The organism is Microbacterium wangyouchuni, assembly GCF_054072595.1.
In genome coordinates, this window is record NZ_JBSVRM010000005.1 from 1 (window position 1) to 57,671 (window position 57,671).

Annotated in this window: 51 protein-coding genes, 3 tRNA genes and 1 other RNA gene (1 of these 55 running past the window's edge); 44 read left to right on the forward strand and 11 right to left on the reverse strand. The window is 65.8% G+C overall.

What is annotated here, in order from left to right; translation table 11 throughout:
- Window positions 1-185: 185 nt before the first annotated feature.
- Window positions 186-273, reverse strand: a tRNA-Ser gene (locus ACW5CM_RS09530).
- A 79-nt stretch (window positions 274-352) separates the two neighbouring features.
- On the opposite strand from ACW5CM_RS09530, the gene ACW5CM_RS09535 reads away from it, so the two are divergent.
- Together ACW5CM_RS09535 and trhO are read left to right on the forward strand one after the other, a co-directional pair.
- Window positions 353-1,588 carry an LCP family protein gene (locus tag ACW5CM_RS09535; protein WP_457124858.1) on the forward strand — a complete coding sequence of 412 codons (1,236 nt, stop codon included), beginning with the start codon at window positions 353-355 and terminating at the stop codon, window positions 1,586-1,588.
- Between the two features lie 33 nt (window positions 1,589-1,621).
- Window positions 1,622-2,515, forward strand: coding sequence for an oxygen-dependent tRNA uridine(34) hydroxylase TrhO (gene trhO / locus ACW5CM_RS09540; protein WP_438255524.1), 894 nt, complete (start codon window positions 1,622-1,624; stop codon window positions 2,513-2,515).
- 21 nt (window positions 2,516-2,536) lie between these two features.
- On the opposite strand, the gene ACW5CM_RS09545 is transcribed toward trhO, so the two are convergent.
- Genes ACW5CM_RS09545 through ACW5CM_RS09555 form a run of 3 tightly spaced genes read right to left on the reverse strand, consistent with a single transcriptional unit; the run spans window position 2,537 to window position 6,951 of the window.
- A complete protein-coding gene (locus ACW5CM_RS09545) occupies window positions 2,537-4,780 on the reverse strand; it encodes a transglutaminase TgpA family protein (protein WP_457124859.1) in 2,244 nt (747 codons plus the stop codon).
- On the reverse strand, window positions 4,767-5,966 hold the full coding sequence (locus tag ACW5CM_RS09550) for a DUF58 domain-containing protein (protein WP_457124860.1): 1,200 nt from the start codon (window positions 5,964-5,966) through the stop codon (window positions 4,767-4,769). Before ACW5CM_RS09550 ends, ACW5CM_RS09545 begins: the two co-directional genes overlap by 14 nt.
- 7 nt (window positions 5,967-5,973) lie before the next feature.
- Complete coding sequence (locus tag ACW5CM_RS09555; protein WP_457125043.1) at window positions 5,974-6,951, reverse strand: AAA family ATPase; 978 nt, start codon at window positions 6,949-6,951, stop codon at window positions 5,974-5,976.
- Window positions 6,952-7,096: 145 nt separating this feature from the next.
- Between ACW5CM_RS09555 and ffs the strand changes: the two genes are divergently transcribed.
- From ffs to ACW5CM_RS09650, 19 genes are all read left to right on the forward strand, one after another.
- Window positions 7,097-7,193, forward strand: an RNA gene (ffs, locus tag ACW5CM_RS09560) — signal recognition particle sRNA small type.
- Window positions 7,194-7,255: 62 nt separating this feature from the next.
- Window positions 7,256-7,843, forward strand: a complete 588-nt coding sequence (locus tag ACW5CM_RS09565) for a rhomboid family intramembrane serine protease (RefSeq protein WP_438255521.1) — start codon at window positions 7,256-7,258, stop codon at window positions 7,841-7,843.
- Window positions 7,840-8,490 carry a hypothetical protein gene (locus ACW5CM_RS09570; RefSeq protein WP_457124861.1) on the forward strand — a complete coding sequence of 217 codons (651 nt, stop codon included), beginning with the start codon at window positions 7,840-7,842 and terminating at the stop codon, window positions 8,488-8,490. Before ACW5CM_RS09565 ends, ACW5CM_RS09570 begins: the two co-directional genes overlap by 4 nt.
- Before the next feature lie 9 nt (window positions 8,491-8,499).
- Window positions 8,500-10,614: a phosphate acetyltransferase gene (gene pta, locus ACW5CM_RS09575; protein WP_457124862.1), complete on the forward strand. Its 2,115-nt coding sequence runs from the start codon at window positions 8,500-8,502 to the stop codon at window positions 10,612-10,614.
- Entirely contained in the window at window positions 10,611-11,834 is a 1,224-nt protein-coding gene (locus ACW5CM_RS09580; RefSeq protein ID WP_457124863.1) for an acetate/propionate family kinase, read from the forward strand. The genes pta and ACW5CM_RS09580 overlap by 4 nt, the downstream gene beginning before the upstream one ends.
- Window positions 11,831-12,448 (forward strand): NAD(P)-dependent oxidoreductase, encoded by a 618-nt coding sequence (locus ACW5CM_RS09585; RefSeq protein WP_439255863.1) that lies wholly within the window; start codon window positions 11,831-11,833, stop codon window positions 12,446-12,448. The genes ACW5CM_RS09580 and ACW5CM_RS09585 overlap by 4 nt, the downstream gene beginning before the upstream one ends.
- 109 nt (window positions 12,449-12,557) lie before the next feature.
- Window positions 12,558-13,313: an HAD-IA family hydrolase gene (locus ACW5CM_RS09590; RefSeq protein WP_439255864.1), complete on the forward strand. Its 756-nt coding sequence runs from the start codon at window positions 12,558-12,560 to the stop codon at window positions 13,311-13,313.
- Window positions 13,310-15,826 carry a glycoside hydrolase family 65 protein gene (locus ACW5CM_RS09595; RefSeq protein WP_457124864.1) on the forward strand — a complete coding sequence of 839 codons (2,517 nt, stop codon included), beginning with the start codon at window positions 13,310-13,312 and terminating at the stop codon, window positions 15,824-15,826. Before ACW5CM_RS09590 ends, ACW5CM_RS09595 begins: the two co-directional genes overlap by 4 nt.
- 3 nt (window positions 15,827-15,829) lie before the next feature.
- Complete coding sequence (locus ACW5CM_RS09600) at window positions 15,830-16,915, forward strand: DUF2207 family protein (protein ID WP_457124865.1); 1,086 nt, start codon at window positions 15,830-15,832, stop codon at window positions 16,913-16,915.
- Window positions 16,916-16,920: 5 nt separating this feature from the next.
- Entirely contained in the window at window positions 16,921-17,481 is a 561-nt protein-coding gene (locus tag ACW5CM_RS09605; RefSeq protein WP_457124866.1) for a hypothetical protein, read from the forward strand.
- 48 nt (window positions 17,482-17,529) lie between these two features.
- Window positions 17,530-19,713 (forward strand): DNA polymerase III subunit gamma and tau, encoded by a 2,184-nt coding sequence (locus tag ACW5CM_RS09610; RefSeq protein WP_457124867.1) that lies wholly within the window; start codon window positions 17,530-17,532, stop codon window positions 19,711-19,713.
- Complete coding sequence (gene recR, locus ACW5CM_RS09615) at window positions 19,713-20,306, forward strand: recombination mediator RecR (RefSeq protein WP_438255511.1); 594 nt, start codon at window positions 19,713-19,715, stop codon at window positions 20,304-20,306. The genes ACW5CM_RS09610 and recR overlap by 1 nt, the downstream gene beginning before the upstream one ends.
- 34 nt (window positions 20,307-20,340) lie before the next feature.
- Window positions 20,341-21,255 (forward strand): DMT family transporter, encoded by a 915-nt coding sequence (locus ACW5CM_RS09620; protein ID WP_438255510.1) that lies wholly within the window; start codon window positions 20,341-20,343, stop codon window positions 21,253-21,255.
- Window positions 21,256-21,545: 290 nt separating this feature from the next.
- The gene (locus tag ACW5CM_RS09625) at window positions 21,546-22,832 is read left to right on the forward strand and encodes an aspartate kinase (protein WP_438255509.1); all 1,287 of its coding nucleotides are present in this window, start codon (window positions 21,546-21,548) and stop codon (window positions 22,830-22,832) included.
- 196 nt (window positions 22,833-23,028) lie between these two features.
- Window positions 23,029-24,099: an aspartate-semialdehyde dehydrogenase gene (locus tag ACW5CM_RS09630; RefSeq protein ID WP_457124868.1), complete on the forward strand. Its 1,071-nt coding sequence runs from the start codon at window positions 23,029-23,031 to the stop codon at window positions 24,097-24,099.
- A 235-nt stretch (window positions 24,100-24,334) separates the two neighbouring features.
- Window positions 24,335-25,804, forward strand: a complete 1,470-nt coding sequence (locus ACW5CM_RS09635; protein ID WP_457124869.1) for a malate:quinone oxidoreductase — start codon at window positions 24,335-24,337, stop codon at window positions 25,802-25,804.
- A gap of 9 nt (window positions 25,805-25,813) precedes the next feature.
- Entirely contained in the window at window positions 25,814-26,467 is a 654-nt protein-coding gene (locus tag ACW5CM_RS09640) for a thymidine kinase (RefSeq protein ID WP_438255506.1), read from the forward strand.
- A gap of 360 nt (window positions 26,468-26,827) precedes the next feature.
- A complete protein-coding gene (locus ACW5CM_RS09645) occupies window positions 26,828-27,556 on the forward strand; it encodes a FadR/GntR family transcriptional regulator (RefSeq protein ID WP_438255505.1) in 729 nt (242 codons plus the stop codon).
- Between the two features lie 10 nt (window positions 27,557-27,566).
- Entirely contained in the window at window positions 27,567-28,823 is a 1,257-nt protein-coding gene (locus tag ACW5CM_RS09650) for an alpha-hydroxy acid oxidase (protein ID WP_438255504.1), read from the forward strand.
- Window positions 28,824-28,966: 143 nt separating this feature from the next.
- Here ACW5CM_RS09650 and ACW5CM_RS09655 read toward each other — a convergent pair whose 3' ends face one another.
- From ACW5CM_RS09655 to ACW5CM_RS09670, 4 genes are all read right to left on the reverse strand, one after another.
- The gene (locus tag ACW5CM_RS09655) at window positions 28,967-29,722 is read right to left on the reverse strand and encodes an HAD-IIB family hydrolase (protein WP_438255503.1); all 756 of its coding nucleotides are present in this window, start codon (window positions 29,720-29,722) and stop codon (window positions 28,967-28,969) included.
- 53 nt (window positions 29,723-29,775) lie between these two features.
- Window positions 29,776-29,852 (reverse strand) — tRNA-Pro (locus ACW5CM_RS09660).
- 61 nt (window positions 29,853-29,913) lie between these two features.
- The gene (locus tag ACW5CM_RS09665) at window positions 29,914-30,861 is read right to left on the reverse strand and encodes a metallophosphoesterase (protein WP_439256073.1); all 948 of its coding nucleotides are present in this window, start codon (window positions 30,859-30,861) and stop codon (window positions 29,914-29,916) included.
- Window positions 30,858-33,479, reverse strand: coding sequence for a transglycosylase domain-containing protein (locus tag ACW5CM_RS09670; RefSeq protein ID WP_457124870.1), 2,622 nt, complete (start codon window positions 33,477-33,479; stop codon window positions 30,858-30,860). Before ACW5CM_RS09670 ends, ACW5CM_RS09665 begins: the two co-directional genes overlap by 4 nt.
- An 80-nt stretch (window positions 33,480-33,559) precedes the next feature.
- Here ACW5CM_RS09670 and ACW5CM_RS09675 point away from each other — a divergent pair, with 80 nt between their 5' ends.
- Together ACW5CM_RS09675 and ACW5CM_RS09680 are read left to right on the forward strand one after the other, a co-directional pair.
- The gene (locus ACW5CM_RS09675) at window positions 33,560-33,784 is read left to right on the forward strand and encodes a Sp36 family protein (protein WP_438255501.1); all 225 of its coding nucleotides are present in this window, start codon (window positions 33,560-33,562) and stop codon (window positions 33,782-33,784) included.
- Window positions 33,781-34,239, forward strand: a complete 459-nt coding sequence (locus tag ACW5CM_RS09680; RefSeq protein WP_457124871.1) for a RidA family protein — start codon at window positions 33,781-33,783, stop codon at window positions 34,237-34,239. The genes ACW5CM_RS09675 and ACW5CM_RS09680 overlap by 4 nt, the downstream gene beginning before the upstream one ends.
- Window positions 34,240-34,298: 59 nt before the next feature.
- On the opposite strand, the gene ACW5CM_RS09685 is transcribed toward ACW5CM_RS09680, so the two are convergent.
- On the reverse strand, window positions 34,299-36,278 hold the full coding sequence (locus ACW5CM_RS09685; protein ID WP_457124872.1) for a hypothetical protein: 1,980 nt from the start codon (window positions 36,276-36,278) through the stop codon (window positions 34,299-34,301).
- 111 nt (window positions 36,279-36,389) lie between these two features.
- On the opposite strand from ACW5CM_RS09685, the gene ACW5CM_RS09690 reads away from it, so the two are divergent.
- Window positions 36,390-37,007, forward strand: coding sequence for a TetR/AcrR family transcriptional regulator (locus tag ACW5CM_RS09690; RefSeq protein WP_438255498.1), 618 nt, complete (start codon window positions 36,390-36,392; stop codon window positions 37,005-37,007).
- 5 nt (window positions 37,008-37,012) lie between these two features.
- Here the strand turns inward: ACW5CM_RS09690 and acs are convergent, their stop codons facing one another.
- Window positions 37,013-38,980, reverse strand: a complete 1,968-nt coding sequence (gene acs, locus ACW5CM_RS09695; RefSeq protein ID WP_457124873.1) for an acetate--CoA ligase — start codon at window positions 38,978-38,980, stop codon at window positions 37,013-37,015.
- Between the two features lie 373 nt (window positions 38,981-39,353).
- On the opposite strand from acs, the gene ACW5CM_RS09700 reads away from it, so the two are divergent.
- The 14 genes from ACW5CM_RS09700 (at window position 39,354) to ACW5CM_RS09765 (ending at window position 51,063) form a co-directional block, all read left to right on the forward strand.
- Window positions 39,354-40,358 carry a TadA family conjugal transfer-associated ATPase gene (locus ACW5CM_RS09700; protein ID WP_439255878.1) on the forward strand — a complete coding sequence of 335 codons (1,005 nt, stop codon included), beginning with the start codon at window positions 39,354-39,356 and terminating at the stop codon, window positions 40,356-40,358.
- Complete coding sequence (locus ACW5CM_RS09705) at window positions 40,352-41,257, forward strand: type II secretion system F family protein (protein ID WP_457124874.1); 906 nt, start codon at window positions 40,352-40,354, stop codon at window positions 41,255-41,257. The genes ACW5CM_RS09700 and ACW5CM_RS09705 overlap by 7 nt, the downstream gene beginning before the upstream one ends.
- Window positions 41,258-41,284: 27 nt before the next feature.
- Complete coding sequence (locus ACW5CM_RS09710) at window positions 41,285-41,482, forward strand: DUF4244 domain-containing protein (RefSeq protein WP_438255494.1); 198 nt, start codon at window positions 41,285-41,287, stop codon at window positions 41,480-41,482.
- Window positions 41,483-41,486: 4 nt separating this feature from the next.
- Window positions 41,487-41,834 carry a TadE family type IV pilus minor pilin gene (locus ACW5CM_RS09715; protein ID WP_457124875.1) on the forward strand — a complete coding sequence of 116 codons (348 nt, stop codon included), beginning with the start codon at window positions 41,487-41,489 and terminating at the stop codon, window positions 41,832-41,834.
- Window positions 41,834-42,163, forward strand: a complete 330-nt coding sequence (locus ACW5CM_RS09720) for an Rv3654c family TadE-like protein (protein ID WP_457124876.1) — start codon at window positions 41,834-41,836, stop codon at window positions 42,161-42,163. Before ACW5CM_RS09715 ends, ACW5CM_RS09720 begins: the two co-directional genes overlap by 1 nt.
- 90 nt (window positions 42,164-42,253) lie before the next feature.
- Window positions 42,254-45,109, forward strand: coding sequence for a type I DNA topoisomerase (gene topA, locus ACW5CM_RS09725; protein WP_457124877.1), 2,856 nt, complete (start codon window positions 42,254-42,256; stop codon window positions 45,107-45,109).
- The gene (gene tmk / locus ACW5CM_RS09730) at window positions 45,106-45,732 is read left to right on the forward strand and encodes a dTMP kinase (protein WP_457124878.1); all 627 of its coding nucleotides are present in this window, start codon (window positions 45,106-45,108) and stop codon (window positions 45,730-45,732) included. The genes topA and tmk overlap by 4 nt, the downstream gene beginning before the upstream one ends.
- A gap of 78 nt (window positions 45,733-45,810) precedes the next feature.
- Window positions 45,811-46,965 carry a DNA polymerase III subunit delta' gene (locus tag ACW5CM_RS09735; RefSeq protein WP_439255881.1) on the forward strand — a complete coding sequence of 385 codons (1,155 nt, stop codon included), beginning with the start codon at window positions 45,811-45,813 and terminating at the stop codon, window positions 46,963-46,965.
- A gap of 41 nt (window positions 46,966-47,006) precedes the next feature.
- The gene (locus ACW5CM_RS09740; RefSeq protein WP_457125044.1) at window positions 47,007-48,530 is read left to right on the forward strand and encodes an alpha/beta hydrolase; all 1,524 of its coding nucleotides are present in this window, start codon (window positions 47,007-47,009) and stop codon (window positions 48,528-48,530) included.
- A 58-nt stretch (window positions 48,531-48,588) separates the two neighbouring features.
- Window positions 48,589-48,664, forward strand: a tRNA-Thr gene (locus ACW5CM_RS09745).
- A 64-nt stretch (window positions 48,665-48,728) separates the two neighbouring features.
- Window positions 48,729-49,310 (forward strand): isochorismatase family protein, encoded by a 582-nt coding sequence (locus ACW5CM_RS09750; protein ID WP_457124879.1) that lies wholly within the window; start codon window positions 48,729-48,731, stop codon window positions 49,308-49,310.
- Window positions 49,307-49,840, forward strand: a complete 534-nt coding sequence (locus tag ACW5CM_RS09755) for a DUF1697 domain-containing protein (RefSeq protein ID WP_457124880.1) — start codon at window positions 49,307-49,309, stop codon at window positions 49,838-49,840. The genes ACW5CM_RS09750 and ACW5CM_RS09755 overlap by 4 nt, the downstream gene beginning before the upstream one ends.
- Window positions 49,837-50,493 (forward strand): IMPACT family protein, encoded by a 657-nt coding sequence (locus ACW5CM_RS09760; RefSeq protein WP_438255486.1) that lies wholly within the window; start codon window positions 49,837-49,839, stop codon window positions 50,491-50,493. The genes ACW5CM_RS09755 and ACW5CM_RS09760 overlap by 4 nt, the downstream gene beginning before the upstream one ends.
- 240 nt (window positions 50,494-50,733) lie before the next feature.
- Entirely contained in the window at window positions 50,734-51,063 is a 330-nt protein-coding gene (locus tag ACW5CM_RS09765; protein ID WP_438255485.1) for a hypothetical protein, read from the forward strand.
- 571 nt (window positions 51,064-51,634) lie between these two features.
- On the opposite strand, the gene ACW5CM_RS09770 is transcribed toward ACW5CM_RS09765, so the two are convergent.
- Window positions 51,635-52,315, reverse strand: a complete 681-nt coding sequence (locus ACW5CM_RS09770; protein WP_457124881.1) for a fasciclin domain-containing protein — start codon at window positions 52,313-52,315, stop codon at window positions 51,635-51,637.
- Window positions 52,316-52,466: 151 nt separating this feature from the next.
- On the opposite strand from ACW5CM_RS09770, the gene ACW5CM_RS09775 reads away from it, so the two are divergent.
- The 6 genes from ACW5CM_RS09775 to ACW5CM_RS09800 all read left to right on the forward strand — a co-directional run.
- Window positions 52,467-54,176 (forward strand): cytochrome c biogenesis protein DipZ, encoded by a 1,710-nt coding sequence (locus ACW5CM_RS09775; protein ID WP_457124882.1) that lies wholly within the window; start codon window positions 52,467-52,469, stop codon window positions 54,174-54,176.
- 59 nt (window positions 54,177-54,235) lie between these two features.
- On the forward strand, window positions 54,236-54,835 hold the full coding sequence (gene sigK, locus ACW5CM_RS09780) for an ECF RNA polymerase sigma factor SigK (RefSeq protein WP_438255482.1): 600 nt from the start codon (window positions 54,236-54,238) through the stop codon (window positions 54,833-54,835).
- Complete coding sequence (locus tag ACW5CM_RS09785; protein WP_457124883.1) at window positions 54,832-55,599, forward strand: anti-sigma factor; 768 nt, start codon at window positions 54,832-54,834, stop codon at window positions 55,597-55,599. Before sigK ends, ACW5CM_RS09785 begins: the two co-directional genes overlap by 4 nt.
- A gap of 19 nt (window positions 55,600-55,618) precedes the next feature.
- Window positions 55,619-56,248 (forward strand): DNA-directed RNA polymerase subunit beta, encoded by a 630-nt coding sequence (locus ACW5CM_RS09790; RefSeq protein ID WP_457124884.1) that lies wholly within the window; start codon window positions 55,619-55,621, stop codon window positions 56,246-56,248.
- Window positions 56,249-56,467: 219 nt separating this feature from the next.
- Entirely contained in the window at window positions 56,468-57,352 is an 885-nt protein-coding gene (locus tag ACW5CM_RS09795) for an aminotransferase class IV (protein WP_457124885.1), read from the forward strand.
- A gap of 31 nt (window positions 57,353-57,383) precedes the next feature.
- Window positions 57,384-57,671 carry the start of a long-chain-fatty-acid--CoA ligase gene (locus ACW5CM_RS09800; protein ID WP_457124886.1) on the forward strand. It continues 1,410 nt past the right edge of the window, so 288 of the gene's 1,698 nt are visible here — the first part of the coding sequence; the start codon lies at window positions 57,384-57,386; its stop codon lies off the right edge, out of view.

The following is a 57,671-nucleotide window of genomic DNA, read 5'->3' on the forward strand; positions in this document are numbered from 1 at the left end:
CCAACCGGCTGAACGAGCTGCTACTCGCCGCTTAAACCCCCGGCGTTGCTCCCACCATTTGACATTGCCGCCGTTTTAGCAGCACGAACTGCGACGGGAGCGGGTAGTAGTTGCGACCGAGGGCGCGTACGAACGTACGGCGGGAACGAAAAAGTGGGCCTCGCAATGCGAGGCCCACTGATTTCTGGCGGTGACGGAGGGATTCGAACCCTCGGTTGCTTGCACAACACACGCTTTCCAAGCGTGCTCCTTCGGCCGCTCGGACACGTCACCAGGGAACAACCTGAACAGTCTATCCGATCCTTTGTGGTCTCCGTGCCAGCTCACAACACGCCGTCGTTATGCTGTGCGGATGGGACGACAGCCACAGCGATCGACGATCGCCCAGCACGGGCAGCAGCACACGCCGTCGGCAGGCGGGCAGTTGCTGAAGATGGTCGGGGTCGCGCTGGCGACAGTGCTCGTCGCCGCCGTCGGCATCACCGGCTGGGTCGTCGGCGACCTCGGTGCGACCTACACGGCCGACGCGGTCGACCTCGGTGGCGACCCGCCACCCGGATTCTCCGAACTCACCACCGGTGCGAACATCCTCGTCGCGGGCACGGACAATTGCGAGCCCGAATACGCTGATCTTTTCGGCGACCGTTGCGCGAATCCGGAAGATGGTGTGCGCAGTGATGTGCTCATGCTGGTGAACATCTCCGATGAACCGCGGCGGGTCACCGTGGTCAGCTTCCCCCGGGACCTGCTCGTCGACATCCCCTCGTGCGTCACCGACGGCGGCGAGAGCGCGCCGCAGTACCGTCAGATGATCAACTCCGCGTTCAGCATCGGCGGGCTCGCCTGCTCCGCCCGGACGATCGAGGATCTCACCGGCGTCGATGTGCAGTACGCGGCATCCATCAACTGGGGTGGCGTGATCGAGGTGACCAACGCGGTCGGCGGCGTCGATATCTGCGTGGCGACCGCGATGAAGGATGCCGACTCCGGCATTGATCTGCAGCCGGGCACGCACAACCTCGTCGGGCAGGATGCGCTTGCGTTCCTGCGCGCGCGGTACTCGACCGAGGACGGCAGCGATCTGAACCGCATCGGCAACCAGCAGCTGTACATGTCGAGTCTGGTGCGAAAGATCACCAGCGAGCAGGTGCTCACTAATCCCGGGCTGCTGCTCAAGCTGGCTCGCACGACGCTGTCGGCGATCGACCCGAGCACCACGCTGACCAATCCGGTGACGCTCGTGGAGATGGGGCTGGCTCTGAAGGACATCCCCGTCTCGGATTACGCCTTCGTCCGGTATCCGGTAGCCGACGCTCCGGATGACCCGAACCGGCTCATTCCGATCAGGGATGCTGCGGACCAGCTGTTCGAAGCGCTCGAGCGCAACGAGCCGCTGCTGCTCGCCGACGCCGCGGGGCAAGCGCCGGAGGCCCCGGTCGAGCCTGAGGCTCCCGTCGATGGCGAGGTCCCGGTCGAGGGGGAGGCTCCCTCACCGGCGCCGGGTGAGACCGCCGTCGCGCTGCCGCCGAGCATCACCGGCACCACCGGTGAGACCGAGGGCTGCGTCTCCGGTCGAGTGGTGCGCTGAGTCCGCACAGGCGACCCGCGTAAAATCGGCACCGTGGCAACTCCCAAGATCGTTCTCTTCTACGCCTTCACCCCGCTCGCCGACCCGGATGCTATCCGGTTGTGGCAGCGTGACTTCGGTGAGGCGCTGGGTCTGCGCGGACGCCTGATCATCTCGAAGGACGGCGTCAACGGCACCCTCGGCGGAGACCTCGCGGCGCTGAAGAAGTGGGCGCGCTCGTTCCGCTCCTTCCCGGCCTTCCGCGACGCTGACATCAAATGGAGTGAGGGCACGGGACTGGATGCCGACGGCCGCAGCCTCGACTTCCCCAAGCTCAGCGTCAAGGTGCGAGATGAGATTGTCTCGTTCGGCGCCCCCGGGGAACTCCAAGTCGATGAGGCTGGAGTCGTCGGCGGCGGCACCAGGCTGAGCCCGGACGACCTGCACGCGCTACTCGCTGAGCGCGACGACGTCGTCTTCTTCGATGGGCGCAACTCGCTGGAGGCGGAGATCGGGCGATTCAAGGATGCTGTCGTGCCCGATACCGAAACCACCCGTGACTTCGTCGAGCTGCTTGATTCCGGAGCTTATGACGATCTGAAGGGCAAGCCCGTCGTCACCTATTGCACGGGCGGAATCCGTTGCGAAGTTCTCTCCAGCCTGATGGCCGCTCGCGGTTTCGGCGAGGTCTACCAGCTCGACGGCGGCATCGTCCGCTACGGCGAGAAGTTCGGTGACGATGGCCTGTGGGAGGGGTCGCTCTACGTCTTTGACAAGCGCGGCTCGATCGACTTCAGCGATCACGCCGCCGTGATCGGCACCTGCGTCGGCTGCGGCACTGCCAGCAAACGCACCGCCAACTGCCCGGATGCTTCGTGCCGCCGCCAGTTCGTCGTCTGCGAGTCGTGCGTGACCGTGCCCTGCGAGGAGCACGCCGCAGTCAGCTGACCCGCAGCCGGCACAGACGCGTCAGCGGGCCCCAGAGATCGCCGTGCCGGCCGCCGTCCGCGAGACGAACAGCGACCGGGGTACCAGCGCTGCAGCCGCCCGTGCGCGGAAATCGACGCTGCGTCGCAGTTCACCGGTGATCTGTGCGACGGCGGGGGAGAGGTCTCCGGCATCGCCGGCCGTGCGGGCGAAGCTCGCGCGCTCGACAGCATCCACCAGCACCCGCACCATCGCCGGATCCGCACCGCTCTTCACCAACGCGGCCCCCCGCACGCGCGGGCTGTCGGCCTCGGAGGCAGGCAACCGCAGATCGATCAGCGTGTCCTGCACCTCCCGCCAGGCTGTCATCGCATCGCCGTCACGAGCTCGACCGCGCCGCACGAGGTAAAGCACGAACCGGACCAGCGCGGGCAGCAACAGCACGAGAACTGCGCCCAGCACGCCCAGCATCACCGGTGTCGGATTCAGCTGGCGCAGCGGCTGTCCGTCAGCGGTTGAGGTCCCGCCCTGATCCCGATCGATCTCCGGACCGTTCGTGGGAGCGGCCGATGGTGCGGCGCTCGGCGCGGGTGCAGCCGGACCGGTAGCTGAGCCGCCACCGGTCGAGGCAGCCTGGAAGCTCGTCGGCACACCCAGCGACGCCGTCGGCTCGAACGACACCCAGCCGATCCCCTCGAAGTGCACTTCCGGCCAGGCGTGCAGCTGCTCGCTGCTGACGGCGTAGATCGATTCGGTGCCGCGCTTCTCATCGGTCATTCGGCCCGGCAGGTAACCGACCACGATGCGCACCTGCATATCCATCGACTGCGCCATCAGCGCGAAGGCGCCGGCGAAGTGGATGCAGTAGCCCGAGCGGGCGTCGAGAAACTCTGCGACCGCCTCCGCTCCTGTCCCATCAAAACCTCCGTCGACCGGGGCGTCCAATGAGTAGCTGAACTGCGACCGGAACCAGTTCTGCAGCGCGATGAGCTTGTCATAGGCGGTGCCAGCATCCGCCGTCACCTCGCGAGCCATCTCGCCGATCACAGCCGGCAACTCCTCGACGGGCTCGGCCGACGCGCTCGTGACGGGCGCTGCCTGAATCTGCTCTTTCGTCGGCAGTACGTTCTCGGTTGTGACGGTGTAATCCTCGCCCTCGGCATCCCGTGTCGACGAGATGACCGTGCGGTTGGCCGGCACCACCTGCCAGCCCGAGGAGACCCCGACGATCTTCGTCGCGGGGAACGGCACCGGCAGCATCGAACTCGCGATACCACTGACCCGGATCGAGGTGCGCTGCTCGATCGAGTCCAAGTCTTCGGCCCAGTCCGGGGCCCCGAATCCCGCACGAAGCGGTTGCCGGTCGGTTTCGTCCGGAGTCCACGTCTCGCCGTCGAACTGCGACAGGCTCGCAATGCGCAGATACGGGGCGGAGGTGGACTTCGTCGCCAACGTCATCACGGTGAACGGCGTGGGACGGCGCAGATCGTCGCCCAGTCGCAGCGACGGGTTCAGCTGCACGCTGGTGCCGGCACCGATCCACGTGGCCGACACCGGCAGCACCGGTGTGATGACGAGGGCGGCGACGATCACGGCAGCCCCGACGCTGACCATGACACCGACCGACGCCTGCCGCGGCGCGGTGCGGTCATGCCGGGTGCTGTGCCGGAACAGGAACAGCGCTACAAGCGCCAGCCCGACGAACCACACCACATCGGCGTCGCCGCGGGTGATGATCGTCGGCATCGCCCCAGCAGCCGCCACCAGGATGACCGCCAGCAGAGCGAGACGGGCGGCGATCAGCTGATCGAGCAGGATCGCGATGACGCAGAACCCGATCACGAGCATGGCGTTCAAACCGCGGGTGCTCTCCAGCGGTGCCGTGCCGAACTGCACCTGCTGGAACGCCTCGGATGCCAGCACTCCGACCGAGCGCAGCGTCACCTCGGTGGGGACGACACCGAAGAACGCACCGAACGGTTCGATCATCGCGGTGAGGGCCAACACTGACACGAGCAACTGCGCACCCAGCGTCGACCACGGCCGATCAGCGTGCCCGGAGCGCACCTGCCGCACGATGAACCCGGTCACGGCGATCAGCATGATCACGGCAATGCACATCAGTGACCAGACACCCGCCGCGATCACCGAGGTATAGGGCCAGAGGACAAGGAAGCTCGAAATCGTCGTCAGAACCGCAACGGCGAATGTGCGTTCGGTCTGCCGGGTGCTTTCACGTCGCTCTGCACGAACGGGCACCACCGGCGGATTCTCAGCGCGGAACATGGCCGCTTCCCGTGGTCACGCGCGCTGGCAGTGCGTCTTCCCAGGCGGATGCCACGTCGTCGCCCAGCGTTGCGGACGACCAGCCCAAGGCGGCTGCGGCATCGAGCGCGCCGGGCAGCGGATCGGACGCCAGCAGAATCGGCGCGGATGCTCCGCCATGGCGCAGGAGCGCGGCTTCCTCTTCGTCGATTCGCCCGGTGATCATCACTACCGGCCCCGGCGGTGCACCGTCGTAGAGGGAGATGAGGTCGCGCCCTTCGCCGCGCGGGGTGACCATCGCCAGGGCGACGAGCAGCGAGTCTCGATCATCCTCATGTCCGCGCAGAGATCCGAGCACAGCTCCCGCGGAATCGAGCACGTCGACGCTGTAGCCTTCGTGCACCAGATGCAGCGCGACGGATGCTGCAGCAGAAACGGCTGCCTCGAACGCCGGGTCGGAACCGGTACCAGCGCGTTCCCAGCGCCGGGCGGTGCGATCGAGAACGACGAGGGCATCAGGGCTGGCTTCCTCTTCCTCTTGACGCACCATCAGGTCCCCGCGGTGCGCGGTGGCCCGCCAGTGGATGCGCCGCATGGAGTCGCCCGAGACGTAGTGCCGGGGCGAGAGGTTGTCGCTGCCCTGACCGAGCCTGGTCGATGCGGTGTGCGCGGTGCCGCCGCTGGCGCCGACATTGCTGTTGATCGGGGCCAGCGGCACGATCTCCGGCACGATGGTGACGGTGCGGGTATCGCCGAACTCCTGCTCACGCTGGGAGAATCCGAACGGATCGATGGTGCGCAGCAGCAGAGGTCCGACCGGCCAGACGCCTCGGTGCACCCCCGTGATCGCGTAGCGGATATTGGTGCCGTTGTCGGTGGGGAATTCGCCTGCAGCGTCGCCGACGACAGCCGAGGGAAGCGCATCGCGCCAGGTACCGTTCGGCACCCGCAGGGCGCGGAGGTCGAAGCGCACGGCGACCTGGGACTGTTCTCCCACGGTGAGCAGATCCGTGGAGATGCGTCGGGAGACCCCGCCGCTGCGCCGTGGCACGTGGACGACGAAGACCGCGATGATCACCAGCAGGAACAGCAGCATCGCGATGTACAGCAGAATCGGCGCGGCCAGCAGATTCGCTGCGATCATGCACAGGAGCCCGGCAATGATCGCGGCGGCACCGCGGCGGGTGAGAGGGCGACGGCGACGCATGATCGGATCAGACTCGAGCGGCGAGGGGGACGCGCACGCGCTCCACGATCTGGCCGAGGGCCGCTTCGATCGGCTGCGCGCCGGCCCGGTGAACGCCGCGTGCGGGCAGCAGGCGGTGCGCGAAAACCGGCACGATGAGGGTCGTCAGATCATCCGGGATCACGAAGTCTCGACCGTCCAGCGCTGCCCACACCTTCGACGCGCGCACGAGCTGCAGCGTCGCGCGCGGGCTCGCACCCAGATGCAGACTGGGGTCGTTGCGTGTGGCCTGCGCCAGTGCGACCGCGTACTCCTCTACGGCGGGGGAGACGTGCACGGCCCGAGACCAGCCGATCATCTGCTTGATCGCCGCGGCATCGGCGACGGGCGTGATCGTCGACAGCGGATTCGCGCTGTCACGCTGACGGAGCATGAGGGCTTCGGCTGCGGCATCCGGATATCCCATCGACACGCGCATCATAAAACGGTCGCGCTGTGCCTCGGGCAGGGCATAGGTGCCCTCCATCTCAAGCGGATTCTGCGTGGCCACCACGAGGAACGGATCGGGAAGCGGGTGAGTCTGCCCATCGACGGTGACCTGCCCCTCCTCCATCGCCTCCAGCAGCGCGGACTGGGTCTTCGGAGAGGAGCGGTTGATCTCGTCGGCGATCACGATCTGGGCGAAAACCGCGCCGTGTTTGAACTCGAACTCCCGATCGACCGGGTTGTACACCGAGACGCCGGTGACATCTCCGGGCAGCAGGTCGGGGGTGAACTGGATGCGACGGACCGTGGCATCCACGCTCGCCGCCAGCGCACGCGCCAGCATCGTCTTGCCGACGCCGGGGACGTCCTCGATGAGCAGGTGCCCCTCGGCCAGCAGGCAGACCAGCGCGCTGCGCACCGCATCCGCCTTGCCATCGATCACCCGCGAGACGGATGCCAGGATCGCCGAAGTCTGCGCCTCGAACTGCTCGGCGGTGATCGAGTTCTGAGTGCCGTGCATGTGGTCCCTCTCGTGCGGCGCTGCGATGTCATTGATCGTACGTGGTCGCGACACGCTTCGACAGGCTCAGCGAGCGGATGGGGCGGCTCAGCGAGCGGGCAGTGCACCATGGCGCACCGCACTCTGTGCAGCAGGTAGACTTATTGGCGGCTCTCCGCGTGGCAGCATCCAGGCCAATTCCCCCAGGACGGAAACGTAGCAAGGGTAACCGGGCTCTGCTGGGTGCGCGGAGGGTCTTTTCTTTGCCCGGAATCCTGTCCCGATGATCCGGGCGTCGCCCAGCTGGGCCTGCGAGGATTATCACGTGAGCACAACTCCCGCCGCCGAGAAACCGAACGCCGTCGCGCGCTTCGCTTCGCCCGTGGCGCTGCTCGCATTGATGTGGCTGATCCAGATTGCGGATGCCGTGCTCCCTGGCTCTTTCACGGGCTTCGGGTTGCGTTCTTGGGACTTCGCGAGCCTCCCCGGCATCGTTCTGGGACCGCTGCTGCATTCGGGCTGGCCGCATCTGATCGCGAACACGTTCCCGTTCCTCGTGCTCGGGTGTCTGGTCGCGATCGAGGGCGCTCGCCGATTCTGGTTCGTCACACTGATCGTTGTTCTCATCGGCGGCGCCGGCACTTGGCTGGTGAACGCGCCCGGCGCGCTGACGGTCGGTGCGTCCGGTCTCGTTTTCGGCTACTTCGCGTACGTCGTCGTGCGGGTGCTGTCACCTCGTCCGATCGCACACCGCATCGCCTACGCGCTCATCGCCCTGATCGTCATCGTGCTCTACGGCGGGTCGATGATCGCCGGCATCGTGGGCGTTGGGCCGGGAATCTCCTGGCAGGCGCACCTGTTCGGCGGCATCGGCGGAGGGATCGCCGCGCTCGCGGGAGCACAGCGCCGATGACGAAAGCGCCGACGAAGAAAGCGCCGCCGAAGAAAGCGCCGCCGAAGAAGGCCAGGAAGAAGCCGTCATCTCGGCGGCGGCGCTCCTGGCGCCCCGGCCTCGTCGTTGGCGCTGCATTGACGCTGTCCGCTCTGCTCATCGTGCTCATCCCGGTAGCGACCGCCCATGATCCGGTCGTGCTGTGCGCTGAGGATCCGGCGAGCTTTCCCGAGTCCGGCATCGCCGGGTGGAACGGGGAGCAGCTGGAGAATGCGGCGGTGATCATCCGCACAGCATCCGGGCACGGGTTCCCCCGCGACGGACAGATTCTCGGCGTGATGACCGCGATGGGCGAGAGTAGTCTGCGCAACATCGACTACGGCGACTGGGAGACATCCGGGGTCACCAACCCGGATGGCCAGCGCACCAGCAGCATCGGACTGTTCCAGCAGCAGGAGTGGTGGGGGAGCGTGGAGACACGAATGGACCCGGCTGGAGCCGCATCCCTCTTCTACACGCGCCTTGCGCGCCTGCCCGACTGGCAGAGCATGGAGCCGACGCTGGCTATCCACCGCGTGCAGATCAACACCGACCCGCAGCACTACGCACGCTTCCAGACGGATGCCACCGCCATCGTCGAAGCGCTTTCCGGTCCGTGCCAGGCGTAGGCTTACCGCGTGGCTCGTAGCATTTACATCACCTCGGCCGAAGGCCATTCCGGAAAATCGACCGTTGCGCTGGGAGTTCTTGATGCGCTCATGCGGGTGACCCCGCGGGTGGGCGTTTTTCGTCCGATCGCGCGCTCGTCGGCGGAGCGCGACTACGTGCTCGAGCTCATGCTCGCTCACGACGGCGTGCATCTTGAATACGACGACTGCGTCGGCGTCAGCTACGACGAGGTGCGCGACAACCCGGACCGTGCGCTTGCCACGATCGTCTCGCGGTTCAAAGCCGTCGAGGCGCAGTGCGACAGCGTCGTGATCATCGGCAGCGACTACACCGATGTCGCCAGCCCCGCCGAACTCGGCTACAACGCCCGCATCGCCGCCAACCTCGGCGCCCCGGTGCTGCTTGTTCTCGGCGGTCGCGATCAGCAGGCCCATGCCGAGCAGCTCGGCACCTCGACCGCGCGCACCGCCGCCGCCGTCGGACAGATCGCCTCGCTTGCGCTGTCGGAACTCGAGGAGGAACGCGCCGAACTCTTCGCCGTGATCGTCAACCGGGCCGACCCTGATGCCATGCAGCCGGCCATCGATGCGGTTCGCGCAGCACACGCTCCGACCACCCCGGTCTGGGCGATCCCGGAGGACCGGACGCTGGTTGCTCCATCCATCCGCGGCATCCTCGCCGCCGTTGACGGACGCCTGGTCAAGGGTGACCCCGATCTGCTCACGCGCGAAGCGCTGAGTGTGGTGGTCGCCGGTATGTCGATGGTCAATGTGCTTCCGCGCCTGACCGAGGACGCCGTCGTCGTCATTCCCGCCGATCGCACCGAGGTGCTGCTGGCAATTCTCCTGGCGGATGCCGCGGGCACATTCCCCTCGATCGCCGGTGTGATCTTGAACGGGCCGTTCCCCCTGCCGGCGCCGATCGAGCAACTGCTGGACGGGCTCGCCTCATCGGTGCCGATCATCGCTACCGACCACGGCACCTACGACACGGCGGTACGGGTGATGGGCGCGCGCGGGCGTCTCGCCGCAGACTCGCGGCATCGCTACGACCGGGCGCTCGGGCTGTTCCAGACCCATGTCGACATCACGGAGCTCACCACGCAGTTGGGCCTGGCCGAATCGCGCGTGGTCACACCGCTCATGTTCGAGTACGGGCTCATCGAGCGTGCTCGCGCTGACCGCAAGCGCATCGTGCTGCCTGAGGGTGAGGACGACCGCATCCTGCGGGCAGCGGCGACGCTGATCGCTCGCGATGTCGCAGACCTGACGATCCTTGGCGATGCGGCCAGCATTCACGTCCGCGCCACCGAGCTGGGCATCGACATCTCCGCTGCCCAGATTCTCAGCCCGACCGATCCGGAGTACGTCGCGCGCTTCGCGGAGGAGTACGCGCGACTGCGCGCGCACAAGGGCATCACACTCCAGCAGGCCGCAGACACCGTCACCGACGTCTCCTACTTCGGGACGCTGATGGTGCACCTCGGACTCGCCGATGGCATGGTCTCTGGTGCCACGCACACCACGGCGCACACGATCCGGCCCTCGTTCGAGATCATCAAGACCCGCCCCGGTGTGGACGTCGTCTCCAGCGTGTTCCTGATGGCGCTCGCCGACCGAGTCCTGGTCTACGGCGACTGCGCAGTGATTCCCGACCCCACGAGCACCCAGCTCGCCGACATCGCGATCTCATCGGCCGCAACCGCACAGCAGTTCGGAATCGACCCGCGCGTGGCGATGCTGTCGTATTCGACGGGTGAATCAGGATCCGGCGCCGAGGTCGACAAGGTTCGCGAGGCAACCGCCCTCGTACGCGAGCGGTCACCCGAGCTTCCGGTCGAGGGGCCGATCCAGTACGACGCCGCAGCCGACGCTGCGGTCGCCAAAGCAAAGCTGCCCGATTCGGCTGTCGCCGGCCGAGCAACGGTGTTCGTCTTCCCCGACCTCAACACCGGCAACAACACGTACAAAGCCGTGCAGCGTTCGGCCGGAGCCGTCGCGATCGGCCCGGTGCTGCAGGGCTTGAACAAACCCATCAATGATCTGTCACGCGGAGCGCTTGTCGACGACATCGTCAACACCGTCGCGATCACTGCGATTCAGGCGCAGACAGGAGCAGTATGAGCGTCGTCCTCGTCATCAACAGCGGTTCGTCCTCGCTGAAGTACAGCCTCATGGACATGGAGCGCGAGGTGCCGCTCGGCGAGGGGCTCATCGAGCGGATCGGCCAGGAGTCTGGTGAGATCACGCACACCGTGCGGCGCGTCACGAGCCCCGGCGAACCAGCCCCGACGCTGCTGGACATCGATCACCGCAGCGAGCGCCGCATCGCCGATCATGACGAGGCGATGTCGGTGATGCTCAAGCAGTTCGCCGAGCACGGCCCGCAGCTGTCCGAGCATCCGCCCGTCGCTGTCGGCCACCGCGTCGTCCACGGCGGAGCGCGCTTCTTCGCGCCCACGGTCATCGACGACCTCATCGAGATCAACATCGAAGACCTCTCGGTGCTCGCGCCGCTGCACAACCCGGGCGCCGTCGCCGGCATCCGCGCCGGGCGCCGCAGTTTTGCCGACGTGCCCCACGTCGCGATCTTCGATACGGCATTCCATCAGACACTGCCACCGGCCGCTTACACCTATGCGATCGACACCAGGGTCGCCGCCCGACACCGGGTGCGCCGCTACGGCTTTCACGGCACGAGCCACAAGTACGTCTCTGAGCAGGCGGCGGCTTTCGTGGGCCGCCCGCTCGCAGAGCTCAAGCAGATCGTCTTCCACCTCGGCAATGGTGCTTCGGTCACTGCTGTCGACGGTGGCCTGTCGGTGGAGACGTCGATGGGGATGACACCGCTGGAGGGGCTGGTGATGGGCACCCGCTCGGGCGACATCGACCCGGCGGTGGTGCTGCACCTCAGCAGGGTCGCGCAGATGAGTACCCGAGAGATCGATGAGTTGCTCAACAAGAAGAGCGGCCTGCTGGGGCTTGCCGGTCGCGCCGACATGCGCGACATCCTCGCGGGCGTCGAAGCGGGGGAGCAGGCTGCTTCGCTCGCCTTCGACGTCTACATTCACCGGCTGCGCTCCTACGCCGGCGCATATATCGCCCAGCTCGGCGGGGTGGATGTCATCTCCTTCACCGCCGGCGTCGGCGAAAACGCCGCCCGCGTCCGCGCAGAGGCCCTCGCCACGCTCGGCTTCCTCGGCGTCGAGATCGACGCTGAGCGCAACGCCACGCGCGCGCCAGGCACCCGACGCATCTCGACGGATGCTTCGACGGTCGATGTTCTCGTTGTGCCGACGGACGAAGAGCTCGAGATCGCTCGCCAGGCGCTGAGCGCAGCATGAGGATCATCATCTTCGGCGCCACCGGCGGCGTCGGTCAGCACACCGTGCGGCGCGCGCTCGCGGCAGGTCACGATGTCACCGCCTTCGTGCGAACCCCCGAAAAACTCGAACAGCAGGACGGCGTCACTATCCGGCAGGGTGACGCTTTCGACGCGGCCGCGGTCATTGATGCCGTCTCGGGGCACGACGCCGTGATCTCGGCGCTGTCATCGTCGCAGGCTCTGAAGAGATCCGACGAACTCGAGCGGATGACGCAGAACATCATCCGTGGGATGCAACAGGCGGGTGTGAGCCGCATCGCGTACTGCGCCTCGGCCGGTGTCGATGGCGAGCTGACCGGTGTGATCGGAAAGGGCATCGCCTGGGTGCTGCGCAACGCGCTCGCCGATCACCGCGCTGCGCTCGATCACATCAATGCGGCCGGACTCAACGTCACCGTTGCCCGGCCCACCTCACTGAACGATGCCGCGTTCATCGCGGATTATGTCGAGACATTCGAGGGGATGCCGCCGATGTCCCGCCCGATCCCGCGCGCCTCGGTGGCAGATTTTTTGGTGAAGTCGCTCGAGCAGCCCGACATCTACAGCAACACATCCGTGGGGCTGAGTCTGTAAGAGGCGTGTGCGTTCGGCGCTGGTCTTCTCCCGGACCCCAGGGCCCCGATACGCTGGCCTGATGGCACCGAGGTGCCGGACCATTCTTTCTCGCTGTTTGGAGGACTGCGTGCCCGAAACCGTGCCCGACCTGCGCCGCGCCGAAGGCGTGCTGTTCGACCTTGATGGAGTGCTCACTCCCACCGCCGAGGTGCACATGCACGCCTGGACAGCGGTCTTCGCGGAGGTATTCGCGCTCTGGGGGATCGCGCCGGCCTACACCGATGCCGACTATTACGCGTACGTCGACGGCAAGCGCCGCTACGACGGCGTCGCGAGTCTGCTGCGCAGCCGAAATGTGGAGATTCCCTGGGGAGATCCCGGTGATGGGCCCGATATGCAGACCATCTGCGGCATCGGCAACCGCAAGAACGCCGCGTTCGCTGCCGCGCTGCGCGGTGGTGGTGTCGCACCGTTCCCCGGCTCGCTCGCACTGCTCGAGGTGTTGGCCGCAGCAGGCGTGCCGATGGGGGTCGTGTCCAGCTCGTCGAACGCCGAGGAGGTTCTGGAGACCGCCGGCATCCGCGATTTCTTCACCGTCGTCATCGACGGCAAAGTCGCCGCACGCGACGGGCTCGCGTCTAAGCCCGCGCCGGACATGTTCCGCGCCGGAGCCGTCTCGCTGGGTGTGAACCCGGGCGCGAGCGTGGCCGTGGAGGATGCTGTGGCCGGCGTCGCTTCGGCTGCCGCTGCCGGTTACGCGACTGTCATCGGCGTCGATCGAGGTGCTGGTGCCGTCGTGCTCCGGGAAGTCGGCGCCACCACTGTCATCGACGACCTTGCCCGACTGCTCCCGCCCGACACTGATGCCCCGGAGACCGCATGATCGATCGCGACCGCTTTCCCGTCGACCCGTGGCGTCTCATCGAGACGCGGTACACCGAGGACGGCGTCTCCGAGACGATCTTCGCGGTGGCCAATGGCTATCTCGGCCTGCGCGGAAACCACATCGAAGGCCGCGGAGCGCACGAGCACGGCACCTTCGTCAATGGACTGCACGAGACCTGGCCGATCCGCCACGCTGAGCAGGCATACGGCTTCGCCGAGGTCGGACAGACCATCGTCAACGCTCCGGATGCCAAGGTCATGCGCGTCTACGTCGATGACGAGCCGCTCTCCTTCGACGAGGCCGATGTGCGCGAGTATTCGCGCACGCTGGATATGCGCACCGGAGTTCTGGAGCGGATCACCGTGTGGGAAACCCCCAGTGGCAAGCGGATCCGCATGCGCGATGAGCGTCTGGTCAGCTTCGAAGAGCGCCACCTCGCGATCCTGCGTCTGGACATCACGGTGGAGAACTCGGATGCCCCGGTCACGATCAGCTGCCAGCTGCTGAACCGTCAGGACGGCGGCAACGTCTACACCGGTGATCCGATGGGGAAGAAGCAGCAGGCCGGCTTCGACCCGCGCAAGAGCGAGCGGATCACGGAGCGAGTGCTGGAGCCGGGCGAGTACTGGCAGGACGGCTTGCGCTCTGCGCTGTCGTACCGGGTCGCCGATTCCGGTATGACGGTCGCCGTCGTCGCCGATCACGTGATCGAAACCGACAACGACTACAGCGCACGGCAGTACATCGAACCCGACATCGCGAAGAATGTGATCCGGGTGCAGGCCAAGGCCGGCATCCCGATTCGGATCACCAAACTCGTCAGCTATCACACCTCTCGCGGAGTCCCACCGCGTGAGCTCATCGACCGATGCCGCCGCTCGCTCGATCGAGCCGCCATCGAGGGTGTCGACGAGCAGTACCGCAAGCAGACCGAGTGGCTCACCGGCTTCTGGGATCGCTCCGATGTGCGGATCGAAGGGCACGAAGATCTGCAGCAGGCCACCCGCTGGTGCCTGTTCCAGCTCGCACAGGCCTCTGCGCGCGCTGACGGGACCGGCGTGCCGGCCAAGGGCCTCACCGGGTCTGGCTACAGCGGCCACTACTTCTGGGACACCGAGATCTACGTGCTGCCGTTCTTGACCTATACGACACCGCAGTGGGCACGCAACGCGCTGCGCGCCCGGGTGCTCATGCTGCCGGCCGCCCGGCGCCGGGCATCCCAGCTGAACGAAGCGGGCGCCCTGTTTCCCTGGCGGACCATCAACGGTGAAGAGGCATCGGCGTACTATGCCGCCGGTACCGCGCAGTACCACATCAACGCCGACATCAACTTCGCACTCGGAAAATACGTACGGGCGACCGGCGACGACGACTTCCTTCATCGCGAGGGCGCAGATGTTGCCGTTGAGACGGCCCGGCTGTGGGCGACGCTCGGGTTCTGGCGCACGTCGAACGGTGCGTCGACTGGCGTCGGTCGCCATCCAGAGACCGACACATTCCACATCCACGGTGTCACCGGGCCCGACGAGTACACCACCGTCGTCAACGACAACCTGTTCACCAACGTGATGGCCCGGCACAACCTGCGTTATGCCGCCCGTGTTGTGCGTGAGATTGCCGAGGATGACCCGGCCGCGTACGAGGCGCTCGTCGAGCGCGTGGGGCTGGGAGAGGGCGAACCGGATGCCTGGGATCAGGCCGCCGAGGCGATCAACATCCCGTACAGCGAGCGACTGGGCATCCACCCGCAGGACGCCATGTTCCTCGAACGCGAGATCTGGGATCTCGAGCACACGCCTAAAGAGCAGCATCCGCTATTGCTGCACTTCCACCCGCTGGTGATCTACCGTTTCCAGGTGCTCAAGCAGGCGGATGTCGTGCTCGCACTCTTCCTGCAGGGGAACCATTTCACCGCCGAGGAGAAGCTCGCAGATTTCCAGTACTACGACCCGCTGACCACCGGGGATTCGACGCTGTCGGCCGTGGTGCAGGCGATTCTTGCCGCCGAGGTCGGGTATCAGGATCTCGCGCTGGAGTACTTTCAGCAGTCGCTGTTCGTCGATCTCGGCGACCTGCACCACAACTCGTCAGACGGTGTGCATGTCGCATCGGCCGGTGGCGTCTGGACGGCGCTCGTGTGCGGATTCGGTGGCATGCGCGACCACGCCGGGGAGTTGAGCTTCGACCCGCGGCTGCCCGCGGAGTGGCCGTCGCTGTCGTATCCGCTGCAGTGGCAGGGTACGACACTGGATGTGACGCTGACGCGGGAAGAGCTGAGGGTGGCTGTGCGAGACGGTGACCCCGTGTCGTTCACCGTTCGCGGGGAGGAATGCACCGTGACTGCAGAGCAGGATGTCGTGGTCGCGCTGGCAGATCAGGGGCCGGTCATTCCCGGACGCCCGACCCTGCGCGCGTTCCAGGACGCCCGACGTGAGGACGGCACACGGCTGTCGGCATCCGTTCCGGTCATGACGAACGCCCTCCCGATCATCAGCGTGTTCGAAGACTAATCGGTGAGCCCCGTACTTCTCCTCATCACCATCGGGATCATCGTCGTGCCTGTGTTGATTCTGCTTGCACTCGCCATCGTGGCTCGGGTGCAGTCGCATCGGCTGCCGAAATCTCCTGGGCCGCGCTTCGCGCCGGAAGCTGAGGGGACGGTCATCCGCGACGCACTGCTGCTGAATCAGGACCGCAGAGCGATGGCCGCGGCTCTGGTCGACCTTGCAATCAGGCGGAAAGTGCGCCTATTGCGCCCGGCCGCAGAAGACGGCAAGCGTGCTGCGATCTCGGTGGAGACGGTTGAAGGTGCGTCCTTCACGGCATCCGAAGTTGCGGTGCTGGAGGCGCTGTTCGGCCGGGAGAGCGCGTCCGAGCGAGTGCGCCGGTTCAGCTCGGACTCCCGGTTGCTCGGCCGTCGGGTGCGTGCGGTGCTGGATACCGAAGAGCACCGCGGCGTCAGCGCCGGGCTGATCGCGCAAGGCCGATGCGCCTGGCCGGTTGTGCTGCTGCGGATCTTCGCTGCGGCGGGGGTGCTGTGCTCCCTTATCTGGATGCTCGGAACGATGTCTTCGGACACCGGGACGGACTGGCTCGCATTCAGCGCTGCGCTGGCGGGCTTTCTGGTGGTCCTCGCCGTGTTCTTCGTCATCCCCCGACCATGGCGACGGTTCACTCGCGAGGCTGAGCCGCTGCGTGCGCACCTGGCCGGGATGCGGGAGTACATCGATCTCGCGGAGAAAGAACCGCTGCGGTTTCTGCAGTCGGTGCAGGGCGCTCTGCCGAGTGCGGATGTGTCAGCCGCAGCGCGGCATGAAGGTCTGGAACGGTTTCTGCTGAACGAACGGATGCTGCCCTACGCGGTGCTGTTCGGCATGGAGAAGTCGTGGCTGGCTGCGCTGGGGGAGCACGCCGGCGAGTTGCGCTCGACCGGCGATCTCGGAGACATCGGCGACATCGCCGAGGCAGCATTCGAAGTTCTCGCCGTGATTGAACTCGTGGGCGGAGTGCTCCAGCTGGTGCGCTCGGTGGGGGAGTTGGCGGATGCCGCAGGCTCTGCGGCCGAGTTCGTCGGCGGCGTTTTCGACGCACTGCCCTGATCGAGATGGCAGTTAACCCACGACGAATGCGCCTGCGGGGCGGCGCAGTGCTTCTTGCTGCGCTGCTGGGTCTCACTGCCTGTGCTCCGCAGTTTCCGGAGCCACCGGACACGATCGGCGCAGATTATCCCGGCGCGATCCCAGTGTCTGTCGCCTGGCCATCGGATTGGCTGGAGGGAGTCCCCGGCGAATCCCACGCGGCCGGCTGGCCCATCGTGGGGCTGCAGCTGGAGCATGTCAACGGGCGATGGATGTGGCGCGTGCGCAACCCCGACCCCGGTCGCGACATTTTCGGCGAATCGATTACAGAACCCGATCGGGCGAGAGAAGCTCTCATCGATGCCAGCACATTGACGCTGGTCGACGAGCGCCACGTCGTGCTGACAGAGGCAGAGCTCGCTGGCGTCGAGATGAGTGCCTACGAGGCCGCACAGCTTTCTGGTGAGGTCTATCCGGGCCCGCGGCTGATCGGGCTGACGCAGAAGAGTGAAGACGGGCGTACGGTCTGGGAGATCACCACCTACGACACGGAGACCGGCGTGGTGTCGGTAACCACAGCGGGCTGACTACACAGGACAGATCCGGATGTCAGCGGTACGCCGTAGGCTGTTGAGGTGACCACAGCCCTGTACCGCCGATACCGGCCTGAGAACTTCGGCGAGATGATCGGGCAGTCCCAGGTGACTGACCCGCTGATGACGGCGCTGCGCAGCGACCGGGTCGGGCACGCGTATCTTTTCTCCGGTCCCCGCGGATGCGGAAAGACCACGTCAGCTCGAATTCTCGCGCGCTGTCTGAACTGTGCAGAGGGCCCCACGGACACCCCGTGCGGCACCTGCCCGAGCTGTGTCGAACTGTCCCGTGCAGGCGGCGGATCGCTGGACGTCGTCGAGATCGACGCCGCCAGCCACAACGGTGTCGATGATGCGCGCGACCTTCGGGAGCGGGCGACTTTCGCCCCCAGCCGCGATCGGTTCAAGATCTTCATCCTCGATGAGGCACACATGGTGACCCCACAGGGGTTCAACGCGCTGCTGAAGCTCGTCGAGGAGCCGCCGGCGCACGTGAAGTTCATCTTCGCGACAACCGAACCCGACAAGGTTCTCGGCACCATCCGCTCGCGCACGCACCACTATCCGTTCCGTCTGGTTCCACCGGCCGCAATGCTCGACTACGTCGAAAAGCTTTGCGTCGAAGAGGGCGTGCAGGTCGCGCAGGGCGTACTGCCGCTTGTCGTGCGCGCCGGCGGCGGCTCGCCTCGTGACACGCTGTCGCTGCTTGACCAGCTGATCGCCGGTTCCGACGGCGACTCGGTCGCCTATGAACGCGCGGTCTCGCTGCTGGGCTACACGCATGGTGCGCTTCTCGATGAGATCGTCGACGCGCTCGCATCGGGAGATGCCGCCGGAGCCTTCACCGGTATCGACCGGGTCGTGCAGACCGGACAGGATCCGCGCCGGTTCGTCGATGACCTGCTCGAGCGGCTGCGCGATCTGATCGTGATCGCAGCGGTCGGCGACGGTGCCTCGGCAGTGCTGCGCGGGCTCGCCGAAGACGAGCTGGCGCGCATGCGCGCGCAGGCTGCGGCCTATGGCACTGCGCGGCTTTCCCGGACGGCCGATGTCGTCAGTGCGGCACTGGATGACATGGCCGGCGCCACGTCTCCCCGCCTGCACCTGGAGCTCATGATCGCCCGCGTGCTCAGCGCCGTCGGTACAGGTTCGGCGGTGGATGTTGTGCCCGCTGTGGCTGCGGCTGTGCCCGCTGCTGCCGCTGCTCCGGTCGCGGCTGTGCCTGCGGCGGCGCCCGCCGCTGCTCCGGTCGCGCCCGCCACCCCGACAGCTGCACCCGCGCCGGTAACCCCGGACGCCGCATCGCCCACTCCGAAAGCTGCGCCCGCGCCCGCACCTTCGCGCCCGGACGCTGCCCCTGCGCCCACGCCAGCTGAACCGGCCGCTGCTCCGGTCGCACAGTCGGCCCCGGAGTCCGCGCCCGCGGCATCCGGCCCGGTCGACTTCGCTCGTATCCGCGCGGCGTGGCCAGCCATCCTCACCCGACTCGAGGGCCTCAGCCGGATGTCGTGGCTGCTGGTCACGACGGTACAGCCGCTCGATTTTGATTCCGACTCCGATGTGCTGACGGTCGGCTTTGTCAACCAGCAGGACGTCGCCCAGTTCAAGGGCACGAAACCCGGTGACGGGGCATCCGATCACCTGCGCACGGCGATCGAACAGGAGCTCGGCGTGCGGGTGAAGTACCGCCCCGCGCCGCTGCCTCCGACGACGTCGGCGCACGCGGCTGCGCCCGCACCTGTGCACACGGCTCCAAAGCAACCGCAGCAGTCCGCACCGCAGAAGGCAGCGCCATCGACGCCCGTGACTGAGTGGGCGGTTGCCGCGATCCCCAGTGCGGACCCCGTGGCGGTACCGCAGCAGTTCCCGGTCGATGAAGAGCCCGCTGAGGTGGAAGCATCCGCGCCGCTGCCTCCGCGTGACGGTGTGCCGGATCGCGACGAGCCGCCGCTGCCCGGCGACGATGACGCTCCGTACCCCGATGACGAGCCACCGTACGAGCCGCCGAGTTCGTATCAGGCTCCCGCTGCGAAACCTGCCGCACCCGCGCCGCAGGCCGCGGCACCGGATGCCGCACCCGCCCCGCAGCGCGCCGCGCCCACCATCACGACCCGCACGCCGGGCAACGGGGGAGTGCAGCGCTACGGCGAGGCCGTCATTCGCCAGGTCCTCGACGCCACTTTTGTGCGCGAAGAGCCCTATGAGCCCCCGACGAGGTTCGCCTGATGTACGACGGCATCGTTCAGGAACTGATCGACGAGTTCGGTCGGCTGCCCGGCATCGGTCCGAAATCCGCGCAGCGCATCACCTTCCATATTCTGCAGACGCCGTCATTCGACGTGGCGCGGCTGTCTGAGCTGCTCTCCGAGGTACGTGCGCGCGTGCGCTTCTGCGAGGTCTGCGGGAACGTCTCCGAGCAGGATCGCTGCACGATCTGCCGTGATCCGCGCCGCAACCCCGCGTTGATCTGCGTTGTCGAAGACGCCAAGGATGTGTCGGCGATCGAACGCACCCGTGAGTTCCGCGGGCTCTACCACGTACTGGGCGGTGCGATCAGTCCGATCGCGGGCGTCGGCCCCGACGACCTGCGCATCACACAGTTGATGACGCGCCTCGCCGATGGCACCGTGCAAGAGGTCATCCTCGCCACGAACCCCAACCTTGAGGGCGAAGCGACCGCCAGCTACCTCAGCCGATTGCTCACCACGATGCAGATCACGGTCTCGCGTCTGGCATCCGGTCTGCCTGTCGGCGGTGACCTCGAATACGCAGACGAGGTCACTCTCGGCCGCGCGTTCGAAGGACGACGCACGTTGTGAACAGCAGTCAGCGCGGCAGCCTTCGGGCGATGCGATGAACGCTCACGGCGGCTTCACCCGAAAGGGCTGGCTGCTGTTCGGCGCCATGGGATTCCTGTGGGGCATCCCCTACCTGTTCATCAGCATCGCCGTCGAGTCTTACTCTCCGCCGGCGATCGTCGCCGGCCGCGCGATCATCGGCGCTCTCGTGCTGCTGCCGTTCGCTCTGCGCAGCGGTGCATTGAAGCCGGCGCTGCGTAAATGGCCGTGGGTGCTGGCCTTCGCCGCCGTCGAGATCGCCGGGCCCTTCGTGCTGCTCGGCCATGCGGAGATGAGCCTGCCGTCAGGTCTCACCGGACTCCTGGTCGCCACCGTTCCGCTGTTCGCCGCGCTCATCGCACTCGGCGGAGGTGATCGCGGTGTACTCCGCCCCGCGCGCGCGATCGGTCTCATCATCGGATTCGCCGGCGTCACAGTCGTGGTCGCGGGCCCCGCACTCGCGCACGGCAATCTGCTCGCCGCTGGTGAGGTGCTGCTGGTGGCGGTGCTGTATGCGATCGCCCCATTCATCGTGGCGAAGAAGCTGGGAGATGTGCCATCGATCGGCGTCATCACGCTGGCACTGATCGCCAACGGCATCTTCTACCTGCCGATCGCGCTGGCTACGCAGCATCAGGTGCCCACCATCGCCGCCACGGCATCGCTGGTGATCCTGGCAATCGTGTGCACGGCGGTGGCATTCCTGGTGTTCTTCGCACTCATCCGCGAAGTCGGCCCGGTGCGCGCGCCGCTGTTCACCTACGTCAACCCGGTCGTCGCGATCATCCTGGGAGCGATCGTCCTCTCCGAACCGCTGACCCCGGGGCTGCTGATCGGCTTCCCGCTCATCATCATCGGCTGCTGGTTCGCTGGAACAGGTGGGCGCCTGCGTCCCCGCGAGCGCGTACTCGCGCCGCCGCAGACGCCCTGAACCCGATCCTCAGAGCTGCGATTCGACGCGCGCACCTTCGCGCGCACCCGTTTCGCGGGCTGGTGGCTGGGCACGCTCAGCATCCTCTGGCTCGGGATGCTGTTCGTCTCAGCCGAATTCGTCTGGCTCGCCTTCCCGCTTCTGCTGCTGGCGGGGCACCTGCTTCGCATCTGGGCATCGGTCAGATTCGCTGGGTCTGCTCTGAAGCGCCGTCACATGCATTTGGCAGCATACGCAGCGAAAGTACAATGGCCCGTGGGCGGAACTGCCCGAAATCCCTGGGAGTGAACGTGGCCCTCATTGTGCAGAAGTATGGCGGCTCGTCCGTCGCGAATGCCGAAAGCATCAAACGCGTAGCCAAGCGCATCGTCGACACCAGACGCGCCGGGCACGACGTCGTCGTGGCGGTAAGCGCCATGGGCGACACCACCGACGAACTGCTCGAACTCGCCGACCAGGTGGCGCCGATCCCGGCGCCGCGTGAACTCGACATGCTGCTTTCCAGCGGCGAGCGGATCTCGATGGCGCTGCTGGCCATGGCGATCCACTCGATGGGCTTCGAGGCTCGATCATTCACCGGCAGCCAGGCCGGCATGATCACCGACGACCACCACGGTTCGGCGCGCATCGTCGATGTCACCCCGGTGCGCCTGCGCGAAGCGCTCGATGAGGGCGCGATCGTGATCGTCGCCGGATTCCAAGGCTTCAACCGCGACACCCGTGACATCACCACACTCGGGCGCGGGGGATCGGACACGACCGCAGTAGCGCTGGCCGCGGCACTGAATGCCGACGTCTGCGAGATCTACAGCGACGTCGACGGCATCTACACCGCTGACCCGCGCGTCATCCCGCAGGCGCAGAAGCTCGACCACGTCTCGAGCGAGGAGATGCTGGAGCTGGCAGCCAACGGCGCGAAGGTGCTCTACATCCGCGCTGTCGAGTTCGCACGCCGCCACGGTGTGCTCATCCACGCCCGCTCGACGTTCTCGTCGAGCGAAGGCACATATGTTCTGGGCGAGGGTATGAAGAACCCCCGCGAAGCTGAGGGAGAAGTCATGGAAGAACCGATCGTCGCAGGTGTGGCCACCGACATGGGTCAGGCGAAGATCACCGTCGTCGGCGTGCCGGATGTTCCCGGAAAAGCCGCCGAGATCTTCAAGATTGTCGCGAAGTCTGGTGCAAACGTCGACATGATCGTGCAGAACGTGTCTGCGGCGGCGACCGGCCGCGCCGACATCTCGTTCACCCTGCCGAAGGGTGACGCCTCGACCGCACTGAAGGCGCTGGCCGCTGAGCAGTCCGAAGTCGGTTTCGACAGCCTCATCCACGACGACCAGATCGGCAAGCTCTCGGTCGTCGGGGCCGGAATGCGCGTGCACTCCGGTGTTTCTGCGACCCTGTTCGAAGCCCTGTCGGTCGCCGGCATCAACATCGAGATGATCTCGACCTCCGAGATTCGCATCTCGGTCGTGCTGCGTGACACCGATCTGGCGGATGCGGCTCGCATCGTGCACACCGCCTACGGTCTCGACGGCCAGGTGGAAGCCGTCGTTCATGCTGGCACCGGCCGCTGACGCTTCGTTCCCTGAGGCTGTCGGTCCCTGAGCCTGTCGATCCCTGAGCCTGTCGACCCCTGAGCCTGTGGACCCCTGAGCCTGTCGAAGGGTAGACTCGCGAGAACCCTGACATCGGCGCCAGGCGCGGCATCCGCACCCCGACGCCGTGCCGCGCGTCTCGTTCGCTGTATTGCATGACGCCAAGGAAACTCTCATGACCCGCATCTCTGACTCAGGACACTCCGTCGCCATCGTCGGCGCCACCGGCCAGGTGGGCACCGTGATTCGCGAGATTCTCAGCGAGCGGGCGTTCCCAATTCGGGAGTTGCGACTGTTCTCCTCGGCTCGCTCGGCGGGCAGGACCATTGCGTACGCCGGCGTCGACGTTGTCGTCGAGGACGTCGAGACAGCGGATGCTTCGGGCATCGACATCGCGCTCTTCTCGGCAGGAGCCACGGCCAGCCGTGCCTACGCCGACCGATTCGCAGCGGCAGGAGCGGTCGTCATCGACAACTCCAGCGCGTGGCGCAATGACCCCGAGGTTCCGCTCGTGGTCAGCGAGGTCAACCCGCACGCGATCGATGAGCGTCCGCGCGGCATCATCGCCAACCCGAACTGCACCACCATGGCGATCATGCCGGTGCTGAAGCCGTTGGCAGAAGCAGCAGGCCTCGAGCGCCTCATCGTCTCGACGTACCAGGCCGTTTCCGGCTCTGGCCTTGCTGGTGCGCAGGAGCTGCTCGGACAGGTCGAGAGCGTCCTTGCCCAGGGTGACACCCTGCGCCTCGTGCACGACGGATCGGCCGTCGAGTTCCCGGCGCCGAACAACTACGTGGCTCCCATCGCTTTCGATGTCATCCCGCTGGCCGGATCCGTCGTCGAAGACGGACTGAACGAAACCGACGAAGAGAAGAAGCTGCGCAACGAGAGCCGCAAGATCCTCGGGCTGCCGGGACTGCGGGTCGCTGGCACCTGTGTGCGTGTTCCGGTCTTCACCGGACACTCGCTGTCGATCCACGCGGAGTTCGCCGAAGACATCACGCCCGAGCGTGCACGCGAGATCCTCGCCGAGGCTCCGGGTGTCGCGCTGGAAGAGGTTCCGACACCGCTGCATGCGGCAGGTAAGGACCCGAGCTTCGTCGGTCGCATCCGCGCCGACCAGTCCGCGCCGGAGAACAAGGGCCTCGTGCTGTTTGTGAGTAACGACAACCTCCGCAAGGGCGCAGCCCTCAACGCGGTGCAGATCGCCGAGATCGTCGCAGCTCGCCTCACCGTAGCCGCGTAACGCGCGCTGCTTGCGCTGCGCGGGCGGCTGCCGCTACTGCGCGGGGTACACCTGTCGGTCGGTATCCACAGGTGTCGGCCGTTCTAACGTGTCTCGGCTGACATCCGTACTTTTCGGCCGACATCTGTGCCGCCGGGAGGTCGGATATCGGATGCCGGATGCCGGATGCCGGATGCCGGATGCTGGACGCTCGTCGGTGGTTCTGGGTGTACGGCCGGCGAACTAGGATGGACGGGTGACTGAATCCGTCGACGTTGTACTCATCGGTGGTGGCATCATGAGCGCCACCCTGGGCGCCCTGCTGCACGAACTGCAGCCGGACTGGAAGATCGTCGCCTACGAGCGACTGTCGGATGTGGCCCAGGAAAGCTCCAACCCGTGGAACAACGCGGGCACCGGCCATGCCGCCCTGTGTGAGTTGAACTACATGCCCCGAACCGATGGTCCGCTCGACCCGGCCAAGGCTGTCTCGATCAACGAGCAGTTCCAGCAGAGCAGGCAGTTCTGGTCGTCGCTGGTCAAGCGCGGTGTGCTCGACGAGCCCTCGACCTTCATCAACGCCACCCCGCACATGACATTCGTGCAGGGCGAGAAGGACGTCGCCTACCTCAGGGACCGCTACGAGGTGCTCAAGAAGCAACCGCTGTTCGACGGCATCGAGTACAGCGAAGACTCTCGTGTGATCAACAAGTGGGCGCCGCTGCTGATGCAGCAGCGCCGCAAGGGCGAACCCTTTGCCGCTACGCGTGTGCCCGCCGGTACTGACGTTGATTTCGGCGCACTCACCCACCAGCTTTTCGGCCATCTCAAGGCCAATGGCGTGGAACTGCGCACCAACCACGAGGTCCAAAAGCTTAAGAAGCAGAAGGACGGCACCTGGAACGTCAAGTTCCGCAACAGCCTCGGCCGCACCCCCGGGCAGGTGAACGCGAAGTTCGTGTTCGTCGGCGCTGGCGGTTGGGCGCTCAAGATGCTGCAGCGCTCCGGCATCCCCGAGATCAAGGGCTACGGCGTCTTCCCGATCGGGGGACAGTTCCTCAAGACCTCGAATCCGGATGTCGTCGCGAAGCACAAGGCGAAGGTGTACTCGCAGGCATCCGTTGGCGCGCCGCCGATGTCGGTGCCGCACCTGGACACCCGTGTCGTCGACGGCGAAGCGTCGCTGCTGTTCGGTCCGTTCGCGACGTTCAGCCCGAAGTTCCTCAAGAACGGCTCGATGCTCGACATCGTCACCCAGGTGCGCACGCACAATTTGTGGCCGATGCTCCGTGTCGCGTTCGCGAATCCTGATCTGATCACGTACCTCCTCGGCGAGCTGACCAAGACGCACCGTAAGAAGGTCGACAGCCTGCGTGTCTTCATGCCCACGGCGAAGGACGAGGACTGGACTCTCATCGAGGCCGGTCAGCGTGCGCAGGTCATGAAGAAGGATGCCAAGAAGGGCGGCGTGCTGCAGTTCGGAACCGAGGTCGTCTCGGCCGCGGACGGCTCGATCGCAGGACTCCTTGGTGCATCGCCCGGAGCATCCACAGCCGTGCCGATCATGCTCCAGCTGTTGCAGAACTGCTTCCCCGAGCAGTACACCGGGTGGGAGCCTGCGCTGCGCGAGCTCATTCCGACGTACGGCCAGAAGCTGAACGACGACGCCGCTGCGGCGGAAGAATCCGTCGCCTCGACCGCCGCCACGCTCAACATCTGGAAGTAGCACCGCGCCGTGGCGAAGCTCTACTTCCGCTACGGGGCGATGAACTCCGGCAAGTCGACCTCGCTGCTGCAGGCCGCGTACAACTATGAGGAACGCGGTCAGCACGTGCTGCTCGCCAAGCCCGAGATCGACACCAAGGGTGCGAATCAGGTCGAGAGCCGACTGGGCATGACCCGCGAGGTCGACTTTCTGATTCCGTCGGACGGTGACGCTCGCGCGCTGTTCCACGCAGAACGAGAGCGGATGCAGCAGCGAAATGCCGAGGGGCTGATCCCTGCCGACCCGATCGATGTGGCCTGCCTGCTGGTGGACGAGGCGCAGTTCCTCAGTGCGGCGCAGGTGGATGACCTGTTCCGCATCGCCGTGGATGACGGCATCCCCGTCATCGCCTACGGCATCCGCAACGATTTTCTGACCCACGCTTTTCCTGGCTCCGCGCGACTGCTCGCGATCGCGCACTCGCTGGAAGAGTTGAAGACGATCTGCCGTTGCGGTCGCAAGGCCGTGTTCAACGGACGAGTGGTCAGCGGAAGCTTCGTGTTCGACGGGGACCAGGTGGCGATCGATGAGGGCACCGGTGGGGGAGCACCCGCCGATGTCGTCACCTACGAATCACTGTGCGGAAACTGCTACCTCGAAGAGTCCGGCGGACGCCTGGGCTGAGCTCCGCCCCGCTCCCGCTCCGCCCGCTCCCGCTCCCGCTCCGCTCCCGCTCCGCTCCCGCTCCGCTCCCGCTCCCGCTCCGACCCGACCACTGTCGACCGTTTTCACCTGCTCCGGTCGCACTTGGTGTCGCTAAACGCGCGTCATAGCGACACCAAGTGCGACCGGAGCGGGGATTGAGGATGCGGCGGCCGGATGCGGCGACCGGATGCGGCGGCCGGAAGCAACGACCGGGACGAAGCGACTGGATGCGGCACCGTGCGAACCGGGGGCACTTTGCGTGGTCAGACCACACGCGCTAACCTGTGGTCTGACCACAGTTCAGCGCGCACGAGCGCACTCGACGTACTAGGGGGCAACATGGCAGCGCCAACGACGCAACGCGCCTGGCGCATCGTGCTCGAGCACATCGAGCGCGACCTCCTCGAGGGGCGTCTCGGACCCGGCGATCGACTGCCGTCCGAACGCGATCTGTCCGCAGACCTCGGCGTCGGCCGCTCGAGCGTCCGTGAAGCACTGCGCGTACTTGAAGTTATGGGGCTGATCCGCACCGCGACCGGCTCCGGGCCCCAGTCCGGCGCGATCGTCATCGCCACACCCGGTGGGGGCATGTCGGCGCTGCTGCGCCTTCAGGTGGCCGCACAGGGCTTCGCACTGGCCGATGTCGTGAAGACACGTCTGGTTCTCGAGGATGCGGTCACAGCATCCCTCGCCGCCGACTCCGAGCGTGACCTCGCCGACGCGCATCACCTGCTCGACGTGATGGATGCCGACGGCCTCAGCCCAGCCGAGTTCCTTGCCCTCGATGGGCAGCTGCATTTGGCTCTGGCCGAAGCATCCGGAAACACCGTGATCGCCGCCATGATGGCGGGACTTCGCACCTCCATCGAATCGTACGTACAGGCCGGGGCCGAGGGTATCCGTGACTGGGAAGCGATGGTTCAACGCCTGCGTGACGAGCATCGCGCGATCGTCGCGGCGATCGATTCTGGTGAATCGGATGCTGCGCGCACCCTGATCCACGACCACATCACCGGCTATTACACGACCGCGGGGCTCAGCCGCGCGACGTCGACCGACATCCACTGAAAGGACCAGCATGGTCAAGCGCCAGTTCCCGAACCCGGTCGAGATCCTCGATCTGATGAAGTTCAAAAAGCCCGAGCTCGACGGCAAGAAGCGTCGGTTGGACGCAGCGCTCACGATCAACGATCTGCGCACGATCGCCAAGCGTCGCACGCCCAAGGCTGCATTCGACTACACCGATGGCTCGGCCGAAGGCGAGATCTCGCTGACGCGCGCACGGCAGGCGTTCGAGGATGTGGAATTCCACCCCGGAGTCCTGAAGCCCGCGCCCGACGTCGACACCTCCGTCGAGATTCTCGGCGGACCGAGCGCGCTACCGTTCGGCATCGCGCCGACCGGATTCACGCGCCTCATGCAGACCGAGGGAGAGATCGCGGGTGCCGGCGCTGCTGCGGCCGCGGGCATCCCGTTCACCCTGTCCACGCTGGGTACGACCTCGATCGAAGGCGTGAAGGCGGCGACCCTCGCAGAGCCTCAGGGGCCGGTTCCCGGGCGTAACTGGTTCCAGCTGTACGTCATGCGCGATCGCGAGATCTCATACGAGCTCACCCGCCGCGCGGCTGCCGCCGGCTTCGACACACTGCAGTTCACGGTGGACACACCGGTGGCTGGCGCCCGGCTCCGCGACAAGCGCAATGGTTTCAGCATCCCCCCGCAGCTCACGCTCGGCACGATCATCAATGCGATTCCGCGTCCGTGGTGGTGGTTCGATTTCCTCACGACCCCGAAGCTCGAGTTCGCGTCGCTCAGCACCACCGGCGGCACCGTCGGCGAGCTGCTGGATGCGGCAATGGACCCGACGATCAGCTATGACGACCTTGAGGTCATCCGTGGGCTGTGGCCCGGCAAGATCGTCATCAAGGGCGTGCAGAACGTGGAGGATGCCGTCAAGCTGCGTGACAGCGGCGTCGACGGTGTGGTGCTGTCGAACCACGGCGGACGCCAGCTGGACCGCGCTCCTATCCCGTTCCACCTGCTGCCGAAGGTGCGAAAGGCCGTCGGTGACGACTTCACGGTGATGATCGACACCGGAATCATGAACGGGGCGGACGTCGTGGCAGCCGTCGCGCTCGGCGCCGACTTCACGCTGATCGGGCGGGCATACCTGTACGGGCTGATGGCGGGCGGGCGCCAGGGTGTCGACCGCACGATCACGATCCTGCGCACGGAGATCGAGCGCACGATGCGTCTGCTCGGAGTCTCGTCGCTGGCAGAACTCGAGCCCGGTCACGTCACGCAGTTGCAGCGCCTGATCCCGGTCGCGAAGTAGCCCCGGTCATCATCCGTGTCACAGAAGTGGCGGGTGTCGGGCTACCGCACCCGCCTCTTTTGTGACACGCGCCGCGGTCGTGTCTCAGAAGCCGAGGGTCGGATGCTGTCAAACCCGCAGGTTCTGTGACATACCCATCCCGGCTACAGCGAAGGAAGCAGCTCGTCGAGTTTGTCGGCGGTGTCCTGCCAGCCTTCGACCGCGATCGAGCGCACGCCGAGTGCGAGCACCGGGTAGTCGTTGCCGCCCTCATCCAGGCGGTCGCCGTAGAACAGCATGTCGCTGAGCGCGATGGCGGTGTGCTCGGTCAGTGCGGTCATGCCGTAGGCCTTGTCGATGCCCGAGCGGGTGATGTCGATCGAGGTTGAACCGCCGGCGCGGACTTCCAACTCGGGCACGCGGGCGGCGACAGCATCCCGCAGTGCGAGGCGCTTCTCGCCGGTCGGATCCCACGCGTGCTTCGCGTCTCCGGGGGCTTTCTGCCCGAGCGCCGAGAAGGTGATCTGCGAACCGCGATCCTCGAGGATATCTCCCCACGGGTTCTCTTCCCACAGCCCCAGCCGCTCGGCCTCTTCACGCAGCGCGAGCAGGGCAGCGCTCTTCTCCTCATCGGAGAGATCGTGGGCGTAGACGGTTGCGAACTCGGTGCCGTTGTGGCGTAGATAGCGCGTGCCGCAGGTGGGCAGCAGGTGCAGGCGGCTGAGTGCCGCAGCATCCGTTTCTCCGAGCTGGTTGATCACCTGCGTGCGGAACTGCTCCTCGTTGCCGCCAGAGATGATGGCCACCTCGACGCGGCTGAGCAATGAGCGCAACTGCGCAGCGATGCGCGGGTCGATCGGGCTCTTGGAAGCGGCAAGCGTGTCATCGAGATCGAAGGCGACGAGACGAGGCGTGGTCATAACTCTCCAGATGATATGGGGAAGGCCGCCCCGGAGGGCGGCCTTCCTGCAACTGGTCGGGGTGACAGGATTTGAACCTGCGGCCTCTTCGTCCCGAACGAAGCGCGCTACCAAGCTGCGCCACACCCCGTTGCAACCGTTTGAGTCTACAGGGAAAACCGCTGCACACCGAATCCGGGGCGGCATCCCGGTTACGCGGGCGTGTCCATCGCCGTGAGCGTGAGCAGCGTCGCCTCAGGTCGGCACGCGAAGCGAACCGGCGCATAGATCGAGTGCCCGCATCCGGCGCTGACGTTCAGCGGGATGGTGCGTCCGCCATGGTTCCAGGTGCTCAGACCCTTGGCCTGCTTCAGCGGGATGTCGCAGTTGGCTACGAGTGTTCCGAAACCGGGAAGACAGACCTGTCCGCCGTGGGTGTGCCCGCCGAAGATGGCGTCAGCGCCGACGTCGGTGAAGCGGTTGAGCACACGCTGGTAGGGGGCGTGTGTGACGCCGAGTAGGGGGATGCTGGCATCCCGGGCGCCGAGCGATTCTATGGTGGCCGGCACCGAATCGAGGTCATCCCAGTCCCGGTGTGCGTCGTTGACGCCGAACAGGTCGATGGTGAGGCCTGCAACGTCCAGGCGGGCGGCCGCATTGTTCAGCGTGGACCAGCCGAGTTCCTCGATGAGGTAGGAATCCAGTGCGGCGGTATCGAGCATCTCGGGGTCAAGGTGGCGCTCGGACGGTCCCAAGAAATAGCGCAGCGGGTTGCGGGGGGTGGGCCCGAGTACGTCGTTGGAGCCGTGTACGAATACTCCCGGAACGCCAGCGAAGGCATCGAAGGCGCGACGGATGCCCTGCAGTCCGTCGCGGTGTCCGAGATTGTCGCCGGTGTTGATCACCAGATCGGGTTCGAGCTCTGCCAGAGAGGCGAGCCAATCCTGCTTGCGGCGCTGCCACGGGGCCATGTGTGCATCGGAGATATGCAGAATGCGCAGCGGCCGCGATCCGGCAGGCAAGGCCTGAGCGGATGCCTCGCGCACCGTGAACAGGTACCGTTCGATGCCGATGCCCCACACCGCGCACGCGGCGCCCACAGCCCCCACCGCGCCGAGCGCGATGAGGGCAGGATGAGCGGAGCGCGAGGCCGCGGTCAGCAACGGATCGTCACGGTTGTCGACTTGGTCGCAGCGCTACCCGCTGAGGGGTTCGTGCTCTGTACTTCAGCGTCTTCCTTCGAGCAGGAGCCGTGCGGTGCGACGTTGCCGAAGCCAGCGGCGTTCAACGTGTTGATCGCGTCGCCGAGCTCCTGGCCGGTGACGTCGGGTACCGTCGATCCTTGACCGTTGCTCGGGGAGATCGTCACCGTCGCGCCACCGGGAGCCTTGCCGGCACCCGGATCCTGCGCGGCCACGAGACCCTCGGCGATGTCGCTGTCGATGGGGGCGCCATCCTGCACGGTGAAGCCTGCCTGCTGCAGAGTGCGTCGGGCGTCTTCCATCGTCAGACCGACGACACTGGGCAGGTCGGTGAGGACGACGCGGCTCAGGTTACGGTCCGGCGCCGGGAACCGGTCTCCGCCGCCAAGCAGCTGGTTGGCGGCGTACTGCATGTCGCGAGCGATGTAGTAGCGGGCGTCCGTCATCGCGCCCTTCTGGGACAGCCACCGGATGCTCGCGAAGATGCCCTTTGTCGGATCATCCGGATCAGGAACAGTGTTCCACCGGCCGACCCAGACTGCCGTGGTGGCCTTGGTGCTGGACTCGATCATCATCGTCGAATAGTCCTGGTGCGTACCGGTCTTGCCGATCAACGGGGTGCCATCGCCGGGATTGCCCCTCGCGCCGGTTCCGCCGTTCATCACACTGGCGAGTGCGTAGGCTGCGGTGGCGGCAACTTCAGGCGTGATGACCTGCTTGCAGGAGGAAGCGGGCACCTCCATCTCGGTGCCGTCCTGGCGGACGACACGGTCGATCGCGCGCGGCTCGCAATACACGCCCTTGTTGGCGACAGTGGCATAGGCGCCGGCCATGTCTAGCGGTGAGATGAACTTCGACCCGAGTACGTCGTAGGCCAAGTTTTCTTTCGTGGTCTTGTCTCCGTTGGCGAGTTGGACGCCCATCCGATCGGCCACGGCATTGATATCGCAGATGTCGAGTTTGGATGCCATCGCGAAGAAGCCTGAGTTCAGCGAGTTCCGGGTAAACGTCATCGGCGTGCCGGTGTAGCCGGCCTGGCCGTTGAAGTTTCCGATCTCCTTGGTATTGAAAGGGGCCAAGCCTGGGCCGCATGAGGCGGTCATCTGCATCACGCGGTTGTTGCCGTTGAGGGACTCGTTGACCGAGTGCCCCTTCTCGAGCCAGTCGAGCAGCGTGAAGAGTTTGTAGGTCGAGCCGACGGGGAAGCCGCGGGATCCACCGTGATCCTCGTCTGAAGCGAAGACCAGAGAAGTGTACGCCTGGTCGCCGTCGTCGGTCTCGCGGAAGAGCGTGTTCTGCGTCATGGCAAGAACGCGGCCGGTGCCTGGTTCTACGGTCACTCCGGCAGCACCCAGATACTGGTTGTCAAGATTGGCACCCACGTAGGTGCGCATCGAGTCGATCGCCGGCTGCTGCACGCGCATGTCGAGCGAGGTGTAGATCTCCAGGCCGTCGCGGAACAGTGCCTTCCTGCGAGCCTGCTGGGCTTTTGCAGGGTCCTCATCGTCGCCGAACATCGGGTTCTCGAGCACCATTGTCTTCGCGTACTGGCAGAAGTAGGCGTTGTCCTGCGCAGCCGCACAGCCCTGAATCGGATCAGAGGGCACCGGAGTGATCGGAGAAGCGTCAGCCTCATCGAACTGGGCCTGGGTGATCTTGCCGAGTTCGAGCATGCGTCCGAGCACATAGTTGCGGCGATCCAACGCGGTCGCGTAGCCATCGGCCGCGGAGTTATGCGCGACGCCGTCATTGTCGGTCCACGAGCCCTCAGGCTTATCGATGCGGTAGGTGTTCGGATTCTGCACGATGCCAGCCAGAGTCGCCGCCTGTGCGAGTGTGAGGTTGGCGGCCGTGGTGCTGAAGTAGCGGTTCGCGGCGGCTTCGATGCCGTAGACGGTTCCGCCGAAGCTGGAGATGTTCAGGTAGCCGAGCAGGATGTCGTTCTTCGAGTAGTCCTTCTCGATCTGGATCGCATAGCGCATCTCCTGCAGCTTGCGCTCGATCCCGTCGCTGCCGACCGCGTTCGCGGCATCCCACCAGCACTGCTCGATCGCTTCGGCGTATTTCTGCTGGGCTTCCTCGCCGTCTCCGGGGAGAACACCCTGCTCGCACTGTTGGATGAGCACGTTCTTGACGTACTGCTGGCTGATCGTCGACGCACCGCGCGACGAGGTGCCGTTGAGGTTGTCGATGAGCGCCTTCGCCGTGGCGCCGATGTTGACGCCGCCGTGCGTGTAGAAGTCTTTGTCCTCGCTGGAGAGGATCGCGTCGTACATGACCGGGGCGACCTGATCGAATTCGACCTGGGTGCGGTTCTGGTCGTAGAAGGTGGCCATTACGAACGGCTGCCCGTCCAGGCCGGTGCCGTACAGCTTGCCCGGCTCCATCGGAGCATCGGGCTTCAGGTACGACGGCAGCTTGTCGAACAGGTCGAGTGCTTGCGATCCGGCGGCACCCGCGACGGCCAGAGCAGGGGTGACTGTCGCTGTCACGAGCACTCCGGCGACAGCCGCGAGCCCGACCAGGCCGAGAAGGCCGCCGAGCACGCCTTTCGCCGTACGATTCTTCTGAGGCATACGCTAGATCGTAGGGGATTTCCCTGAATACAACCTTTGACGCGCGGTTCTGCCGAGCGTCTCTGACGTGCAGGAGTGCCATGACCACGTGGGAGTATCTGACCACCCCGCTGCTGATTCACAACACCGCGGCGATCCTCAACAACTGGGGCAAGCAGGGCTGGGAGCTCGTGCAGGTCATCACCGGACCGGAAGGCGGCCTCGTCGCCTACCTCAAGCGCCCGGTCGCCGGTGACGACTCGAACACCGCCGGTCTCGCCGCCGCAGAGCAGGCCGCTCGCCGCTTCGAGGGCGACGGCGCATGAGCGTCGCTGCGCGTCTGAACGAGCTCGGCATCGAGTTGCCCGAGGTGGCAGCGCCCGTGGCCGCCTACGTGCCCGCAGTGGTGCACGCAGGCCTCGTCTACACGTCCGGACAGTTGCCGTTCGCTTCGGGAACGCTGCCGGCATTCGGCAAGGTCGGCGCAGATGTGACGGCTGAGGATGCCCAGGGCTACGCCCGCACGTGCGCCCTCAACGCGTTGGCGGCCGCTGCCGCAGCTGTCGGCGGAGTGGACAAGATCGGCGGAGTTCTGCGCGTGGGCGGCTTCGTCGCATCCGATCCGTCATTCACCGGCCAACCGGCGGTGATCAACGGCGCCAGCGAGGTGCTCGGCGAGATCTTCGGCGATGCCGGGATGCACGCCCGCGCCGCCGTCGGCGTCTCGGTGCTGCCGCTGGACAGCCCGGTCGAGGTCGAGGTCATCTTCATCCTCGCCTGACCTGTGGCGCGCAAAGCAGCCTCCCCATCACCTGATGGGGAGGCTGTTCGCGTTTCCGCCTACTGGGGGTCAGCGGCAACTCTCCGCCGCAGCAGCGGGGCACCGAGGAATGCGGCGAGACCCACGATGAGGAGTCCGGCTCCCGTGAGCAGCGTTGCGGTCGGCTCGACGCCGGTCGCCGCAAGCGAACCCTGCTGTTGTGGATGTGAGGTGGAGTTCTGCTGGACGGTGACACTTGAGATCAGCGTGACCCCGGCATCGGCAACATCCAGGATGAGGTGGTGGTCGCCATCTTGTACTGCGGCCAGATCGAAGCTGCCGGTCACCGTGCCGCTATCCCAGTGCACAGTGCCCAGAGCGATCGGCGTCGAGCGCATGTTGCCGATGATGCTCGAGCGCGCTTCGTTCATCTTTTTGACGAAGTTTGTCATCAAGTCGAACTCTTCGTTGCGCTTGCCCGTGAGCGCCTGCAACCTCAGCATGTCCATTTGCTGGCTGTTCGCCGTCGCATCGATCATGGTGCGCAGCGACTGGAGCAGCGATGCTGCGTCCGACGCGCGGTCCTCCGTGGAAGCGGAGAGGAAAGGATGATCGACGCCGGCGGCCTTCACTTCGTCAACGGATGCGGCGTAAGTCGTGTCGGAAGGTGAGGCGAGGTACACGGACACGGCGGATACCGCGGCGTTCAACAATCCGATCTCAGTGTTGCGCGCCTGAATCCCGGTGAGCTGTGCCGCGAGATCAGCATCGAGTGCGGAGGCGCGGGATGACTGGACGGCCATTAGTGCGGCCTCGAGACTCATTGCTGCCACCGGCGTCTGAATCAAGGCGATACCAGGGGCGGTCACCAGCGTGGCTGAACCCATGGCGGACAGCCCCGGCTGCAATGCAGGTGCAGGCGTCCACGCCAGGCCGAGCAACTGGCCTGCTGCATTGGTGACTGGGACGGGCTGGTTGCTGCGAGCGGCCGATAGCAGTTGGCTTAACTGGGCGTTGGTAATGCGGCCGATGGCTGCTCCGAGGTCCGTGGTGTTGCCCAGCGTTATCGGGGGGACGGGCGTCGGTGCGGGCGGGGTGATCGGGGACGTCGTCGGTGTCGGAGTGGAAGTGGGCAGGGGAGTCGGTTCCGTGGTGGGTTGCGGGGTCGGTTCCGTGGTGGGTTGCGGGGTCGGCTCGGTCGTGGGTTCCGGTGTCGGCTCGGTCGTGGGTTCCGGCGTCGGTTCCGTGGTGGGTTCCGGGGTCGGCTCGGTCGTGGGTTCCGGTGTCGGTTCCGTGGTGGGTTCCGGCTCCGGTGTCGGCACTGTACCGTTCGAGACGATCGCGAACCTGCGCTCAATCGTTAGCGCTGCCGGGCTCCTCTCAGCGGACGGAAGCGCGAACGGCTCGTTCGCAGCGGTTTGCGTGTCGTCGAGGTCGTACCCGGTCGGCGGTAGGAATCGCACGCTGTAGTCCGGGGAATCGCTCGTGGGTAGTGCGCCGGATGCGAACGAGCCGTCGGCGGCGATCGGCACCTGCTGTACGAGCGTGCCCGCGCTCGCGATGAGGATGCTGGCTCCACTGAGGTCGGCTACGGGCTCACCATCCGCTGTCGCGACGACGGATCCGGAAACAGCACCGAACGTGCCCCACAGCATGACCTCGACGGGAGCATCTCTGCTCATCGGGAACTCGGTGCGCGTCGAGGTCGTCTCGAGGTCGCCGATGGCGCCCGGCCACTCGGCATCCACTACATAGCTCGACTCGGCGCCGGTCACCTCGAGTTGGAGGGTGCCACCGGCTCCCGTGGTTCCGGAGGCGATCACCGTATCGTCGCCGTAGGGGCTGCGGATCGCGATCTCGACGCCGGCGAGGGATGCGGCATCCATCCCATCGGTGATATTCGTGGTGACGTCAACGGTGTGTGTCGACGACTCCTCGGCGTGAGCGACCAGCGGCACGGACATCAGCGTCAGACCGATCACCGTGGCGATTGCGCCGCTGGTTCGGGTGAGCGTGAAGGCCCTCGTGGGGACGGGGCGATTATGAATCGGGCGACGCATGGGGTGCCTTTCAGCCGGGGCTATCTCGACAAGTATGGACTAAGTCCAAACTTACACACAAGCCAAACCTTGACTGAGTATTGTGGTGAGAGACGTTGCGGAGGAGCGAACATGGCTGAGGGGCTTCGCGAGCGCAAAATGCGTGCCGCCCGGCGTTCGATGGAGCGCGCGGCGGTGGATCTCGCGTATGAAGAAGGGGTGCAGGCGGTCACTGTCGACCGCGTGTGCGAAGCCGCGATGGTCTCTCGCAGTACGTTCTTCAACTATTTTTCCTCGCTTGACCAGGCGATCTTCGGCTCGGCGTTGGAGTACGATCCTGCGCTCACCGATCGCATCCTCACGCAGCACGCACATGATCTTGTGGTCGCGGCTAGCCTGATCGTGATGGCGTCGGTGCGGGGGCAGGCTGGCGATGACCTCACGCGCCGCCGGTTCGCGCTGTTCGTGCGTGAACCGGGCGTTACCAGCACGGTCTCCTGGGGGAGCGGGGTGAGCCGCGACCGACTTGTTGATGTGCTCGCCGCGTGGCTCGATGCGCATCCGGAGTATGCGCGTCTGGACGACGCCAATCATGTCGCCGAAGCAAGGGTGACGGTCGGCCTGGCGATCGCGCTCGGAGACGAAGTGCAGCGTCACGCGCGCGAGGTGGACGGGGAATTCCCGATCGATCTCGAGCTGATTCAGGTCGTACGCGCTCAGATGGCTGCGATAAGCATCCAGGCAGGGTGACCGGGCTACTTCACCTGCGCCGAGATAATGCTCATCACCGCGGTGTCGGCGAGCGTCGTCGTATCGCCGACCTCACGGCCTTCGGCGACATCGCGCAGCAGGCGCCGCATGATCTTGCCCGAGCGGGTCTTGGGCAGCTCTCCCACGATGTACACATCACGAGGACGGGCGATCGCTCCGATCTGTTCGCCGACCCACTGACGCAGTTGCGTGGCGAGGCCCGCGGGGTCATGCGCCGACAGGTAGCTCTCTTTGAGGATCACGAAGGCGACGACCGCCTGCCCGGTGGTCTCATCGGATGCCCCGACCACAGCAGCCTCCGCCGTTGCCTCGTGTGCCACCAGGGACGACTCGATCTCGGCAGTGGAGAGCCGGTGCCCGGAGACGTTCATCACGTCGTCCACTCGGCCGAGTAGCCACAGATCCCCGTCTTCATCGAGGCGGGCGCCGTCGCCGGCGAAGTAGTACCCCTGCTTTTCGAACTTGTCCCAGTACGTCTCCTTGTAGCGCTCCGGGTCGCCCCAGATGCCGCGCAGCATCGCCGGCCATGGTTCGGTGATCACGAGCAGCCCGCCGTCGCCAGCGCTGGCTGCTTCTCCAGACTCATCCACGACACCGAGCGAGATGCCCGGGATAGGAACCTGCGCCGAGCCCGGCTTCGCCGCGGTGATGCCGGGCAGGGGCGAAACCATGATCGCGCCGGTCTCGGTCTGCCACCAGGTGTCGACGATCGGAACGCGGTTCGCGCCGATGACTTCGCGGTACCACATCCAGGCCTCAGGGTTGATCGGTTCGCCCACCGACCCGAGCAGTCGGATCGACGACAGATCGAACTTCTCCGGGATGCTGCGTCCGGTCTTCATGAACGAGCGGATCGCCGTGGGGGCGGTGTAGAAGATCGAGACCTTGTACTTTTCGATCAGCTCCCACCAGCGGCCGGGATGCGGGGCATCCGGGGTTCCCTCATAAAGAACCTGGGTCGCACCATTGGCCAGCGGGCCGTAGGTGACGTAGCTGTGGCCCGTGACCCAACCGATGTCAGCCGTGCACCAGAACACGTCGGTCTCGGGCTTCAGGTCGAAGACGTTCCGGTGCGTGTACGCCGCCTGGGTCAAATATCCCCCCGAGGTGTGCAGGATGCCCTTGGGGTTTCCGGTCGTGCCCGAGGTGTACAGGATGAACAGCGGGTTCTCGGCGGGGAACGGCTGGGCTTCGTGCTCGCCGGAGGCGACGGGGACCTCTTCATGCCACCAGTGGTCGCGCCCCTCGATCCAATCGACGTCGTTATTGCCGCGCTTGACGACCAGCACATGCTCGACGGTCTGCTGCTCACCGTCGCCGCGGTCGCTGAGCGCCTGATCGACGGCGGGCTTGAGTGCGGAGACGCGGCCCTTGCGATAGCCGCCGTCAGCGGTGATGACGACCTTCGCGCCGGCATCGTCGATGCGCGAGCGCAGGCTGTCGGCGCTGAATCCGCCGAAGACGACCGAGTGGATCGCGCCGAGGCGCGCGACAGCGAGCATGGATGCGACGGCTTCGGGAATCATCGGCAGGTAGATGGCGACACGATCCCCGGCACCCACGCCATAGCCGGCGAGCACGTTGGCGACACGCTTGACCTCATCGGTGAGGTCGGCGTAGGTGATGCGGCGGGAGTCGCCCGGCTCGCCCTCCCACAGGAGCGCGACACGGTCGCCGTTGCCTTCTTCGACGTGACGGTCGAGGCAGTTATATGCGACGTTGAGTTCGCCGTCGTCGAACCACTTCGCGAACGGCGGGTTAGACCAGTCCAGAACGCGGGTGAAGGGCTTGTGCCAGTGCAGCAGCTCGCGGGCCTGATCTCCCCAGAAGGCCTCACGGTCGCCGGTTGCTCGTTCGTAGATCTCCGGCTGTGCGACGGCAGCGGCGGCGAATTCGTCCGAGGGTGGAAATTGCCGGGTCTCGTCGAGGAGATGGTCGATCTGGCTGCTCATGGCACGCGCTCCTTTGCGGCGGGACAGGTCGCGCGAAACGCACGACCGGGACAGGGTGAATCTAGTCTGCGCCTGATTCTGCCAATACTGCCGAAAGTTGGTAGTACTCAGGCTTTTGCGACCACAGCCTGGTTGCGTACACTCGACGACAGCCGAATTCTGATTCTGGCCTTGGCGTGCCCGCTTCCCCCAAGCATCGGTGCGCCAGTGGGCGGCACCTCATTCCCCCCGTGAGGTGCCGCCCTCCTCTGTTTACGCCTGCCAGCACACGTGCGATTGCAGTCGTTGTGCACAATCGACGGATGCTGCGAGTTGCTCACAGGGATGGGGTTCTGGCCCTCCGTGCGGATGCTGCGCGGCATAGTTTCGGGGCATGCCACAGCCGTTCATCATTCAGCCGCGCACCGGGATGCGGACCGCTGGCGCCGCAGCGGTCATTCCGGCCGATCTGGATGCCGCCTTCGGCCCGCTCGCCGAGCACTGCGCTGATCCGCGCGTCACCGACATCTTCGTCAACGGTGGCGACGGGCTTTTCGTCGATCGCGGCGGCGGCGCCGAGCGCGTCGGAGCGTGGGCAGCATCCGAGCGCGAGGTCCGGGATCTTGCGGTCGCGCTGATCGGCGCGGGTGGGCGTCACCTGGACGATCAGTCCCCGTGCGTCGATGTGCGACTGGCCTCCGGCATCCGTGTGCACGCTGTGCTGGCGCCGGTTTCAACCTCGGGCACGGCGCTGTCGGTGCGCATCCCACGGGTCAGGGCGGCAGATCTCGATGCGCTGGCCGAGCTCGGCGCGTTCGATTCCCGTCAGCGGGTCTGGCTGGAGCAGCTCGTGATCGAGCGGGCGAACATTCTGCTCACCGGAGGCACCGGCACCGGCAAGACGACGCTGCTGGCTGCACTTCTGCACGCGGTTCCCGCATCGGAGCGGATCGTGACGATCGAGGATGTTGCTGAGCTTCGGCCGCAGCATCCGCACCACGTCGCGCTGGAAGCGCGGCAAGCGAACCTGGAGGGCGCCGGATCCATCACCCTTGCTCGTCTGGTGCGCGAGTCGCTGCGGATGCGCCCTGATCGGCTCGTCGTCGGCGAGTGCCGCGGCGAGGAGGTGCGCGAGCTGCTGTCGGCCTTGAACACCGGTCACGACGGCGGTGCCGGAACTCTGCACGCCAGCGGCCTCGTCGATGTTCCCGCCCGGCTCGAGGCGCTGGGCGCGCTTGCCGGGCTCGATGCGACGGCGCTTGCTCGGCAGGCGGTGAGCGCTTTCACCGTGGTGATCCATCTGGCCCGTGGCACGGACGGTGTGCGAAGGATCGCCCAGGCGGGGCGGATGATGCTGCGCGCTGATCGGCTGGACATCGAGGAGGTGCAGCCATGGTGAAACTGCTTTCGCGCCCGAGCGCACCGACCGATGACAGCGCCGAGGCCGCCGCCGTCTCGGTGCGCACGCTCGCGGTGCTGCTGCAGGCGGGGGCTGTGCCCTTGACCGCTTGGCGGCACCTCTCGGACGCCGGTGATGCGCATGCCGAACGCGTGGTCGAACGCTGCGATGACGGCATGCCGCTGGTCGCGGCGATCGAGGCCGATGGCGGCGCGTGGAGTGATGTCGCGGCCGCATGGGATATCGCCACGACAGTCGGGGCGCCGCTCGCCGACGTGCTCAGGTCGCTCGCTGAGACGATGCAGGATGCTGCGGCCGCCGCTGACGACGTGCGCATCGCCCTCGCAGAACCTGCCGGAACCGCCCGGCTGCTGCTGTGGATGCCGCTTGCCGGGCTTCTGCTGGGAGTCGCACTGGGATTCGACACTGTGGGTGTCGTCATCGGCAACCCGATCGGAACGGCATGTCTGGTTGCCGGGCTCGTGCTCGTGCTCTGCGCACGAATGTGGACGCGGCGTCTACTTCGCCGTGCGCAACCGGACCCGGGGACTCCGGGGATGCACGCAGAGCTCGTCGCTGTCGCCCTGTCGGGTGGAACCTCCATTGAGCGTTCGCTGCGCCTGGTCGAAGACAGCCCGGCGCGGGATCGCTTCAGCGCCGCTCGTACCGGGGGAGTGCTGGAGCTGTCGCGGGCAGCCGGTGTCCCCGCCGGTGAACTGCTGCGCGCGGCCGCCGCGCAGGAGCGTCACGATGCGCGCATCCGCGGCCGCGTCCGTGCGGCCAAACTCTCCTCGCAGCTTCTCATCCCTCTGGGCGTGTGCACGCTGCCGGCCTTTCTGCTGCTGGGCGTCGCGCCGCTCATGCTCGCCGTACTCACCTCAACCCCGCTGCCGATCTGACAGCGCCACTGAAGAAAGAAGGAAAAAATGAACACCATTCCCACTCTCACCAGACAGCGCGCCGCCGCGCTGTTCACCGACGAAAGCGGTGCGGCAACGGCAGAGTATGCCGTGACCACGATGGCGGCGGTCGCGTTCGCCGGGCTGCTGGTGGTCATCATGCGCTCGGATGAGGTGCGCGGCATCCTCACCGATCTCGTGCGCCGGGCGTTGACCGTGTCGTAGGCCGATGCATACGAACACCGGCAGCGACGATCGCGGATCCGTCGCCGCAGAACTCGCCCTCGCCCTGCCTGCAGTGGTGCTTGCACTTCTGCTCGGGGCGGGCGCGCTGGGCGCGGCGGCGCAGCAGGTCATACTGCAGGATTCCGTTGCTGATGCGGCGCGGTTGCTCGGTCGCGGCGAGAGCGCCGAGGCCGCGCACGCCGTCGTGGCAGCCGCCGTCAGCGGAGCGCAGGTGACGAGCGGGCCGCAGGGCGATCTGTCCTGTGTCAGCGCACGCATCGACGTGTCGATCGGCTCGGTCATCAGCATTCCGCTGACAGCATCGAGTTGTGCGCTCAGCGGAGGTCTGTGATGGCAGGATCCGCACTGGCTGCCGGAGTGCTGGCCGTCGCGGCGTCCCTTTCTCTCGGGCTCGCGGCGGTCGGCGGCGCCGCGGTGATCGCACAGCGCGCGGCCGGGGCAGCCGACGCCGCAGCCCTGGCTGCAGCGGACACCGTATCCGGGGCGATCATCACCGATGAGGACCCCTGTGCGCTCGCCGCACGGGTAGCCGCGGCATCCGGAGCGACCCTCACCTCATGTGCGATCTCCGGCCCGGTGGCAACAGTTGAGGTTCAAGCGGCGTACGCTGGTCTAGCTGCCGTCTCCCGGGCCCGCGCTGGGCCACCCGAGGGATTCTGACGGCAATGATTCAGGACTCCGATCACGGCTCTGCTGTGAACGCGCCACGAAAGCGGTGTGTATGGTGTGCTTCGAAGAAAGGACGCACCCTTGGCTGAAGGCAAAAAGCTCGTCATCGTCGAGTCTCCGACGAAGATGCGGTCGATTCAGGGGTATCTCGGCGACGATTACGAGGTACTCAGCTCTGTCGGCCATATTCGCGACCTCGCTGATAAGAAAGACATCCCCGCCGCCGACAAGGCCGCCTACGGGAAGTACTCGATCGACATCGACAACGGCTTCGATCCTTACTATGTGGTCTCCGATCGGAAGACCAAGACGGTCGCCGAACTCAAGCGCGCGCTGAAGCATGCCGACGAAGTCCTGCTCGCAACTGATGAGGACCGCGAGGGCGAGGCCATCGCGTGGCACCTGCTGGAGACGCTGAAGCCGAAGGTCCCCGTCAAACGCATGGTGTTCCACGAGATCACCAAGGACGCGATCCAGGCAGCTGTCGGCAACACCCGTGAGCTCGACCTCGCGCTCGTCGACGCTCAGGAGACCCGTCGCATCCTTGACCGCCTGTACGGCTGGGATGTCTCGCCTGTGCTCTGGTACAAGGTGAAGACCGGTCTGTCGGCAGGACGCGTGCAGTCCGCCGCCACCCGCATGATCGTCGAGCGGGAACGCGAGCGCATGGCGTTCGTCTCGGCCGAATACTGGGACGTCGACGCATCCGCCTCCGCCACCGGTACCGCCTTCAAGGTGCGCCTGGTGCGTGTCGACGGCGGCCAGCTCGCCCGCGGCACCGACTTCGATGACGCCGGAAAGCTGAAGAAGGCCGTCGTCGTCCTCGACGAAACCCGCGCCACCGCCCTCGCGCATGCCGTTGACGCCGCAGGCGCCGGCACCGTGACCAAGGTCGAGGCCAAGCCGGGAACGCGCAGCCCATACGCGCCGTTCACCACCTCCACGCTGCAGCAGGAAGCCGGCCGCAAGCTCTCGATGAGCGCGAAGCAGGCGATGAGCGTCGCACAACGTCTGTACGAAAAGGGTTTTATCACCTATATGCGTACCGACTCCGTCGCGCTGAGCACCCAGGCGGTGCAGGCGGCACGGAGCCAGGCTGTCTCGCTTTACGGTGACAAGGCCGTGCCGCTGAAGCCGCGGATGTACAAGTCCAAGAGCAAGAACGCGCAGGAGGCGCACGAGGCGATCCGTCCCTCGGGCGAAACCTTCCGCACTCCGGCATCCGTTTCCGGTGAACTCGACCGCGAAGAGCAGCGCGTCTACGACCTGATCTGGAAGCGCACCGTCGCCAGCCAGATGGCCGATGCGAAGTACGAGACCACTACGGTCACGCTGTCCGTCGATGCAGCAGGTCAGAAGGCCGAGTTCACGGCTTCCGGAACCGTGTACACGTTCAAGGGCTTCCTTGAGGCGTACGAAGAGGGGCGCGACGAGAAGCGCAGCGACTCCGACGCCGCCACCAACCAGTCCCTGCCTGCCGTCGCCGTCGGTGACGAGCTGGCCGTATCGGATGCTGAGGCGAAGGGCCACAAGACCAACCCGAAGCCCCGCTTCACTGAGGCATCGTTGGTGAAGGCGCTCGAAGAGTATGGCATCGGTCGCCCGTCGACGTTCGCCAGCATCATCGGCACCGTCATCGACCGCGGCTACGCCACCAAGCGCGGCCAGGCACTCGTGCCGACCTGGATGGCGTTCAGCGTCGTGCGTCTGCTGGAGGAGCACTTCGCAGACCTCATCGACTATGACTTCACCGCGTCGCTCGAAGATGACCTGGATGCGATTGCCCGCGGCGAGCAGAAGCGCGTTGAATGGCTGAAGTCGTTCTACTTCGGATCCGATGCGCATGTGGGCCTTCGCCACGTTGTCGACAACCTCGGAGAGATCGACGCACGCGCGCTGAACTCGACCAAGATCACTGACACCGCAACACTCCGCTTCGGCAAGTACGGGCCCTACCTGGAGGTCATCGACCCGGCCAAGCCCGACGAGCGCGGCCGTATCGTCAACGTTCCCGAAGAGCTCGCTCCGGATGAGCTGACCGCGGCCAAGGCGCAGGAGCTCATCGACGCGCCTGTGGCCGGAGACCGCGTTCTCGGCGAGAACCCGGAGAACGGGCGGATCATCGTCGTCAAGGATGGCCGTTACGGCCCCTACGTGCAGGAGAACCTGCCCGAGGAAGACGTCGCCGTCGACGAAACGACCGGTGAAGTCGTGGATGCTCCGAAGAAGAAGAAGACCGCGAAGAAGGATGCGCCCAAGCCGCGCACCGGATCGCTGTTCCGATCGATGTCGGTGGACACCGTCGACCTCGACACCGCGCTGCAGCTGCTGAGCCTGCCGCGCATCGTCGGCACGGACCCGGAATCTGGCGACGAGATCACCGCCCAGAACGGCCGTTACGGTCCGTACCTGAAGAAGGGCACCGACTCGCGCTCTCTCGAGGGCGAGCAGCAGATCTTCGACGTCACTCTGGAACAGGCACTCGCGATCTACGCCCAGCCGAAGTATGGGGCGGGGTCCCGCCGGGCATCCAGCGCGCTCGCCGAGTTCGAGGCTGACCCGGTCAGTGGCAAGCCGATCCGCATCCGGGATGGTCGCTTCGGCGCCTATGTCACCGATGGTGAGACGAATGTGACGATTCCGCGCGGTCAGAAGCCGGAAGACATCACCTTCGAGATCGCCGTGCAGATGCTCGCCGACAAGCGTGCCAAGGGTCCGGTCGCCAAGCGCGGTGCGAAGAAGGCGCCGGCGAAGAAGGCCGCTGCCAAGAAGCCGGCCGCGAAGAAGGCCCCTGCAAAGAAGGCTCCTGCGAAGAAGGCTCCTGCGAAGACGGACGAGGAGAAGGCGGCAGCACGCTCGGCGGCAGCCAAGAAGGCCGCGGCAACGCGCGCGGCGAACGCCGCGGCGAAGGCTGCGAAGCAGAAGGCGGACTCGTGACCCCACGACGGGGAACCTGGATCACCTTGGAAGGTGGCGATGGCTCGGGAAAGACAACCCAGGCTCAGCTGCTCGAGGCCACGCTGACGGATGCCGGGCACACCGTGCTGCGCACGCGCGAGCCTGGTGGCAGCGAGGTCGGTGAGCTCATCCGCAATATCGTGCTGCACCACCGTGGCGACATCGCCCCGCGGGCGGAGGCGCTGCTGTACGCGGCCGACCGCGCCCACCACATCGCGACGGTCGTGAAGCCGGCGCTGGCGCGCGGCGAGATCGTGCTTCAGGATCGCTACCTCGACTCCTCCGTCGCCTATCAGGGCGCTGGTCGCGTGCTCGACGCCGATCAGGTGCGTGAACTTTCCCTGTGGGCTGCAGAGGGAGCGCTGCCGGATCTGACCGTCCTGCTGGATCTTGATCCGGCGATCGCGCGGGAGCGGCTGAACGCGGACGAAAAGCCCTTCGACCGCCTCGAAGCGGAGAAGACCGAATTCCACACCCGTGTGCGTGCCGGATTCCTCGCGCTGGCGGAAGCGGAACCGGAGAGATTCCTCGTACTGGATGCCGCGACACCCGCAGACTCGCTCGCCGCGCACATCGCCGAACGCGTCAACGCACTGATCTGATCGCGACTGGCGCTGTCGTGACGGCAGGTTCTGATCTGACCGGCAGGCTCTGTCGCAGGCTCAAGTTAGGCTGAGAATATGACCGCGACCCTTGCCCCGTTCCCCTGGACGGACGTCTCGGGGCAAGATGACGCGGTCGAAACTCTGCGGGCCGCGGCATCCGATCCTGGCGCGCTCTCGCACGCCTGGTTGATCACCGGCCCGCCTGGATCAGGCCGCTCCACGCTGGCCTATGCCTTCGCGGCTGCCCTCATCGCCAGCGGACCAGACGATGAGCACACCATGCGTCAGGTGCTCGCCGGTACGCATCCCGATGTCACGGCGCTGCGCACAGACAAAGTCATCATCACGATCAAAGAGGCCCGCGCGCTCGTGGAGCGTTCGTACTTCGCGCCGTCGGCGGGCCGCTACCGGGTCATCGTCGTCGAGGATGCCGACCGGATGGTCGAGCGCACCTCCAACGTGCTGCTGAAAGCGCTGGAAGAGCCCCCGGAGCGGACCGTGTGGATCCTGTGCGCGCCGAGCGAGGCCGATCTGCTGCCGACGATTCGCTCGCGGGTGCGTCCACTGCGTCTGCGGGAGCTCGATGTCAGCGACGTCGCCAGCCTGATTGTGCAGCGCACGGGTGCCGATGAGGCCACGGCGGAGCAGGCGGCTCGGCACGCGCAACGACACATCGGCATGGCGCAGCGGCTGGCGACGGATGATGCAGCCCGTCGCCGCCGCGATCTGACGCTGCGCTCGGTGCTGGCCGTGCGCGGCGTGGGAAGCGCTGTTGAGACTGCCGGTGAGATCATCCAGGCGGCAACAGATGACGCCAAATCACTCACGGTAGAGCGTGATTCTGCCGAACGCACCTCACTGCTGCGCACAGTCGGAATCGCCGAGGGGCAGGCGGTCCCTCCAGCGCTGCGTGCGCAGATCTCGGCGCTCGAAGACGATCAGAAGAAGCGGGCCACCCGGAGCCTCCGCGATGGAATCGATCGCGTGCTCACAGATCTGCAGTCGATGTTCCGCGATGTGGTGATGCTGCAGTTTGGGCGTGCCGACGATCTCATAAACCGTGAGTTACATGATGATCTGAGCGCTTTGGCTACCGCTTGGCCGGTCGAACGTACGCTGGTCGTTCTCGACCATCTCGCTGAGACGCGGGAATCGCTGGAGCGTAACGTCGCGCCGACTCTCGCACTGGAAAGTTTGCTCGTGACTGTCGCGAGCGGAAGGAAACCGTGAGCACTCGACAGACAACCTCTCGTCTACGCCGTTTCTCCGTGATGACGGCCGGGCTCGTCGCCGCTTCTGTGGCGCTGAGCGGATGCCTGTACGCGGTGATCCCCGAGGGTGTCGCACCGCGACCATCCCAGACGAAGAGCCCCGATACCGCTGGCGTGGCGGCGGAATTGCTGCCGTTCTACGAACAGGAACCCCAGTGGGAACCGTGCGATGACGGCGGCCCCGGATTCGACTGCACCGTGATCGATGCGCCGCTCGACTGGGAGAACCCCGATGCGGGCGAGATCGAATTGTCGATCGTGCGCCACCAGGCCGTCAATTCTCCGATGGGGTCACTTCTCACGAACCCGGGCGGCCCCGGCGGCAGTGGGCGGTCCTTCATCCTGAACAGCCTGGACTACGCGGTCGGCAGCGAGCTGATCGAGAACTACGACGTGATCGGTTTCGACCCGCGCGGCGTGGGCGAGTCCACCGCAGTAACCTGCTTCGACGCCGCAGCGATGGACGCCTACCTCTACGACATCCCGGCGGCCGATCGCGGCAGCGACGAGTGGGAGGCAGAACTCACCGAACGCGACAAGGAGTTCGCTGCTGCGTGCGAGGCCAATAGCGACGGCATCCTGCCGTTCATCACGACGATCAACTCCGCCCGTGACATGGACCTGATCCGTGCAGTGCTCGGGGATGAGCAGCTGAACTACATCGGTTTCTCGTATGGGACGTTCCTCGGTGCGACCTACGCGAACCTGTACCCCGACAAGGCCGGCCGTCTCGTGCTCGATGGCGCGGTTGATCCCTCTGTCTCCGGGCTCGAGGTGGGTACCACCCAGGCCCTCGGATTCGAATCGGCGCTGCGCGCGTACATGCAGGACTGCCTTGATTCGGGTTCCTGTCCGTTCAACGGCACGGTCGATGAGGCGATGGATGATCTCGGTGCGCTTTTGGCCAGCGTCGACCGCCGACCGCTGCGCAATGGCGATGGGCGCATGCTCGGTGCCGATTCGCTCATGACGGCGATCATCGTCACGCTGTACTCGGAGGAGAACTGGGTGGTGCTCACCCAGGCGCTGGACGGTGTCCTGCAGGGCGATGCCTATGTCGCGTTCTACCTCGCCGACCAGTACAACGGGCGTCAAGACGGCGTCTACATCGACAACTCCTCCGAGGCGTTCACCGCCTACAACTGCATGGACTATCCGCTCGAGGACGACCAGGCTGCTGAAGACGCCGCGATGAAGAAGATCGAAGCACAGGCGCCGACTGTCGCGCCGTACTGGAGCGGCCCGGACACCTGCGCCGTGTGGCCCCATGACCCCACCGGTACGCGGAATGAAATCCATGCCGCAGGTGCAGGACCGATCGTCGTGATCGGCACGACGAACGATCCGGCGACGCCGTACGCGTGGTCGGTTTCGTTGGCCGATCAGCTGGAAGAGGGCGTGCTGGTCACTCGCGTGGGTGAAGGCCACACCGGCTACAACAAGGGCAACATCTGCGTTGATCAGGCCGTGGTGGGCTTCTTCCTCGACGATGTTGTGCCCGAGGACGGGCTGGAGTGCGATTGATTCGCGGTGATGGCATGAACAGGGTAATATCGTTCATCGTGCCGCTTTCGTAGCGCACGCCGCCTTAGCTCAGTCGGTAGAGCATCTCACTCGTAATGAGAAGGTCGTCAGTTCGATTCTGACAGGCGGCTCCACGGGCCCCGTGATGCGAACAGCATCACGGGGCCGTTTCGTTCCGGAACCGCGTACGCTCGAATCATGACCAGGGCACTTCTCATCGTCGACGTGCAGAACGACTTCACCGAGGGCGGCGCGCTCGCCGTCGCTGGCGGGGATGCCGTGGCATCCGGTGTCGCCGCTTTTCTGACCAGTAAGGCGGGGGACTACGACGTGATCGTGGCGTCACGCGACTGGCACGATGCCACCGGTGACAACGGCGGGCACTTCGCCGAGAATCCGGACTTCATCGACACCTGGCCGGTGCACTGCGTCGCCGGCACCGACGGCGCTGAATACGACCCGCTGCTCGTCACCGATGCGGTTACGCACCACGTCCGCAAGGGCCAGGGTGTGCCGGCGTACTCGATGTTTGAGGGCGTCACCGATGACGGCAGTGCCGTTGCTGCTGTGCTGGCCGAGCGCGGTGTGCTCAGCGCCGACATCGTCGGTATCGCTACGGATCACTGCGTGCGGGCATCCGCCCTTGACGCCATCGCGCACGGTGTGCACGTTCGTGTGCTGACCGATCTAGTCGCCGGAGTGGGTGCTGATAGCAGCGCGGCGGCGCTGGCAGAGCTCGCCCACGCAGGAGCCGAACTGCTGCCGAGTTCCGACGCGTGAGCGGGAGCGTGCTGCTGCTGCGGGCGGTGAATGTCAGCGGCCGAAATCTCATCCCGATGGCGCGGCTGCGTGAGGTGCTGGCATCCGAAACCGACCTCACGGGAGTGTCCACCTACATCGCCAGCGGCAATATCATCTGTGACGAACCAGTGGATGCTGCGGCCGCGTGCGCGCTCGTTCGCGAAGTCATCGCCAGGGAGTTCGACGTCGATACCGCGGTCATCACCCGCACGCATGCAGCGCTGACCGCGTCGCTTGCCGCGCACCCGTTCGCGGAGCGTGAGGAGAAATTCGTGCACGCGATGTTCCTGGAGGCGGCCCCGGCCGCGGGCGCTGTGACGGCGTTGGAGGAACGGCTGGTGCCCGGCGAGGAGATCGCGCTCGTCGGGTCCGACCTGTGGATCGCGTACTCTCCGGGCGGCGTGGCAGCGACGAAGCTGACCACGGCGGTGTTCGATCGTGCGTTGGGCGTGGCGGGGACGGCGCGGAACCTGCGCACCGTCCGTAAGCTCGCCGAGCTGACGGCATGACCGCGTACCCGGCTACGATCGCGGCGACCGTTGAACATGAGCTGGTGATCAAGAAGTCCCGGTTCATTACGCATGTCGCTCCCGTCGCGTCGCCGGAGGAGGCGGATGCTGTCATCGCCGCGGTGAAGAAGCGCGCGTGGGATGCTCGGCACAACTGTGCAGCACAGGTGACCGGCGTGCTCGGCGACAGAGCCCGGTCGTCGGATGATGGTGAGCCGTCGGGGACGGCGGGCGTGCCGATGCTCGAGGTGCTCAGGCGGCGCGAGCTGACGGATATCGTCGCGGTGGTGACGCGCTACTTCGGCGGCATCAAGCTGGGCGCCGGCGGGCTGGTGCGCGCGTACTCGTCGGCCGTATCCGAAGCGTTGGATCTGGCGACGATTGTGGACCGGCACGTGCTGGCCGCGGTGACCGTCGCTGTTGAGCATGCGGATGCCGGGCGCTTCGACAACCTCTTGCGTGAGTGGGTCCAGGCGCACGGTGCCGTGCTCGGCGATCCGGTCTATGCAGCAGAGGCGACGTTCGAGGTATGGGCGCCGCCGGCCGAGCTGGCGCTGCTGGCGGCGCACGTTGCGGAAGCCTCCGGTGGAGCTGTCGCCGCCGAGCGAACTGGAATCGAGCGTCTGGTGGGGGTGCCGCGAATACGCGGATGATTGCGTCCGGGCGAGCGATCAGGCGGTCTGGGCTTGGTCCATGCGCATGCGCGCCAGCGCCGGTGATCGCTTCCGGGACGTTTGGACTCGCTCAGAGGATGGATGCCGAGAAGGGGCGGCCGGGCACAGTGAGGCGTGCTAGCCACACGCGATTCAGTCAGCGGGCGGGGCGCCGGATGCGGATGCTGCCATCGCTGCGGACCGCCAGTTGCTCCCCATCCGCTCGTACGTCACGATCGCGTGGCAATTCCGACACCGGACATCGCACAGGTCGATTTCGTTACGAACTATACGAAGGCTGAAGCCATCGCGGGCCAGCTTCATCACTCCGTCGCGCTTGTTGGTGCCCGGACGATGGTCAAAATCGAGGACTCGCAAGTCGGAAGCGCCGCAGTCGACGCATGGGTGGGACATGAGGTAGTCAGTGACGAGCGCGATATTCGTGGCGCGTTGAGCATTGTTGCGCGCACGGATCACAGCAATGTGGTGCTCGCGATTGCGCTGATAGTACTGGCGAGAGGACGCTCGGTTGCAGTCCCGACAGACTTCCTGACGTCCGTCGGCGCGTGAGGCTTTTCGATTGAAGTCGGTCAACGGTTTGACCTTCTGACAGGTGCCGCAGTTCTTCATAGCGGCACTTTAACGCCGAGGTCAGACGTTATATGCGGTGGGCCCCACGGGGCTCGAACCCGTGACCCGCGGATTAACATACCACTTCGACTTTCGCCGCCGCCCACTGGGCGTTCGTGGTCTGGACTGTCCCTTCACCTTAGCTTTCGCTTTAGGTGCCACCCGTCCAGTCTCTACACCTTCCGAACTTGCGTCCGGCTTGGCTCGGGATTGCCAACTGATTTCTCAGGAAGGGTTCCCCGACTTTGAGTGGTGTCATCCCCGGAGTTTCCCCCGAGGCGCTCCTATTTTGTTGAAGTCCGATGCTCTGCCAACTGAGCTAGAGGCCCGCGTATCTCAGTCTAGCGGCACTTCTCGCCTGTCCGTTTCACGGGAGCTCGGAAGGTTCAGCCTTGGGTACGCTGAACATGCCTGCGGCGACGTACGACGCATATGTGCGGGCGTCGATGTCTGGTGCACCGGCGCCCGCACTGCGTCCAAATGCCGAGAACCCCACTCGGCACGTTCCGGACTATTCGGCCGGAGGCATCAGAACCGAGTCGATCAGGTACACGGTCGCGTTGGCGGTCTGGACGCCGCCGCAGATCACGTTTGCATCGTTGACCATCCACGCATCTCCGCTGCCGGTGACCTCGACGTCCGTACCCTGCACGGTGGTGTGCATACCCGCGATATCGGCCGGCTCGATCTGGCCGGGAACCACGTGGTAGGTCAGGATCGATGACAGTGTGGCCGAGTCAGTCTTCAAGCCCTCGATGGTGGCGGGGTCGATCATCGCGAACGCGTCATCCACCGGGGCAAACACGGTGAACTCATCGCCATTGAGCGTGTCGACGAGGTTGACATCGGGGTTGAGCTGACCGCTTACGGCTGCGACCAGCGTCGTCAGCATCGGGTTGTTGGATGCGGCGACCGCAACCGGGTCCTGCGACATTCCCTGGATCGAACCGTCGCCGTCTGGCACAGCCTCGGCGTACGCCTCACAGCCGGGACCGACGAGGTTCGCCGCCGGATCCATGCTCTCGTCGGGCATCGCCTCGGGTGTCTCAGCCGTCGTCTCAGACGTCTCAGGTGCGGTGGACTCGGCCGAATCATCAGTCGTGTCTGAACTCATCGAACAACCCGACAGCACGAGAACGCTGGCGAAGCCGAGCGACAGAGCTGCGGTGATCTTCTTCTTGGTGCTGAACATGTCTACCTCCGGGAATCGGAGCCACGGACTTCCCGTGGCGTTGATGATTCTTCGGAGCCCCTTCCGCATTGGATGGGAACTTTCTTGAAAAACTTCTGAGCCAATCCGTTCGGCCGCTCAATCCGAAGTACCCGCAACGGAAGGCGAGGAAATGGACCTCATCATCATCGGGCTGCTCGGCGGCCTCATCACGGGGATCTCGCCGTGCATCCTGCCGGTGCTGCCGGTCATCTTCCTCACGGGAGGCGCGCAGTCGGCGCGCTTCGACGGTGAGACAACACCGGCACGACGCAGTCGTCCTTACCTGGTCATTGCCGGACTCGTTCTGAGCTTCAGCCTGGTCACTCTGGTCGGATCCCTCATCCTCGGCCTTCTCAACCTCCCGCAGGACATCATCCGATGGGTGGGGATCGTCGTCCTCGCGCTGCTCGGCGTCGGGCTTCTTGTGCCGAAGTTCGAGCGGCTGCTGGAAAAGCCCTTCCAACGTCTTCAGTCTCGAAAGGAAGTGAAGAACCAGGGGAGCGGCTTTGGTGTCGGGCTCGCGCTCGGCGCGGTCTTCGTTCCCTGCGCTGGTCCGGTGCTCGCGGCGATCATCGTGGCAGGCGCCACCGGTCAGATCGGCATCGGCACCGTGGCGCTCACACTCTCCTTCTCCATCGGTGTGGCCATTCCGCTCCTCGTTTTCGCGCTCGCCGGGCGTGGCGTGGTCGAGCGCATCCGCGCCTTCCGCACGAGAGAGCGCGGACTGCGCATCGCCGCCGGTATCGCGATGATCGCGCTCGCTGTCGGGCTCGTCTTCAACGTGCCGCAGATGCTGCAGCGGCTGGTTCCGGACTACACGGCCGGGATCCAAAAAGACCTGGCGGACAAGCAGGCCGATGCGCTCGACCTCGGCGGCCTCGTCACCGACGAAAACCGCGAACTCGACAACTGCACCAACGGAGCCGAAGAGCTCGAGTCCTGCGGGACGGCACCATCGATTCGCGGCATCGAGGAGTGGCTGAACACCACCGGCGGTGAAGGGATCGACCTGGATGATCTGCGCGGGCAGGTCGTGCTGATCGATTTCTGGGCGTACTCGTGCATTAACTGCCAGCGCTCCCTCCCACACGTCGTTGCCTGGAACAAAGCATATGAAGACGCCGGTCTACAGGTCATCGGCATCCATTCCCCCGAGTACGCGTTCGAGAAGGATGCGGCCAATGTGGCTGCCGGTATCGAGGAGCACGGCATCGACTACCCCGTGGCGCTCGACAACAACCTGTCCACCTGGACGAACTATCGCAACCGCTACTGGCCCGCGCACTACCTCATCGACGCCGAAGGCGTCGTCCGGCACATTTCGTTCGGCGAGGGCAACTACGCCGCCACCGAGAGCATGATCCGCGAGCTGCTCGAAAACGCCGATCCCGACGTCCAACTGCCGGTGCCGACCGAGATCGCGGACGAGACACCTGAACTCGGATCAACCACGCCCGAGACATTCCTCGGCTCGTCCAAGGACGTCAACTACGGCGGTGGCGACGCGTACCGTGCGGGAACCTCCACCTTCGCCTTCCCGGACGAACAGCCCGATGATTCCTTCGCGCTCAACGGTGAATGGGAGATCGCGACGCAGTACGCGACACCGACCGCTGAGGGAGCAAGCATCCGCCTGATGTATCGAGCATCCGAGATCAGGATCGTACTGGCGGGCGAGGGAGACGTGGTCGTGACCGCGCAAGACGGGAAGTCGCGCACGATCACTGTCGACGGCACACCGAAGTCGTATGAGCTGCTGAAGGCCGACGCGGGGGAGACGGGAGAGCTGACCGTCGAGATTCCGATCGGCGTCCAAGCCTATTCGTTCACCTTCGGTTAAGACCTGACGAGATGCGGCCCTGATCGGCGCGTGGTTCGTAGGAGAGGAGGAGATGCGGCATGCTTATCGAAATGGTTATCGACGGCGTGGAGATGCCGGAGGACGGCACAGCGGGAGACCCCGTTGCCGAACTCCTCCTCCGCGTAGCCGACGGGGACCAGCGGGCGTTTGCTGAACTCTATGATCTGCTTTCGTCGCGAGTTTTCGGGCTCATCCTGCGCGTGCTCGTCAATCGCTCACAGAGCGAAGAAGTGCTTCAGGAGGTCTTCCTGGAGATCTGGCAATCCGCGGGGCGGTTCGCTCCGAACAAAGGACAGGGACGAACCTGGGTCCTCACGATCGCTCACCGTCGCGCTGTGGATCGCGTCCGTTCGTCGCAATCGAGCACCGACCGAGACATCCGGGTCGGGATCCGCGACGTGGTTGTGGCTCACGACAGCGTTGCCGAGCAGGTCGAACTGAGCATCGATGGCGACCGCGTGGTGGCAGCGCTGGGAACGCTGCCGGAACCCCAGCGTGAAGCGCTCGTGCTGTCGTATTTCGGCGGTTACAGTCAAAGCGAGATCGCGGTCCTGACGCAGGCGCCGCTGGGAACGATCAAGACGAGGATGAGAGACGGACTCTCACGTCTGCGAAGTGTGATGGGGGTGACCGCATGAACGAGAGGGAATTCGCCGAGCTCGCTGCAGGCCACGCCCTTGATGCGCTGTCCGATGCCGACCAGCGGCGTTTCATCGATGCGCTCGAGTCTCATCCGGAGTGGGCTGCGATCGCCGCGGACGATGCCGAGACAGCAAATCTGATGGCGGATGCTGTGTCCGCTATCGAACCGCCTGCCAGTATTCGCGAGGCACTGCTCGCCCAAATCGCGAAGGGGCAGACGCAGGGACCAGTGCCCGGCCCCACGCTGCCATCTGGCCCCGCCCCGGCAACCGATGCCGAACCCGCGCATGCGCGCGCGCCTCGACGCTGGAGCCGTGGGCTGTTCGCGCTCGCCGCCTCGGTGGTACTGATCGTCGGTCTCGGAGTCGGCGCGGCCGTTCTGATTCCGCAACTGATGCGCCCAGCATCCGTCATCGCATTGGAGCAGATCGAAGCGGCGCCGGATGCCCAACAGGCCAGCGTCGAGCTGGACTCCGGGCTGCAGGCGACCGCGCACTGGGCCGAGTCAGAAGGAAACGCGGTTCTCGTCGCTGAGGGCTTGGACATACTCGATGATGAACAGACGTACCAGTTGTGGTTCGTACGCGGCGAGCAGCCGGTGCCTGCCGGACTGTTCGAGACGGATGGCGGAAACGCGACAGCACTGCTCGATGGGCCGATGCGCGCCGGTGATGTGATCGCCGTCACCGTGGAGCCAGCGGGTGGTTCTCCCACGGGGCTTCCGACAACGGATCCCATCATCGTGATCCCCACCGCCTGAGCGCGAGTAGCCTGGAGGGATGCCTGAGCAGTTTCACCGTCCTATCCGGCGACCCTCCACGGCGTTCGACAATCTTGTCGGATCGTCGGGGTCGGTCGAGGCTCGACGAGTCGCTCATGCCACGGCATCCGCACTCGTGCAGCGCGCCCGCGACGACGAGAGCGGAGAAAGCGCCCGGCGCCTGATCGAGTTCACCAGCGAGTTCGGTATTGACGACATCGCGGAACTCTGGGCGGACGCACCGGCCGTGTCGCTGCCCGGCGCACTCTGGCGGCTGTATCTGCTGCAACTCTCGATTCACAACGATTCGCAGACCGCCGCGCTGCTGTATGAGCGCGGTCGCGTTGAATTGCGATCGGTGGATGCTGTTATTGCCGGCGCTCCGGCACCCGCGAGCCCGGAGGAGCTTGTCACGCTGATCGACACGATTCTGCGAGGCGTGTTCCAGGGGGACTTCGCGGTCGCGCTCGAACGGGCCGCGGCGTTTTGCCGTGTGCAGGTCTCCGGGGCGACGCACGTCGCCGACGACTACGAGGCGACGGAAGCCGAGCGGGCCACGCGGCTGACTGCCAGGGCGCGGCGGCTGCACACCTTCGCGAACGATCTGAGCGCCGCGGCAGGCCTGTGGCGTGTCGGTTCACTGAACTGACACGGCTGGGCCCTGGGGCCTGAGCCGGTGCGCGGCCGAACTGGTGCGGAGCCGAACTGACGCTGGGAATGAGAAGACCGGGCCGCAAAAACGCCTCTCGGCGGAAGGCCGCTCGTAGCGGCAGAATTTGGAGCCCGGGGTTATGCGGCCCGGCCATTCAATTGTAACGCCCCGGAACCGAAGGTATTCCCGCTGGGGCCTCTGCCGTAGAGTCGGGTCATGGCACAGCGCTTCGCCCTGATCATCGATCCTGTGGACGCCTCCGAGGAGCGTGCCGACTACGCGGATACATTCACGATCGTCGATGCCGCAGCCCCGGCCCTGAGTGTCGGAGAGCTGAGTACGCAGCGCGGTGACGGCGTTTTCGAGTCGATCGGAGTCATCGACGGGCACGCGCAAGAAGTGCTGCCGCATCTGGAGCGACTGGCCAACTCCGCGCGGATCTGCGACCTCCCCGTGCCCCATGCAGAGCAGTGGCGCCAAGCAGTGGCGGTGGCTGCTGCCCAGTGCCCGCCGGGCGAGGCCGTGATCAAACTGATCCTCAGTCGCGGGGTCGAGCACGGACCCACGCCGACGGCGTGGGTGACGGCTGCGCCGGCAGCCGATTTCGCGGCCGTGCGCGAAGTGGGAGTGCGCGTGGTGACGCTGGAGCGTGGCTACGACCTCGATGTGGCAGAGCGCGCACCCTGGCTGTTGCTGGGGGCAAAGACGCTGTCGTACGCGGTCAACATGGCAGCGCTGCGCGAAGCGCGCAGACGCGGGGCGGATGATGCGGTGTTCGTGTCGACGGACGGTTTCGTGCTCGAAGCTCCCACCGCGTCGCTGATCCTGCGGTTCGGTGGCCGCTTCTTGACGCCGGCGCCGGCGGGTGGCATCCTGCACGGCACCACACAGCTGAGCGTTTACGAATTCTTCGTCCGACGCGGCTTCGAAACGGGGTACGACCGGATTCCGGCATCCGATCTCGCACAGGCGGATGCCGCGTGGCTGGTGTCGAGTGTGAGGCTGGCCGTACCGATCACGGCCATCGACGGCACCGCGCTGTCCGTCGACACCGAATTCACCGCTGAGATGAACCGATATTTGCTGTCTGCTCGAGACTGACAGCGGCCCGCGTTCGAGGCAGGATGGAGATATGTCTGCCAGTACTTACGAATCACGACCATGGCTTGCGGCATACGCGGATGGCGTTCCCGCTGAGATAGGCGTGCCCGCACAGACGCTTCCGGAGATGATCGATGCGAGCGTCAAGGCGTTCGGGCGGCGGCCTGCGCTCGAGTTCTTCGGTGCCGTCACGAGCTACCGGGATCTGGGGGAGCAGATCCAACGAGCTGCAGAAGGCCTGCGGCGCCTGGGCGTGAAGCCGGGGGACCGCGTCGCGTTGGTTCTGCCGAACTGTCCGCAGCACGTCGTCGCCTTCTAT

Bases quoted from the DNA above. Each gene is read 5' to 3' on its own strand.
- ACW5CM_RS09535 (WP_457124858.1), top strand. From the start codon at position 353: ATGGGACGACAGCCACAGCGATCGACGATCGCCCAGCACGGGCAGCAG.
- ACW5CM_RS09545 (WP_457124859.1), bottom strand. From the start codon at position 4,780: ATGTTCCGCGCTGAGAATCCGCCGGTGGTGCCCGTTCGTGCAGAGCGA.
- ACW5CM_RS09550 (WP_457124860.1), bottom strand. From the start codon at position 5,966: ATGCGTCGCCGTCGCCCTCTCACCCGCCGCGGTGCCGCCGCGATCATT.
- ACW5CM_RS09555 (WP_457125043.1), bottom strand. From the start codon at position 6,951: ATGCACGGCACTCAGAACTCGATCACCGCCGAGCAGTTCGAGGCGCAG.
- ACW5CM_RS09570 (WP_457124861.1), top strand. From the start codon at position 7,840: ATGACGAAAGCGCCGACGAAGAAAGCGCCGCCGAAGAAAGCGCCGCCG.
- ACW5CM_RS09580 (WP_457124863.1), top strand. From the start codon at position 10,611: ATGAGCGTCGTCCTCGTCATCAACAGCGGTTCGTCCTCGCTGAAGTAC.
- ACW5CM_RS09585 (WP_439255863.1), top strand. From the start codon at position 11,831: ATGAGGATCATCATCTTCGGCGCCACCGGCGGCGTCGGTCAGCACACC.
- ACW5CM_RS09595 (WP_457124864.1), top strand. From the start codon at position 13,310: ATGATCGATCGCGACCGCTTTCCCGTCGACCCGTGGCGTCTCATCGAG.
- ACW5CM_RS09605 (WP_457124866.1), top strand. From the start codon at position 16,921: ATGGCAGTTAACCCACGACGAATGCGCCTGCGGGGCGGCGCAGTGCTT.
- recR (WP_438255511.1), top strand. From the start codon at position 19,713: ATGTACGACGGCATCGTTCAGGAACTGATCGACGAGTTCGGTCGGCTG.
- ACW5CM_RS09620 (WP_438255510.1), top strand. From the start codon at position 20,341: ATGAACGCTCACGGCGGCTTCACCCGAAAGGGCTGGCTGCTGTTCGGC.
- ACW5CM_RS09630 (WP_457124868.1), top strand. From the start codon at position 23,029: ATGACCCGCATCTCTGACTCAGGACACTCCGTCGCCATCGTCGGCGCC.
- ACW5CM_RS09645 (WP_438255505.1), top strand. From the start codon at position 26,828: ATGGCAGCGCCAACGACGCAACGCGCCTGGCGCATCGTGCTCGAGCAC.
- ACW5CM_RS09650 (WP_438255504.1), top strand. From the start codon at position 27,567: ATGGTCAAGCGCCAGTTCCCGAACCCGGTCGAGATCCTCGATCTGATG.
- ACW5CM_RS09655 (WP_438255503.1), bottom strand. From the start codon at position 29,722: ATGACCACGCCTCGTCTCGTCGCCTTCGATCTCGATGACACGCTTGCC.
- ACW5CM_RS09670 (WP_457124870.1), bottom strand. From the start codon at position 33,479: ATGCCTCAGAAGAATCGTACGGCGAAAGGCGTGCTCGGCGGCCTTCTC.
- ACW5CM_RS09675 (WP_438255501.1), top strand. From the start codon at position 33,560: ATGACCACGTGGGAGTATCTGACCACCCCGCTGCTGATTCACAACACC.
- ACW5CM_RS09680 (WP_457124871.1), top strand. From the start codon at position 33,781: ATGAGCGTCGCTGCGCGTCTGAACGAGCTCGGCATCGAGTTGCCCGAG.
- ACW5CM_RS09685 (WP_457124872.1), bottom strand. From the start codon at position 36,278: ATGCGTCGCCCGATTCATAATCGCCCCGTCCCCACGAGGGCCTTCACG.
- ACW5CM_RS09690 (WP_438255498.1), top strand. From the start codon at position 36,390: ATGGCTGAGGGGCTTCGCGAGCGCAAAATGCGTGCCGCCCGGCGTTCG.
- acs (WP_457124873.1), bottom strand. From the start codon at position 38,980: ATGAGCAGCCAGATCGACCATCTCCTCGACGAGACCCGGCAATTTCCA.
- ACW5CM_RS09700 (WP_439255878.1), top strand. From the start codon at position 39,354: ATGCCACAGCCGTTCATCATTCAGCCGCGCACCGGGATGCGGACCGCT.
- ACW5CM_RS09705 (WP_457124874.1), top strand. From the start codon at position 40,352: ATGGTGAAACTGCTTTCGCGCCCGAGCGCACCGACCGATGACAGCGCC.
- ACW5CM_RS09710 (WP_438255494.1), top strand. From the start codon at position 41,285: ATGAACACCATTCCCACTCTCACCAGACAGCGCGCCGCCGCGCTGTTC.
- ACW5CM_RS09715 (WP_457124875.1), top strand. From the start codon at position 41,487: ATGCATACGAACACCGGCAGCGACGATCGCGGATCCGTCGCCGCAGAA.
- ACW5CM_RS09720 (WP_457124876.1), top strand. From the start codon at position 41,834: ATGGCAGGATCCGCACTGGCTGCCGGAGTGCTGGCCGTCGCGGCGTCC.
- ACW5CM_RS09735 (WP_439255881.1), top strand. From the start codon at position 45,811: ATGACCGCGACCCTTGCCCCGTTCCCCTGGACGGACGTCTCGGGGCAA.
- ACW5CM_RS09740 (WP_457125044.1), top strand. From the start codon at position 47,007: ATGACGGCCGGGCTCGTCGCCGCTTCTGTGGCGCTGAGCGGATGCCTG.
- ACW5CM_RS09750 (WP_457124879.1), top strand. From the start codon at position 48,729: ATGACCAGGGCACTTCTCATCGTCGACGTGCAGAACGACTTCACCGAG.
- ACW5CM_RS09760 (WP_438255486.1), top strand. From the start codon at position 49,837: ATGACCGCGTACCCGGCTACGATCGCGGCGACCGTTGAACATGAGCTG.
- ACW5CM_RS09770 (WP_457124881.1), bottom strand. From the start codon at position 52,315: ATGTTCAGCACCAAGAAGAAGATCACCGCAGCTCTGTCGCTCGGCTTC.
- ACW5CM_RS09775 (WP_457124882.1), top strand. From the start codon at position 52,467: ATGGACCTCATCATCATCGGGCTGCTCGGCGGCCTCATCACGGGGATC.
- sigK (WP_438255482.1), top strand. From the start codon at position 54,236: ATGCTTATCGAAATGGTTATCGACGGCGTGGAGATGCCGGAGGACGGC.
- ACW5CM_RS09785 (WP_457124883.1), top strand. From the start codon at position 54,832: ATGAACGAGAGGGAATTCGCCGAGCTCGCTGCAGGCCACGCCCTTGAT.
- ACW5CM_RS09790 (WP_457124884.1), top strand. From the start codon at position 55,619: ATGCCTGAGCAGTTTCACCGTCCTATCCGGCGACCCTCCACGGCGTTC.
- ACW5CM_RS09795 (WP_457124885.1), top strand. From the start codon at position 56,468: ATGGCACAGCGCTTCGCCCTGATCATCGATCCTGTGGACGCCTCCGAG.